Here is a 57,671-nt window from a genome sequence, read left to right on the forward strand (position 1 = left end):
CCAATACACTTGGCGCATGAAGTGAAACCGGTCAGCAATAATTAATGGATTACCCAATGCCTTACGTACAGCTTGCTTGAAAGACTTTGACAAATCCATCACCACAATCTCCGTCTTACTGGTATCACAGGACTGTAAATAGGACTGTATTGTGTCTACTTTTCTATCGGATAACACATCCACAATTTCTTTATTCTCTACATCTGCGATGACGGTTTGAAACTTTTCCCCACCTGCATCACCCTTGAATTCGTCAATAGATATAGCTCGCGGAAGAACTTTTGTAGTTTCGATTTTATGTCGATTAAATAAGCGCAATAATCGATTTGTCGTCATCCCTGTTAACTGAGCTGCAGTAGTAAAAGAACCAACAGCCGTATAAGTTAACGCAGTCGTCTGCACCACATTTGTACACCGCTGATAGCGATCCACCATCTGTAGTTTTTCGTAAAAGGTATGGTTACAATTCACACAGAGGTATCGTCTTTTGCATAAGGAAATTTTCAAGGATCTATTAGACATAATTGATCCCTGGATTTTCTGGTTGCGATAACCATGAACACGTTTCGTTTTCGTACTACAAAACGGACACTTCTGTTTTTTGACTTTTGTCCGCAATTCCACCAACAAATAGTCGGATTGATCACTGAAATCCCATACATCAACATGCTTGTCTTTAATCCCTAACATTTCTATGATAAAATGATTTTGCACTCTTTCCCTCTCCTTTTTCCTTTTGTCTCAACAACTTTAGGTTAACAAAAGAGAGGGGAATGAGTGTATTTTTTTGTTTTTCTTTTGTCCCTTGATAGGACTGAGGACACCACCACATTCAGTATAGAGCCTTATTATTTTTTTCTGCTAACCTATATCATTAAGAAAAGCGTTAAGGGAACTGTTGTTGTTTCTGTACATTGTCTATTTCTAGCAAGTTTTATAATTTCCAGACAAGAACAAAAAAACAGATGAAATCATATAGATTCCATCTGCTTTTTACCTATTACTATTATCTTCTACGGTTTCTGTTACGAAGAAAAGTAGGTATGTCCAAAGTCTCTTCCTCTTGCTTTACCTTCTGTTGTGTAGGAGCAGCTTCACGCGTGCCTTCTTCGCGGCGTTTTTCGCCTGTTTGTTGCTTCGGTGTTGCAACAGGACGTTGTTTTGGTTGTGCTGCTGTGGCTTGTGTTTCATCAAAGCCAGTTGCAATTACTGTTACTACAATTTCATCTTTTAGATCCTCATTTATAACCGAACCAAAGATTACATTCACTTCTTGATCTGCAGCAGAAGTTACAATGTCAGCAGCTTCCTGAACTTCATAAAGGCTTAAGTTTGCACCACCAGTTATATTCATTAATACACCATGCGCTCCATCGATAGAGGTTTCCAATAAAGGTGAAGAAATAGCTTTTTTAGCAGCTTCTGTAGCTCTACTTTCACCAGTAGCAATACCTATACCCATTAATGCTGAACCTTTATCTGACATTATTGTCTTAACATCAGCAAAGTCAACATTAATTAGCCCTGGAACAGCAATTAAATCGGAAATACCTTGAACACCTTGTCGAAGTACATTATCTGCCTCACGGAATGCCTCAAGCATTGGCGTATTTTTATCAACAATTTCTAAAAGACGGTCGTTAGGAATAACGATTAAAGTATCTACACTACTTTTTAAACCATCGATACCACTTACAGCTTGAGTTGAACGTTTACGTCCTTCAAATGTAAATGGTCTTGTTACTACACCTACAGTTAAAGCACCAATCTCTTTAGCAACTTGTGCTATAACCGGAGCTGCACCAGTACCTGTTCCTCCACCCATACCGGCTGTAACAAATACCATATCTGCACCTTTTAACACTTCTTCCAACTGCTCTTTACTTTCTTCAGCAGCTTTGCGACCAACTTCAGGATTAGCACCTGCTCCTAAACCTCGTGTAAGTTTTGTGCCGATTTGCATTTTCACTTCAGCTTTTGAAAGGTTTAGTGCTTGTGCATCTGTATTTACAGCTATAAATTCGACACCCTGAACACCGTGCTCAATCATTCGGTTTACTGCGTTACTTCCACCACCACCAACACCGATTACTTTTATCGTTGCTAGCTGATCCATATTCGTATCAAACTCTAACATTGTATAGTTCCTCCTAATTCGCAAGTTTACAAGATTCATTGAAGTTATGTTTTTATCTGTTAGAGGTTGTCCAAAATTTACTAAGTACCTAAATTATAAGTTAACTTATATTTGCTTGTACACCATTGTAAGTTTTGAACACACACATCTTAGGAATGCTTTAATCAAAGAAATACTTGAATAAATTAGCGATTCCTGATTCCTTTTTCTTACCTGGTGTCACTTGCTTTTGTTTTGTTGTTCGTTTTTGTTTTGTTGGTTTCAGTACCTCATGTTCTGCTACAGTAACTGCTTCTAACATTTCTTTTCCTTGAATTTTAGCATTGCGATAAGCGAATTTCAGAATGCCTACACCTGAGGTGAATTGAGGCTCTCTTACACCTATGTAATCTGGTATAGCAATTCGGACATTCGTCTGGAATAAGTCCTGTGCAAGATCTAGTGCTCCAGGTAAACTCATACATCCACCTGTTAATACATAACCTCCAGCAAGTTCACTGTACCCCATTTTGTTTATTTCTCTTTCTGCATAGGCATAAATTTCCTCTAACCTAGCTTCAATCATATCAGAAATTTGTAATTGATTAAATGTTTGCCTTTTGTTACTTCCAATAATAGAAGCTTCGAAAGTTTCTTCTTCTCTTGCTTCTTCATAAAAAGCATGTCCATGATTCACCTTTAATCCTTCAGCGTCTTCAGAAGACGTCCGCAAACCAATAGATAAATCCTTCGTGATGTTATCGCCACCCAGGGGAATAATACTAGTTGAAATTAAGTGGTCATTCTCAAAAATAGAAATGGTTGTGCTTCCACCACCAACGTCAATCAACGCCACACCTAAATTCTTTTCATCTTTTGATAGTGCTATAGAACCTGAGGCCAAAGGCTGCAGACAAATATCTAACACTTCTAAATTTGCTCTTTCCACACACTTTAAAATGTTATGTAGCATTGTTCTTGAACTGGTAATAATGGTACCTTCCATCTCTAACCGAACACCTATCATGCCACGAGGATCATTAATCTCATCTAACCCATCAACAATAAATTGTTTTGGTATTACATCGATAATTTCTCGCTCAGGTGGGATGGAGACTACCTGTGCAGCATCAATTACTCTTTTAATGTCATCATTCCCAATTTCTCTATTCTCGCTTGATACAGCTACCACCCCATGACAAGGTTGTAATTGTACGTGATTACCATTAATCCCAACTATCACTCTATCAATTTGCATGTTAACCATTCTTTCTGCTTGCTCAACAGCAGTTTTAATAGATTGAACAGTTTCATCTATATCGACGATGGCACCTTTTTTCATTCCATTTGACTTAGCAGTGCCAACTCCTATAATATTCAAGGAATCGTTGAGAACTTCTCCAATAATCACTTTAATTTTTGATGTACCTATATCCAGGCTGACTAATATTTCATTGTTGTTCAAAGAGGCACCTCCTAATTTAAGGCATCTGAATAGTTCAAATATTATCGGATAATTGAAGGAATTACAATCAATTTAAAATAATATTTATCAATTTGTATAAATTACCAAAAATCTTCAGCCTATTTTTATTTTTTTATAAGTTTATGAATAACTAAATAACAATATTCTACACAAAACGACGAATTTCCTCTTATTTTCTTGATTTTTTTTCATTTTTCTTTTGATTAAATTTTTCTATTAATATTCTTCTAATAATTGCTATATTTTGAAATAATCTTACACCAAATGCAAAGACGGCCGCAAGGTATAAGTCTATCCCAAGTTGCACCCCTAGAAAAGCTAAAAGGGCAGCCAGGCTAATATTAAAGAAAAATCCAGTTATAAAGACTTTATCATCGAATTTACCATCTAAATGCGCTCTGATTCCACCGAATAATGTATCAAATGCAGCTAGTACAGCTATAGACAGATAATTGGAATATTGATCTGGAATTGTAATATTGGTTAGTAAGCCTAGTGTTAAACCAACTACCAAAAATAACGCTGGTAGCCACATTATTCTTCACCCGTTTCTTGTGATTCGTTTACTTCAAGGTTATCTAGATTAATATTCCCCTCATATTTTGGTAATAAAAGTTCATCACTTACCTCTGCGGTTAAATCCAGATTTTCAATTGCAAAATAGTCTCTTGATTGACTCACTTCTATGTGATCTAATAATCTTTCAGGGTTAGCTGCTAGTACTTTTATTTGCAATGGCAGACTAGGTAGCGCACGATTATTTACATACGTTTTTCCATTCACATAACGAATTGGTGTTATGTTAATCACACGTTCATTCTCAATCGCAATTTCTGTTGCTCCATAATTATTTAGTTCGTTAATTAATCGGTTCAATAACTCTGGAGAAATTTCAGGATATTCCTGTTCAGTGTCCATCTCTACATATATCGGATTAATATGAATTAAAATACCTTTTCCAGAAATATCTGTTAACCCTGCTTTTTGCTCTAATTCTTCAATCGAATCCACTAATGTATCAATTTGTTCTTGTTCTGACATTGCTTCATATTGATCCTTAATACTTTCCATTTCTGCAATTTGTTGATAAAGTTGTTGTTGCTTCTTTTGCTCTACTTGTAATTGTGATCTTATTTCCCAAAGGTCTCTTGTATCTCGTTCCGTTGGTTCTTGTGTCGATTGAAATTGTATGGCAATCATTAAACCTGTAAATGCACATACCAAGGATATAATAATTTTATTTCTAAGTTGCAATGGTATCACCTTTCCTAACTAATCCTTGCTTCCATCTCAATCGAATCTTTTTTCTCAACTTCAACCTCAATATTATCATTGACTAATGTGTCTATCACACCGTTGGTTAAATTCAAACTAACATCTAGTACATTCTTTTCACCAATAGCAGCAATAATAAATGGTGCTGGGTGCTGAATACCATCAACAGAAATGACCGGTCCAATACAAGTAACAAAACTATCCTTATAAATTCTTTGTCCATTAATAGAAATAGCCTTTGCTCCTGCACTATACAATTCATTGATAATTAACTGAACATGACGGTCATGAACAATATATTGATTTGCATTCTCTTCACTTGGGATGTATTCTGTATCTCTTAACTCTACCTGTAAGCCTTCCCCTTTAATTGGTAGTTCACCCGTAAGCATTTGGAGTTGCTGCTTTCTCTCAACATACTCACCTAACGTTACTTCTTGTTTACCAAGTTCTTCTTCTAACCTCTGTATATCCTGCCTATTTCCGTTTAATTCTTCGCGTAGTTCATGGTTTTTCCCTTCTAAATTTATTAGCTGTTGTCGATAATAGTAATCTTTCTCCCATTCCTGATCAGATAATTGAATTACTTGAGAATCGCTTTTTGTATGTTGATAGCTAAATGAGAGAAGAAATCCAAACACGAGCAAAACTAGGGAAAATATAACGTGTCTACCTTTCACCTTCATTTTGGCTCTCCTTTTCTATTTCTGTATTGATATCGTCACTATAAGGATTAAATACAGCTCCACCAACCCCAATATTAATAATTCCTTTACTTCCTTCTTCTAACTGAGAAGTGATAGATGGATATACCTTCATAGACTTAGAAAAATTACGGATAGAAGCTTCAACTTCAAAACCATCATTCATGAAAACTAACACTTTATAAGGATTACCTTCCGTCGGTTGCCAAGTAATCTCTGAGATCAAATCAACAATCGTATCTGGTAGTGCTAGTAGTTCTTTGGCTAATTCATTTAAATAGATTGGCTTAGTGAAATTTGTTAAAAAAGGTGCATCACCCGACATTGTTTCTAAAGGATGAGAATCTAGTTTATCACCATTTTCTAGCAAAGGAAAATAGATACCATCCTGCTTAATATATCCAACCCTTTCTAGTTCTTGTACACCTATATTAACCGTTGTTGGAAACGATCTGGAAACATCCGCACTTTTTATTTCCGGATGTTGAGATATATTAGATTGTATACTTTCTTTGTCTATACTCCAGAAGTTATCATCATTTGTTATTTCACTTAACTTTCTAATCTCTTCTTTAGATATGTAACTATTACCAACAACATTAATATGGTGTACATTGCTAAGGGAAGATTGCAAATAAACGACAATTGAAATTAACACAAAAAAAAGGGTTAAATAAAATACCAAACGCCGATTTGCTTTCTTTTTCCGAGCCTGCTTTAATTTAGGAATTCTATCCTCTATAGAAACAACTTTTTTCTTACTCATCTCCTAATTCTTCCCTTTTATAATATAGTATATATGCTACTCTACCTTTAAAACAACGACATATTTTGATTATATTAATAGATTCAAAATAAAAATAAGGAAACGGCACCTAATATGCCGTTTGAATTTTCATATATTAAAATTATATCATATTTCAGCAACTTACGTGCCTGATTTCTCCATTACTATAGGCCGAATTTTTCAACAAAAAAATAAGCAATTCTATTCATTTTATTTCAAATGGATAGAATTGCCATAACTGTCTATGGATAATAGGTCTTTAAAAATTCGTCATACGTAACCAGGTATTTATAATTTTGCATATCTACTGATATTTAATAATATCCCAATCGAACATAATGTTAACGTTAGCGATGACCCACCGTAACTCAGAAAAGGCAGTGTAATTCCTGTTACAGGTATTAAGCCAATTACTACACTTATATTTATCATTACTTGTAAGGATAGCATACTTACAATTCCAAGTCCCAATAAGCTACCAAACGTATCTGGTGCTGCTAGAGATACACGTATTCCCCGCCACATTAATAGCAAAAATAATAACAATACAAACGTACCACCGATAAATCCAAGCTCTTCAGCTAAAATTGCAAAAATGAAATCGTTATGTGGTTCTGGTAAGTAAAAGAATTTTTGTAATGACTGACCTAGTCCCATTCCCATTAAACCACCTGGTCCAATTGCATAGAGAGACTGGATAATTTGAAACCCATTCCCCAAAGGATCTTCCCAAGGATTTAAAAAGGCTGTAATACGATTAATTCGATAAGGCGCAGAGATTATTAAGCCAAGAAAACCAACTACACCTATTATTCCTAACCAAATAAAGTGTGAAATTTTAGCCCCTGCAACAAAGATCATAATAAGACACGTTAAAACGAGTACAACCCCTGTTCCTAAATCAGGTTGAAGCATGATTAATCCAAAAGCGACGAATACTAAAAGCAATGAAGGCATGAAACCTTTTTTTAAAGAAGTGATATACTTCTGATTTGCAGCTAGATATGTAGATAAAAAGATAATTAATCCTAGCTTCATAAATTCAGCAGGTTGGATACTAAAGGCTCCTACACCTATCCAGCTTCTCGCTCCACCTCGTACCAGACCTACACCAGGTATCAGTACTGCAATTAGTAAAACGAAACAAATAAACAAAATTGGTTTGGAATATGTGCGCCAAGTTAAATATGGAATATTCATTATAAAAATCATCGCGATAATTCCTATCACTGCAAATAACAATTGTCTCTTAGCAAAGTAAAAGGAATCATTAAACTTGTAGTCTGCCCATATCGCAGACGCACTATAAACCATGACAACACCAACTATAAGTAGTGCAAAAATGGTTAAAGTCAAAATTAAATCCGGTCCATTTTTCAATTTCCGATTGGATCTAAACAAAAAAACACCCCATTTCCCGAAGGTGGGGCTTAAGGAAAAACTCGACAACCACTTGTATAGCAAGCAATTGTCCAGAAGGTTTCCCATACTATATGATATAACAAACCAGTTATTTATTGGTTGTATATTAGATAGTATAAGTAAAACAAGCCCCTACTTTAATGTATGCACAGCATTGATAAACATGTCCCCTCTTTCTTCAAATGTGCGATATTGATCCCAACTTGCACAAGCAGGAGATAAGAGAATAACATCATTCTTGTTTGATAACTGGTATGCTTTTTGTGCGGCATGTTTTACATTATCGACTAATTCAACCTTTTCTATTCCTGATTTATAAGCAATATCTCGTAATTTCAATGCTGTTTCACCAAAGACTACCATTGCTTTAACATTTTTTAAATAAGGTAATAATTCATCAAAGTCATTTCCTCTATCCAATCCACCTGCTAAAAGGATCGTTGATTGATCAAAAGATTTTAGCGCCTTTGATGTTGCTAATATGTTCGTTGCTTTTGAATCGTTGTAAAAGAGTCTACCATTTATATTCTCAACAAACTGGAGCCGGTGTTTAACGCCAGTAAATGTTGTTAATACTTGGGAAATCCCTTTTTTGGTTGCCCCTTTTAATAGAGCAGCACTGATTGCAGCCATAACATTCTCGATATTATGTTTTCCAACAAGTGCAATTTCATTTAGAGCGATAATTTTTTCATTTTTGAAATAAACGAATTCCTGATCGCACCACGCACCAGCTTCTTGTTTCAACTCCGTGCTAAATGGAACTTTAGTAGCTCTTGCAAATTGAATCATTTCAACTACCTTTGGATCATCCGCATTATAAATTAAATACTCACTCTCTGTTTGATTCATAAAAATGTTAGCTTTTGCATTCTTGTAATTTTCAAACGTTTCATGATAGTCAAGATGAGCCTCAAACAAGTTTAGTATTACAGATACTTTCGGTTTAAACTTTTGAACACCTAACAATTGGAATGATGAAAGCTCAATTACCATTGTTTCTTCTTTTTGAAGAGATTCAGCCACCTCAGTTGCGACCTCACCTATATTGCCAGCAATCTTTACTTGTTGGTCACTATGCTTTAACATCTCAAAGATTAATGTAGTGGTCGTTGTCTTCCCATTGGATCCAGTTATTCCTATTAAAGAACTAGATACGAGTTGACCAGCAAGTTCTACTTCTGTAATTATTGGAATCCCGCGTTTTTGCGCTTCTTGGACAACAATATTATAGTAGGGAATTCCAGGATTTTTCACTAATATATCAATTCCATCTAAAACGGTTAATGGATGTTCACCTACGATTACTTCAATATCTTTTGTTTGCAAGTCTTTAACAATAGAATCTTCGCTCGTTGCTTTTAGGTCATTAACACGTACTCGTTTTCCACTACGCACTAATAGCTTTGCCGCGGCTGTTCCACTTTTAGCTAAGCCTAGCACTAACACATGTTGATAAGGAAAATTAGTTAACTGATTCAAAATATCCACACCTCAATATAAATACCTAATGCAGCAAAAATAAGTCCTACTATCCAGAACGTGCTAACTACGCGCCATTCTGACCATCCCATTAGTTCATAATGATGGTGTAAGGGACTCATTTTAAATACACGTTTACCGGTAGTTTTAAAGGAAATAACTTGTATAATAACAGATAACGTTTCAAGAACAAAGACCCCGCCAATAATAACTAATAGCACTTCTAATTTTGTTAATATTGCAACAGCAGCGATGGCGCCACCTAATGCTAGTGAACCGGTATCACCCATAAACACTTTTGCTGGATGTGCATTAAATACAAGGAAGCCTAACAATGCTCCTACAACTGCAAGCGAGAAAATAGTAATTTCATATTGAGGAATACCATACCAAGCTAGAATTCCGAAAGCACCGAATGCAATGGCGGCAGTTCCAGCTAATAAACCATCAAGTCCATCTGTTAGATTAACAGCATTTGAAGCCCCTACTAGCATCACAATGATTAATAATGCGTATCCCCATCCTAAATCCCATTGAAAACTTGTCCCTGGTATTTTAATATAGGTTGGAAAATCATTTTGACGTAATATGATATAAAAAATGACTGAAATAACTATTTGCCCTAACATTTTTTGTTTCGATGTTAATCCAAGATTCCTTTTTAATGCAACTTTTATAAAATCATCAAGAAAACCTAATGTTCCATATCCTAGTAAAACCAGTAATAACAAAATCATTTCGAAACTGATTGTTCCTTGATTGAATTTGTTTGTCATAATCAGAGAAGTAATCGTCACACTTAATAAAATCATAACTCCTCCCATTGTCGGAGTACCCATTTTTTTCATGTGTGATTTTGGACCTTCTTCTCTTATGCTCTGTCCAAACTTCAGCCTTCTTAAAAACGGTATAAAAATAGGTGATATAAGGACGGTAATTAAAAATGCTATTGCCATGGTAATTATTAATACATATTCATTCATTATTGTTTCCTCCTTTGCTACGATAAACCGTCCATTCGGTCTTTTTATTAAACCAATTGTTCTAGTAAAGCTTCAAATTTCATACCTCTTGAGGCCTTAAAAAGAATGATTGTTTCTTCATTTAAATAAGACTGTAAATTACGAATAATATCTTCTTTAGTATGATAATGTTGTACACGTACAGAGGGATTTAATCGTGCTACTTCAGAAGAAATTTCTTCTGAATCTTCCCCAAACGTAAGCACATGACTGATTTCATCAGTGATAACTTGTGCAACATTACGATGTAATCGCTTCGAATGCTCTCCCATTTCAAACATGTCACCGAGTACGAGTACTTTTCTATTATAAGCACTCATTTGTTTTACTATTTCAATGGAAGCCTTCATGGAAGTAGGCGATGCATTATAAGCATCATTGATGATTGTAACATCATTTTTCCCTTTTAAGATTTCAAAGCGCATCCCTGTTAACTCAATATTCAGTAATGATTTATTTATTTTTTCTTGTGGAAGATCCAGTTGTTTAGCAATTTCTATCGCAAAAGAAGCGTTTTTCACATTGTGTTTCCCTAACATATTTAAGCGAAAGTCACTGTCATTTAGCTGAAAAGTAGTATAACTCGCAGTCATATTATATTCACGAATAACTCGAGAATTATCATTTAAAAATCCAATCGTTATAACGTTATTTTTTTTATGGAAACTATCTAGTAGTGGTTCGTCTCCATCGATAAACAATAGTCCATCATTCGATAATCCGGCCACTATTTCGGCTTTTGCTATGGCAATCCCTGCCCTAGAACCTAAAAATTCAATATGTGATTCACCAATATTTGTGATTACCGCAAAGTCAGGCTTTGCTATTTTAGAAAGTAACTCAATTTCTCCAAAATGACTCATACCCATTTCCAATACAAGTACTTCCGTATCTATGGGCATAGAAAGAATTGTTAACGGTAGTCCAATATGATTATTAAAATTACCTTTTGTCCTATGTGTCCTATAAGTTGACTGTAAGACAGAACCAATTAAGTCTTTTGTTGTAGTTTTACCATTGGATCCGGTAACTCCAATTACAATCGGGTCAATTTTATTTCGATATTCATGTGCCAACTGCTGCAGGGCTTGTAACGTGTCTTCCACAAAAAAAACCGGAAAATCAGTAGGCAAAAAACTAGGTAATTTTTTGTCTTTGTTCCATAGTGTTGCAACTATACCATTATTAAAGGCGTCCTTAATAAATTCATGTCCATCAAAAGATTCTCCTTTTATTGGAATGAATAACGATTTATTCGAAGACTTCCTACTATCAGTGGTTACTTCTTTAATTGGAATCCCGTCGGCTACTACCCCTTTTGTCTCAGGAAATAGCTGGGCTAAAAAACTTGTAGTAAATAACATATTTATTCTCCTCATAGCCCTCTTTTTATTAATATGATTACTCATTAAACCAGTAAAGCGAATAATCAACTTAGATTATATTGGGTAATTGCTTCAACAGCTTCCTGCCTATCATCGAACTTGCCTATTTCTGTACCAATAATTTGGTATGTTTCATGTCCTTTACCGGCTATTAAAACAATATCATTATCTTTAGCTAACTTTATACTATAAGTAATGGCATCCTTCCTATTCAAAATAACTTGATAATTATTCTGACTTATACCGTTAGTCATATCATCAATAATTTTTTCAGGATCTTCTGACCTAGGATTATCTGATGTAAAGATAGCAACATCAGCCAATTTTACCGCAATATTAGCCATAAGTGGACGCTTCGATTTATCTCTATCTCCCCCACAACCCACAACGGCATATACCTTACCTTTAGCAAACGATTGAATTGTAGTTAGTACATTCTCCAGGGAATCAGGGGTATGTGCATAATCTACAATCACACCATAAGACTGCCCCGCCATAACTGGTTCAAATCGTCCATTGACTCCATTTGTTTCTTCTAAAGCCTCTTTAATTGTAGTAAGTGATACGCCAGCACATATAGCTGTTGTAGCGGCAGCTAGCATATTATAGATACTGAATTTGCCCATTAATTTACTCTTAATTAATATGTCACCTTTGTGGGTATGCATACAAAACTGAGAACCATTAGCATCAAGTACGATATTAGAAGCAGTTACATCAGCTTCTGTCTCTATGCCGTACGTTACAATCGGTTGTGCAGTACTTCTACAAAAGAATTTGCTATTTTGGTCATCGTTATTGATTACAGCATACTTTGGTTTTGTGGCGTTATATACATTTCCTAGTTGTGAGAAAAGTAAGCTTTTCGCATGTATATAGTCTTCCATATTTGAATGATAATCTAAGTGATCTTGACTAAGATTTGTAAACACAGCAATATCAAAATCACAACCATGTACTCTTCCAATATCTAAGGCATGGGAAGACACTTCCATCATTACCGTATCTACTTTTTCTTGTACCATCAAATCAAAATTTCTCTGTAAAAATAATGACTCGGGAGTTGTATTCTTGACATCATACTTTTTATCTCCAATTTTCATTTGAATGGTACCAATCAATCCCGTTTTTATATCATGTTTTTTAAAAATATCTTCTAACAAGTAAGTAACGGAGGTTTTACCATTTGTTCCTGTAACTCCTATAAGGTTTAACTTTTTTGTAGGATAGTTATAAAAATGATTGGCAATGAGTGCTAATGCTCTAGTAGAATCATTGACAATGATAACAGGAACAGAAACGTTGACGTTTTTTTCAGCAATAATTGCCACTGCACCTTTGGCTACAGCCTGTTTTGCATATGCATGACCATCGACTGTAAAACCATTTAAACAGATAAACAAATTGCCTTCTTGTACTTCTCTTGAATCCATTGTTATACCGGTTACTTCAATATTCTCAATTGCTATAGTTGCTTTATACAAATGTAAAATCTCAGTGATTTCACTAAGTTTCATTACTACACATCCTTACGTCAATTCATGTTCATCGATCTATAAATAAAAATTTCCTATCATCTCTTTAGCAGATAAAATGCACAGGACGGGCATTACTTTTTAAAAATGCCACTTAACACGCATCATCTATTATAACAGAACTTATTTTTATCGGCACCGGATTTTAGTTTTCATCTTCATTTTTTTCAGCAAAATATATTCTAATTTGCTCTCCCTGTTCTACCTTCACGCCAGCTTTGGGTTCCTGATCAATAATATAATCGCCTTCACCACTTGCCTCAATTGATAAATTGACTAAATATTGCTGTATGTCTGACCGAGTTAGCCCAATTAAATCTGGAACTTCAACACGAGGTTGATCGGGCCAGTTATACTCCTTTTCTAGACCATCATCACTAAGCTCCACACCAAGCGCTCTTAAGCTATCACCAATTATATTACCAACAATTGGAGCAGCAACTACTCCCCCAAATTGAACCGTATCTTTGGGATTATCTATTGCCAAATAGACTACAACTTCAGGATCATTTGCAGGCGCGAAACCTATAAAGGACACAATGTGGTTGTTACTCATATATTTACCATCATCGCCAACTTTTTGTGCTGTACCTGTTTTGCCGCCAATACGGTACCCATCCACATATGCACTTCTACCAGTACCTTTTGCAACTACACTTTCCAGGGCTTCTCTAATTTCTGCTGAGGTTTCTTGAGAAATGACCGTATCTTTTAGTGTTGGATCTGTTTGTTCTATAACTTCCCCAGTTACAGGATCAACCCAAGAGTCTGCTATATAGGGCTCATATAAGTACCCACCATTAACTGCTGCTGACACCGCCATTACTTGTTGGATAGGCGTTACAGAAACCCCTTGTCCGAAAGCAGTCGTCGCCAACTCAACAGGTCCAATTTGTTCAGGTTTAAATAAGATTCCATTCTCTTCTCCCTGTAAATCTATTCCTGTTTTCTCACCAAAGCCAAACTTATTAATATAAGAAAATAATTTTTCTTTACCTAACTTCTGTCCCAACGTTACAAATCCCGGATTACAAGAGTTTTGAACGACTTCTAAAAATGTTTGATGACCATGACCGCCACTTTTCCAGCAATGTAATGTAGAACCATCTACCTTTATTGCACCATCATCAGTAAATTCGTCCTCATATAAATCAACTACTTCTTCTTCTAATGCAGCTGCCAACGTTATAATTTTGAAAGTGGAACCTGGTTCAAACGTACTCCAAATCGGTAAATTCCGATTATAAATATCTGCATCAACACTTTGATATTCCTCTGGATCAAAATTAGGCCTTGAGGACATAGCTAAAACGCCACCAGTATCAGGATCAACTGCAATAGCTAACGCTCCATCCGGATTATATTTTGATACAGCTAGATCCAATTCACGTTCTATGATTGTTTGCACTCTCGAGTCAATTGTGAGTTGTAAGTTATTACCATCTTCTGGGGCATCATAAACATCCGCCATATCAGGCATCCGTTGACCTTTCGCATCTGAGAAAAAAGATAAACTTCCGGCTTCACCTCTTAGCTTTTCGTCGTAATATAGTTCTAGACCCGTTAATCCCTGATTGTCTATTCCGCTAAAACCAAGCACATGTGACAAATACTCTCCATTTGGATAGTGACGTTTAGAATCTTCAGCGATATAGACACCATTCATACTTAATGTTTGGATTAAGTCCGCTTTTTCCTCGGATATTTTTCTACCCTCTGGGTGAAGTCGAACAATACTAGCGTTTTTGGTTATTTCTTTATATGCATCTTTTACAGGCATATCTAATATTTTCGCTAAACTCTCAGCAACCTTTTGCGGTTCCTTTATTTGTCTAGGTACTATCATAACCGTTGGCGCAGATACATTTTCAGCTAGTACCTCACCGTTCTTGTCCAAAATTTTCCCTCGCTCAGGTTCAAAGGTAATATCTCGACTCCACGATGCTTTTGCACGTTCCATCAACACATCGCCTATTACAAATTGCACATAACCTAAACGCACAGTAATAATTGCAAAAATAAAAATTGCAAAAATAAAAACAGTGACTAATCGCCTTCTCATTGTTACATTGGATACACGTTTCATAGGACATCTCCTCACTTACAGGTATGCTTGTATCCAATATATGTATGAAAGAAAACGAATAGAACACTGCAAATCTTTTAACTATTCACTCACTGATTGTTCTTGAGTTGACTCACTAGTCTCATCGTCTTGTTTAGGTGCTGAAAACTCAACCTTAACGGATTGTTCTTGACCAATTTCTTCTCCAACTGAGACACTCTGGTTTACAGCATAACCACTTCCAACTACTTCAACTTCCAGAGACAATAAGTCACTTAACCTAAGTACATCTCTTAGAGACCAACCACTAATATCAGGCATCGTAATAGAAGAATCCGTCAATAGTAATATTCGTTCATTCGATAAGACTTCATCACCTTCACTCACACTTGAATTAGTAACTGTTTTCCCCTTACCAATAATGGTTACCTTAGAACCTAAGCTTTCAAGATCCTGTTTTACCGTATCAACGGATTGACCAACAATTTCAGGGATAGAAATTGTTTCAATCTTTTCTTGTTGTTCCTCTTTATCTGGTTCAATATTTAAATAATGCAAACCATTCTCCATTACATTTTTAAATATAAATGAAACTGGCGCCGACCCCGATTCATAGTTTTCTAAATCGAGATTTGGTTGTTTAACAGACACATAGATTATTAATTCCGGATCATCTTTTGGAGCCATACCTAAGAAGGAAAAAATATAGTTCTCCTCTCCCGTTAAATAACCACCACTTTCTGGATCCGGTATTTGAGCTGTACCCGTTTTACCAGCAACAGAATAATCATTTAAATTATAAACATTATGACCTGTGCCTTCTTCTGAGGAAATTACTGTTTCTAATGTATCTAGTACTTGCTTTGACGTTTCAGCAGAAATCGGGTTACCGACCACTTCTGTTTTATGCTCTTCTAGGATATCTCCGGTTTCTGAATCAATCACTTTTGAAACAACATACGGTTTTACCATATTTCCATTATTAGCCACAGCAGATGCTGCTTTAACGAGCTGCATTGGTGTAGTAGTAGTACCTTGTCCATAGGATGCAGTGAGTTTTTCGATTGGCCAATTATATAAGATTTTTCCTGCTTGTTCACTAGGTAAATCTATTTCTGTTTTTTGATCAAAATCAAACGCATTTAAATATTCAAGGAAAGTGTCAGTTCCCATCTTCTCCCAGACTAACTTAGAAGCACCGACATTAGAAGAACGTTGAATCCCTTCTTCATAAGATATGTTCCCCCATGTTTTTTTCCAGTCCTTAATAGGCCTAGTGATTTCATCTATTTTATAAGTACCGGACTTAAACTGTTCATTCGGGTTATAGACTCCTTCTTCAATGGCAGCTGCAAGTGTAAAAATTTTCATCGTAGATCCAGGTTCAAAAGGAGTTGAGATTACATCGTTGTACCAATTCTCCACTTTACCAATATCGTTAGGATTATAGCTTGGACGATTACTCATCGCTAGCACTTCACCGGTTTTCGGGTCCATTACAACTGCAGTTATTCTCTCTGGATCATATTGCTCTACTACTTGGTTCATCGAATCTTCTAGTAGTGTTTGAATTTTTTGATCAATAGTTAAATAGATATCTTTTCCATTTTCGGCCTGTTGAACAATTTCATCAGAGTCTAATAGCTTAACATTAAATTTGTCACGCTTATATGAAATAGATCCATTTGTTCCAACTAACTTTTCGTCAAATTGCTGTTCTATCCCAGTTTTACCTTCTACAATGGTTTCTATTATTTCTCCATCATCATTGGTAATATCTTTATTTTGAGCAAAGCCAATAATATGAGATGCAAATACACCATTAGGATAGAATCTTATTGACTCTTTTACAAAGTTAATCCCCGGTAATTTTAAAGCTTCTATTTCTTCTTTTTGTTCTTGACTAAGCTCTTTTCCCTTAGATCCAAATTCTACTTGAAATCTATCATTTTCAATTCCATTCTCTATCGTTGATTGAAGTTCATTTCCATCCATATCTAGAAGTGGAGCCAATTTTTCAGCTGTATTTTGCGGATTATCTACATGCTTCGGGTTATCTGGGTCAGTAGAGAAGGAATCATCTACAATTGCATACACACGATAAACAGAGCGGTCTTGAGCCAACGGCATTTTATTGCGGTCATAAATGGTACCCCGCTCTGCTTTTATTTCATGCGTATTTGTTCGTCTACTGTCTGCCCACTCTTGTAAAGAAACACCTGCTACTTCTCCCGTTCCTTGTATGTATAGAAAGCGACCAGATACAGTTAAAAACATTACCACAAAAAGAAGCATAATCACGGCTGACATAACATGTGTAGTTTTGTTTTTTTTCATCTCGTATCCCCGCTTTCACTTAATTAGAAAATGAGCTTGCTTGTTTAACTTGCGTATTTTGAACATTTAACCCATTTTCTTTTGCTATCCTTAAAATCCGATCAGGATTACTGTATTCTTTAACTTTGTATTGTAGATTATCGTTAATTGATTGTTGCTGTTGAACTTCATTTTCTAATTGTTGCACTTCTCTATTTAAGCTATCCGTTGTGGAACTAAAAGAAACTGTGAACAACAAAGTAGTTATGGTTACTAAACTAAAAAGCGTATAAATGAATTTTTCACCAGGTGTAATCCATCGCTTACTAACCTTTATTTTAACTTGTGGTTTACTTTCCGTCTGTCTATTAGGAGTAATCTCCTCTTCCCACGATTGTTGCCAGCTTCTTGCTTCACTTGAATTCATGATTTATTCCACCCTTCTTGATATGAAAATTCCCCATCCCAAGGTTTTATTTTTTCTACGATTCGTAATTTTGCAGATCGAGATCTGCGATTCACTTCTAGTTCTTCTTCATTTGGTAAAATCGGTTTTCTGTTAACCACTTTAAATGGTGGTTTACTTTGTTCAGGAATAATCGGTATGTTTTTAGGCAACGGTGGAATCGTGCTCCACTTTTTAAATGCTTGCTTACATAACCTATCTTCTAACGAGTGAAACGTAATAATTGATATACGACCACCAATATCAACAACTTCTGCAGCTTGATGTAATACATCAAAAAAAGCATTTAACTCATCATTTACTGCGATTCGAATTGCCTGAAAAACACGTTTTCCAGGGTGACCACCTTTTCTACGAGCTGGGGCTGGAATAGCTTCTTTTATAATATCTACAAGTTCAAAGGTTGTACGTATTTCTTTTTCAGCTCTAGTTTGTTCGATTTTTCGTGCTATTTGTTTTGAGAATTTTTCTTCACCGTATTTGAAGAAAATACCAACTAACTTTTCGTAAGGCCAACGGTTAACCACATCGAATGCTGTTACTTCTTGAGTTTGATCCATTCGCATATCTAAAGGAGCGTCGTTTTGATAACTAAACCCTCGTTCTGCTTGATCCAATTGTGGTGAAGAAACCCCCAAATCAAATAAAATACCATTAATCTTATCAATATTATTCTCGTTTAACTTTTCTTTTAAGAGACGAAAGTTTGCATGAATATATATGATACGATCACTATATTCACGAAGTCTTTCTTGTGCAGATTTAATTGCATTCATGTCCTGATCAAAAGCAACGAGTAATCCATGTTCACTTAATTGTTTTACAATCATTTCTGAATGCCCCCCACCTCCGAGGGTACAATCAATATATGTACCGTTTGGGTCTATATTTAATCCATCAACCGCTTCTTGCTTTAACACACTAAAATGTTCAAACATATCATCATCACCTACTCTTGCTATTTAGTCATTGTTGCATGTCTTTATATGTAGTTTAAATATCAAAACCGAGCATGTTTTCAGCGATTTCAGCAAAAGATTCTTCAGACTCTTCAAAGTAAGTTTCCCATTCACTATTTGCCCAGAATTCAATTCGGTTAGAAACACCAATAACCACGCATTCTTTTTCTAAGACAGCATATTTACGAAGTGGGGCTGGAATATTTATTCTACCCTGTTTGTCCACTTCACATTCTACTGCTCCAGAAAAGAAGAAACGCGTAAATGCTCTTGCATCTTTTTTTGTAAGTGGTAGCTTTTTTAATTTTTCCTCAAGAAGGCGCCATTCATTCATGGGATACGCAAACAAACATTGATCTAAACCTCTAGTGAGGACAAACATGTCGCCAAGGCCCTCACGAAACTTAGCAGGGACAATAATACGTCCTTTTGTATCAATATTGTGTTGGAATTCACCCATAAACATATAGTCCGCCCCCACTTTCTTTTTTCATCTTACCACAATCCCCCACCTTTCACCACTCATTTTTGATTATTTTAAGTAAAGGTCGTTACTTCTTACTTTAAAGCTTCTTTTCATCTAAAAAATTAAAATTCCACACAAAAAAACGCCCTGCTGAATTGCTTCAGACAGAGCGTTTTAGTCTAGCATTAACCGTAATCTACTAAAAAAGTGGTGAAAGGTGGAGGAATAATTAAAAAGGATTACAAATAAATAATATAATGGTCACTTTTATATTGGTACTCTTGATTCACCAAGTCACCAATTAAATCTAGTCCATAATTATTAATAAATGGAATGATATTCCAACACCTTTCCTGTAATCCACCCTCTGGTTGTAAGTTTATTTGGATTGTATTAAAATCCTGTAACACTTTATGATTTTTATCCTTTAAGGATTTGACTACTGATTCTTGCAAGAATTCAACATGTTCTTGTATGTAGAAAAGATTTTTTTCAGCCAAACCATTTAAATCTGGACTTATTGATCCTGCTAAATCTCTTAAAGGCTTATGAGCAAGCTTTATCGCAGTTTGGACTTGTTCTGTTAACTCATCAATAGCTGGATATGTTTGCTTCAGTAACCAATTCCCTTTCTCTAGATTAACTCCACTATTTACCGCTTTTGTGGCGTTTAATGATAGAAGCCTTAATTTCTTTTCAACCTTGCGATCAACTAATGTAAAAGACAACCTGGGCAGTACAGGAGGCATTTTAATTTGCATCGCATGAAAGACGGGTTTTAATAATGACCAATACCCTACCTCACCATGTCCACCCAAGAAAGCTAAGCTAGGAAACAACAACTCTTGCATAGCGGGGCGTGTAACCACATTGTTACTTAGTAATTCAGGTGAACTTTCTGCTATCTGTAACAGTTCCTCTGTACTAAAACTACATTGGTTTTGTTTACCTATCCACTGACCATCCTCTGTTCTAACTAGCAATACACGTTCACCATTCATATGATAAAATAGATGAGCATCATTTTCATCGACATCTACAGATATAGAATATCCATCTTGTCTTAGTTCCTGTAAAACTCTATGTACTCCTTCACTTATTTCTAGCTGTTTTTTAATTAAACTGCAAAAAAACTCACTTTCTGCTTTTCTAACCAAGGAATTATCAGAATCAATTAAAACGATACCCTCGTCTTTGAAAAGTTTTAGTACAATCCTCGCAAAAAAATCAACATAACTATCAGCTCGATCTAATTCTTCTTCCACCAATTTGTAGATTGAATTCGTGTATTCTGTTTCATTCAATCCTCTAAAAACTGAATGCAACCATTCTGAAGTAATTTCCTTATCTAACTTGACGGATGATACCGGCTTTTTTTCATTGATACGATGGTTGATTTTAACTTTTTCCATATTCTGTCCATTTTGCATCATAATGTGATTTATTTCAGCAAAATCATGGTCTTCACCAGCAATCCAGAATACTGGTATAACAGGTATATTTAATTGTTTCTCTTTCTCTTTTGCAAAGTGAATAATAGAGATAATCTTATGAATTGTATATAAGGGGCCAGTTAATAAACCAGCTTGTTGACCACCAATTACAACGACACTTTTTTCATCTTTTAAACGTTCTATATTATGTAGTGTTGTTTCTTTGGCACCCCAGCCTTCATTTAAAACTTTTAATAAAGAAGCTAATTCATCTCGTTCAAATGACCTCTCAGATAAATCAACAACCCGTTGACGATAAGAATCAGAGTCATATGGTAGATAATCAAATTTATTCATGATATTTTCACTAGCTGCATTATAATCTTTCATTAATTTACTTTTATTATGTAATGTGATTGGGTCGATCCACATGGATTACCTTCTCCTTTTATCTAGGCACTATTTATTCCACATTAGCAGAATACTACTCTGGATGCTTAAAGTTGTCATGTTGACATGCACACACTTTCAGGCACTCGGAATATTCGCGTAGCCTCGTTTAATTTAGGTACTAGTCATATTTTACATAATTGTCAGATTAATTTCACATATTATGTTTATATACATCTTACTATTATTGCTAGTCTTCTTTATAAATAAGACAAATAAATTAGAAGAATAAGGCGTTTCAATAAAATAGTTACTTTTTTCTATGTTTCATTTGAAAAATCTAGTATAAATTTAATCCTTTGTTAGTGCAACAACAGTTTCATACACAAAGTTTAAATAAGGTAGATCAACACTAGCATGATTTATCAAATAACCCACTATACCTTCAATTTCTGTTATTCTTCCGTTTTGGATATCTATTTTCATCGATGAATCATTGTCTTTTGTTTTTTTAATAACTGCAAATACATTATCCCATTCTTTGACTGGATTTAATCCCAAAACACCTGATGCTTCATCACATATTTTTTTGGCTATTCGTTTAAAATTTGGATTGGATAACAGTTGACCATTTTTCACTTGAAGTATCCCTGTTAACGGATTAACCACTGCATTAATTATTAGTTTTTTTGCTAGAATCGGATGCCATTCTTTTTCAAACACAACAGGAAAGTTCTTACCATTTAACGTAGAGCATAATGCTTCAACGTTATCGTTGTACCCTTTTAACATTGCAAGATTCACTTTCCCCTTGCCTGTATGAAGGACAGTATAATTGTTTTTTCTAATTGCACCATGTTCACAAGTACCAACAATTATGTCTTGTTCTAATTTACATGCAGCAATCATATCAAGATGGCCCATACCATTCTGTAAAAATACAATAGGTGATCGAATTTTTTTTATTAATGGTAATAACTCGTTTAAATGATATTGTTTTACACATACGAAAAATATGTCCGATTTCTCCCACTCACCTATTAATAAGGACTTCACTGGAGCAGAAAAATTTTCGCCTTGCAAAATCACTCCATGTTTATGGATTTCTTGTTTTTGTAATTTGCGCCTAACATAAATAGTAGTATCATGGCCAAGCAATGATACATGCGCACCAACTAACATTCCAATTGCTCCCCCACCTATGACACCTATTTTCATTTGTACCACCTCAACTTGACTTGAACACACTATTAATACAAATAATAAAACACGAGTAAAATTACTGTTTCAACTATACAAATAGCAATCACATTTTAACTGACCTGACTTTTATAGAGTAGAACTAAATCCCTTAAAAATCAATAAAGTTAACTCACAAAAATCATGTGATAAAGTTTACTTCCTATCTACTACCATTATTCTCCTTCAAGACATCGGACTAATATTATTAATATCCAGGAATCATTTTTACACAATCACATTAGAAATATTAAAGATTGTCTGCATACTCATATAAAATCTTTAAAAGCTAAAAAACAACCCTTGCCGACTCTACAACGCAGTCATCAAGGGTTATCTTGCTCTTATCATATTATTCCATTAATGTTTTATTCTTATCATCGTTTTCCATCAAACGCCACAATTGCCCCATCTCTCGCCATGCATCCTCGTATCGCTTAATTTGATTCTTTAACTCACTAATTTCTTCTTTTAACATGAGTAATTGTTCATTATCAGAATTATCCTTTTGCTCACTTGCGTAAGTAACTTTCATTTGTTCTAATAAAGAAATTGCAGCGTCAAGCGCTCCCTCTTCATGTTTATCATCTATTGCAAGGAATTGATTTAATGATGAATCCACTTGTTGTTTTTTATCTTTCTTAGCCATGTTAATGGCCTTTTGGTACTGCTTTCGAATGGAAGCATTCCACCTAAATCCGCAAGCCGCAGGTGTTCTCGATAATCGTTTTCCAACCTCTCGAAATGCTTCTAGTTGAGTTTTTCCTTCTCGAATATATCGTAATACTGTTTCAGCAAGCAAGACGTCTTCATCTTGCCCCCATGCATCTTGTCTCGTATTATTCATTACACCCCTCCTCTATAAATCGTTTGCTATCAATGTATGCAAACGATAGGAGTGATAGAATAAATCTTTTCTATATTTTCAAATATTTTTCCTTATTAGCATGACTATTACCCATCAGTAATAGCTCGAATCAAATAGAATGGAACTAACTTCTATTAACAATGTCCCCACAGCATTGATAGGATATAGATTACTCTTAATCACCCTAGGGTAATTAAGTACATCTATCCGGGGCTGGTTACCACAAAGATGTACGTCTCAAGACCTCAGGTGGGGGAGGAACTGGAGCTGAACGTAGCACAAGATAATATTCACTTACCCAAAGGATAACAAATATATAATTTCCTAGAATATCAAAAAGGTGACTGAGTAAACAGTCACCTTTTTGATATTCGTATATGTCATTGAGTCTGTCTAATAATTAGAATGATACATTGTAATTATCAACAGGTCTATTTAGACTTATTGTTCAACCACTTGTTTACCATCGTATTGTCCACAAGATTTGCAAACATGGTGTGGCTTTGTATATTCACCACAATTTGAACATTCAATCATACCTGGCACGTGTAACTTTTTATGCGTACGACGTTGGTTTTTTACTTTTTTAGAAGTTTTTCTTTTTGGTACTGCCATGTCTTACACCTCCTTCACACATGAACCGAAAATCTTTCCTTATCCTAATCCTGCAGATCAGTTCGACATTGCCAAAATCCATCTATAAAATAACTTTTATAGTTTTGCACTAAGTAATCTCAGGATGCAAAGTAATAATAATGGGTTATATAATTTACACCCAGTAGGACGTGGCATTCTCAGTCGAATATCTTTAAAAATAAGGTAACCGTGCAGTGTCTTCTACCACTTAACGTTAACGATTTTCTTCTTCATCGTTATCTTCTAATAATGATTGCAATTTTTGTAGGCGTGGGTCAATTTTGTTATCTGTATTATTACCTGAAGTTAATTCCCAGCCTTCTCCCTCTGTTAATGCATTTTCTTGAACTTCCTTATCCTCAGAAAACACTCTAAAAGGCACTTCCAATAAAACATTTTCCTTTATATAAGGAGTTAAGTCAAGCATTTCTCCATCTACAGGATGAATTTCTGATTCATCTTCTTCCGTGTAGTGGGAAGATGTAGAGAAAATTTCCATTGCATCAACATGAAAAGAGTAATTCACATCTACAAGTGTTCTTGCGCAAGGCAAGATCATTGTACCTTCTATAGAGAAATTAAATGTGATTTGATTACCTTGCATTGTTGCAGAGCCTTTCACTAAAACGGGGTCAATTTTTCTAATGTCATTATTCATATCTACTAATTCAGAAACGTCAACATAATCTTCAAAATCTAATGGTTCTGAACCAGCGATTATTAATTTTTGTACAGAAAATTTCATTTTTACCACCTCAAGGCACAAAGGTTATTTTAAAAGGAATTTAACTATTTGTCAATATTTTTTCTTTACAGACAGATATTTATCCATATAAAATAAATTTTATTTTATTCAATATGAATCTTAGCCTAACATATATAGCTAACTCAATCAATAATACTTGCATAAGATAGACCACTCTTGTTTTTTAGAAAAATTCGGTAATTACATACTTACTACTACATCCAATAACTATTGAAGTCATAGTATATATGCTTAATTAATGAAGATAACTGTGTTAAACTAACAAAAATACTAATAAGGGGTTGTTAACCATGAAAGCCTGTGGATTAATCGTTGAATATAACCCATATCATAATGGACATCAATATCATTTAGAACAATCCAAACAAATTACCGCAGCAGATTGCACGATTGCTGTCATGAGTGGCAACTTCCTACAACGGGGTGAACCTGCTATCATTGACAAATTTAGCAGAGCTAAGATTGCTATTGAGCAAGGAGTCGATCTTGTTGTAGAATTGCCTTTTGTTTACGCTGTTCAAAATAGTGATTTATTTTCACGTGGAGCTGTACTGACACTAGGTGCACTGAATGCTTCAACACTTTGTTTTGGTAGCGAACATGGTGAAATTCATACGTTTATAGAAGCTTTCGACCTTTACCAAAATAATCAGGAAGAGTATACTCGTGTGTTAAAAGACAACCTGTCTACCGGGCTTTCTTTTCCCGAAGCCAGTAAATATGCTTATGCTTCAATTGGATTAACGACAGGAAACGTAGATTTATCTCAACCAAATAATATACTTGGATTTAGTTATGTTAAGAGCATTTTTAGCACCAATCAATCCATTAAACCAATAACAATTAAAAGGCATAAAAATAGTTTCCATCAACAGGACATTACACATCCTATTGCGAGTGCAACAAGTATTCGTAAAGAGTTGTTAGCTTCTGATCAAATAAGTAAGTTAGCTGAATCCACATTGCCTGAAACAACAAAAAAAGAATTAACAAATTATTATAAACATACTGGTATCTGGCATCATTGGGAGCAATATTTTTCTATATTACAATATCGGGTACTGACAATGACCGATAAAGAACTAGGAAACATTCACGGAGTCGAAGAAGGGCTAGAAAATCGTTTAAAACGTACCGCTTCAAAAGTAACTAGTTTCGTATCATGGATGGAACAATTAAAAACAAAACGATACACATGGACAAGATTACAACGTGTATTTGTTCATATCTTAACCAACACTACTAAAGAAACTATTAAACATCTTTCCCAAAACACCCACCTCCCATATATTAGGTTGCTAGGAATGTCAGAACAAGGTCAAGCATACTTAAAAGAAATTAAAAGTAAAAGAGAAACCCCTATTATTACAGGATTCAAGAAAAACTTTCACCCCATGTTAGATGCCGATGAACGGGCTACAGATGCTTTCTATAGTGTACTCGAACCGGGACAAAGAATACGTTTAAGAAAACAAGAATTTGAACCACCAATCATCCATTTTTAACTAAGCATGGACATTTCCCGAAGCAAAGACTAATGACCTTTTCTAGTTTTCATCTACATCAATAGTATTTTAACCAAACAACTAAAAAGAGAACTCACCTGGACTCATGAGTTCTCTTTTTCTTTATCTTTGTTCTAAATTTTGTAGATAAGTTAATGCATCTTTAAATGTATTTACAGGTACTATTTTCATATCTGTACCGATTTCTTCTGCTGTATCTTTAGCTACTTGATAATTCGAGTTTTCTGCGCCATTTTCATTTGGGGCAAAGAAAATATCACAGCCCTCACTATCAGCAGCGATAACTTTTTTATCTATTCCTCCTATCCTACCAACTTGACCTTGATAGTTCAATTCACCAGTACCAGCTATTTGATAACCTCTTGTAATATCTTCTTCCGTTAATTGATCATATATCTCTAAGGAAAACATTAACCCAGCACTAGGCCCTCCGATATTCCCACTCGCAAATTCAACTTCTGGATCAACAGTTACATTACGATTTGTAACTATTTGAATTCCTACACCTACTTTTTCATCTCCAGGAAATGCTTCTAAAGCAATTTCTTCTGTTAACTCTTCTTCTTCTCTCTCAACTGTAACAGATATGGTTGTCCCTGGTTGTTTGGAAGAGACATAGTTGATAAGTTCGTCTGTTTGAATGATAGGCAAATCATCTATGGATAGAATCTTGTCTCCTGTTTCAAGGATGCCATATGCAGGCATGTTTTCTATTACAGAAACTACATATACTCCTTCATACTCTATATCTATATCTTTGTTAGCATTCTCATATGCTACTACTGTAGAAGCCTCTTGTGAGCTTTCCATCATTTGTAACTGTGCTTGGAAATATTCGTCCTGGCTAATACCCTCTGGAAAAACTTCATCCAATGGGAGAATTTCCTGATGTGGCATAATCGACGCTAAGACATATTGAAATGGAGTTGCCTGGCCACCCCTAACAGTCACTAGATGCATATCCCCTTCACTTTCAAACCCTCCGTTTACTTGTACAACGGGGTTAAGTGCATCTGCCCCTCCCGGTTTATATATATAATAAGGAAGCCGGTAACCTACAAAAAATGTAGTTAATACAATAATAATTAAAGTAATAATAAAGCCGCGACGATTAAACCTCATTTACTTTCTCCTTTCATTCTTGGTGCTATAAATTCTTTTGTAGTTACATCAATTTACCACACAACTACATTTATTTACACTTGAAAATCAACTTAAAACAGAATCAATGCTACTTCTGTTTCATCATACTCTGATTGCCTTTTTTATATAAGCAACCTATTTTTATCATATTATGGCATAAACAAACCATCTATAAGCGTATATTGATATAGGATCGCTTGTACAAAACGCAACTATCCACATTCTACTATTATCAAAATAATAAGTACAGAATTTAACAGTTATCACGGTGTAACCATCCATCCGTATTTATTTACGATATATCATACCGATTACACCAACGAAACATCAGTACGAGCAAATTGCTCTCTGATTTATGTTTTATTCTATGTTCTAGGGAGGCTCGCAAAATTGAAAGCAAAGTTTAAATCACTCAGTTTAGCAGGCATTGCGATTTTCATTGCTGTTGCACTTATAAATTTTCCAGGGGAAGTGCTTAAAGCTAGTGAACGGGGATTAGATATGTGGTGGGGAACGGTTTTTCCTTCATTACTCCCATTCTTTATAACTGCTGAATTGCTTATAGGTTTTGGAGTCGTTCGATTCATTGGTGTTCTTTTTGAACCGATCATGAAACCGCTTTTCAATGTACCAGGAGTTGGTGGATTTGTTTGGGCGATGGGAATGGCTAGTGGTTATCCATCAGGAGCAAAATTAACTACTCGATTAAGACAAGAAAAACAACTTACAAAAATAGAGGCTGAGAGGCTTGTTTCCTTTACCAATGCTTCAAACCCTCTATTTATCATAGGGGCTATTTCAGTGGGGTTTTTTCACGATGAAAGGTTAGGTATTCTACTTGCTGTATGTCACTATCTTGGGAATGCTTTAGTTGGAATCTGTATGAGGTTTTACGGAATGAATGTACGTGAAGTGCCGGAACGAAAAAGTAGCAGAATGTCTTTTTACAAAGCATTACAGGAACTTCATAGAACTCGACTAAAAGACAAACGTCCATTTGGAAAGATATTAGGGGATGCGGTTATAAACTCTGTTCAAACTTTACTTATGATTGGCGGATTCATCATTATGTTCTCCGTGTTCACCAAACTAATATACTTAATTGGTATTGCAAGTATTTTTGCAAGTGTGTTAGGAATAGGACTCCAATTCCTAGGTATTCCTACTGAGCTAGCTCTTCCAATGTTTTCTGGGTTATTTGAAATAACTCTAGGATCAAGCCTGATATCACAAGCGGGGATTACAAGCATGTTACCGCAAGCAGTTGTGATTAGTTTTATCCTTGCTTTTAATGGTTTTTCCGTACAAGCACAAGTTGCTAGTATCATTGCAGAAACAGATATTAGATTTGCTCCCTACTTCTTCGCAAGAATATTACATGGAATATTTGCAAGTATATTGACAATCATTTTCTTCAAGCCTTTATATCTCGATCACCAAGTAATTAATTTAAACTATGCACCTGTTTTCTCACGAGGGGAAAGCGGATTTTGGACCAATATTAGTCAAGGATTACATCTAGTTGGTCCAGTCATTACGTTATTCACATTAGCATTAGCTGCATTCATTTTAACGATTAGAATCACAAATAAAAAAAACTACTTATGAACATGATGTAACAAACACGATTCATGATTCATCAGTTTGCTTAAGGTAAAGTAAGACTTGCATAAATCAAAAAGTACAATGAACAGCTGAATATAATATTATTCAGCTGTTTTATTACTGAACTTTTTATTTAGTGCCTGCTCCACGACAGATGGAACTAGATCAGATACATTTGCTTGATACTTTGCAACTTCTTTTACCATACTAGAGCTTAAAAATGAATATTGATTATTTGTCATCATAAAAAATGTCTCTACCTCTTCATTTAATTTTCGATTCATGGAGGTGATTTGCATTTCATATTCAAAATCACTTACTGCTCGTAGCCCTCTTAATATAGTTTGGGCATTTCTTTGCTTTGCATAATCTACTAACAAACCACTACAAGCGTCGACAGTTACGTTGCCTAAATGTTTAGTAACCGCTTCCAGCATGGACACTCTTTCCTCCACGGAAAAAAGCGGAGATTTCGATTGATTATTAAAAACAGCAACAATAACTTCATCAAACACCTTAGCTCCTCGTTGGATTATATCCAAATGACCAAATGTTACTGGATCAAAACTACCTGGACAAATTGCAAGCCTTGTCATATTAGTCTTCCTCCATTTCATATAGCGTTATTGCTGTTGTACTGCCATAAATTTCTGAGCGAACTTTTTTTAGTTTGTTGAAAGAAGGAGGTAATACTTTCTTTGCATCATGTTCACAAACAATAACACCATCTTTATGTAATAAATTATTTGCAATAATCGCCTCTATTAAATCTTCATACGACACTTTTAAATAAGGGGGATCCAGGAAAATGATTGTAAACGTCAATTCTCTTTTGGCAGCCGCCTTTATCGAACGAAAAGCATCTGTTCGAAAAACTTCAGTCTGTTCTTCTAACTTCAATATCTTAAGATTAGTATGAATTGTTTGGATTGCCTTAGGCTGTATATCTACAAATATAGCCCTATCCATACCTCTACTTAGTGCTTCAATGCCTAGACCTCCACTGCCTGCAAATAAATCAAAGCAGTTCCCTCCCTCAAAAAATGGGCCTATCATCTGAAATAATGCTTCTTTTACTTTATCAGTAGTTGGCCTTGTTAATCGATTGGGTACAGGTTTAAGCGGATGGCCTTTAAATTTACCTGAAATCACTCTCATAAAACTACACCTCTTATCATTTGTTCGACATTAATCCTACCATAAATTTTCTGAATCTGGAAATTGAAACAAAAAAATAATCTATGTATATAATTAATCCCATTCGTCCATAATAGTTTATGAAGTAGCTAACAATCCTATTAGTTACTTCACGAACACGGAGAAGGCTTACGTTTCCCCATAAGTTCTTCCTCCGGTTTCTCCTCTCCCTTTGCCTTTTTGTTTTCTAATAGAAGACAAAAAGGGCCTGCAGATTATATAATCTGCAGGCTTTTTTTATCATTTTAAAAAAGATAACAATTTTAAATTAATCATTTTGCAAAAAAATTTGATTCAAGTATCTATTTGTAAGCTATAGTTACAAAATCCCCTGAAATTAATAAATCATTTGTCTTCTGTACTTTTTTTCAATCACTAAATCTCGGATTTCTATTTCTTTTTCTAAGATCTTTATAAAGGATTGGTCCAATTGTAAATCAATCGCCTTTTTATAAGATTCTATTAGCAAGTCGTTTGATAGGTCAGAAAACCTCATGTGCTCACCCCTAATATTAATTAGAATTGCATTAACTCGTAGATTCATTAACAACTTGGGTCATTAGAACTAAAATTAACACCCTAAAGTTGTTGATAATATAAAATTCGACAAATAAAACAATATTCCTTCTACTAATTTTTTAAAAAATAGATCTTTTGAATTAACTAAAATTAAGGACATTTGAACTCATTATTATAGTATTGCTAGTTATTTATATTAAATTTTAGTACATTGGATAGGAGAGAGGTGTAATTTATTATGGTTCAACGGTTTATTGAATTGGGTGAAGGATATTCTGATTTATATGAATTAATAGAATTGGCAAAGTCTATGCCGGAAAGAGTGGAGAATTTTATAATAATAAAGACGGCTAAAAGAGATGAAACACTTGCATCATTAGCTCTTGTTATGAAACCAACAGAAGAAGGTAACTTCCAGCAAATCTATATATGTCTTGAAGGCATTCCATTGGAAGATAGTAAACAAAGCAAAAGGTATCAATTGTTCGAACAACTTGCATTAAGCTTTAACAAAGAAGTAAAGTCTATTACGGTAAAACCATCAAGCTTTTTTCATGAAAAAACTTTATACTACCAGTATTTACTAGGTATCTTTCAAATGAACCGCTTGATAAGATCTAATTTTTAGAACCTAAGCTTGTGAGAAATAAATGCACAAAAAATCCTCTATCCATATGGAAATCGATAGAGGATTTTTCTATATACCCATTTTATAATCATACTCTTTTGCTTTATCCACCTTAGAATTTTCATAATCTGTTCTTATAAATGGTTTGTAGGATAAGTCTACTTTAGACACATAAGGCAGTTTGTTTAATTTATTTTGTTTATCCTCTATCTCATCTTGATGTACATAAAGCACAGCATACCGCAATTCTTTAGAAACATAAATTAAATGCCCGTATCTTTTAATTTGCTTTATATTTTTCATGTGTTGAAACCAGACAATTATTCCTTGACGTTTAGTTAGCATAATAAGTTCCTCACTAATTCGTTACTTTTCATCATTTTATCAGAATATTTTAACTGTATCAATCAAATTTCAATAAATAACTTTACTAAGGCCACAAAATAACATAAATACCAATTTTTTCTTTTAAAACAAATGCTTTATGTTACCTTGAACCTGGATCAGTTTTCGTCTTAAGACCTCAAATAAGTTGAAGCTAGATTTACTAATCTGTGTTAGCCACATCTAGAACTTTTTTCAAGCAATAAAAAAAAGGAGCTACAAGTTTGCATGCAGCTCCTTAGTATAATTCTATGATGCTTGACAACCGCAGCCTCCACTTCCAGAACCACAGCCACAACCGCCTTCTTTAAGTAGAGCTCCATCTCTTGGAACTTTAACCTGATGACTTACACTATGAGCGAATAACTCAGTAACATCATCAAGCAAATCCTGAAGATTTCTTTCTGCAATTTTGAAAGAAGCTACTTTCTCATTCATATCCATTTCCCTTTTTGTAGAACGAATATCCTTCATGATTTTATTATAATCAGGATGGTATCTACCAAAACGTTGGACCTCATCATATTGGTCTTTTATGTTTCGGAAATCAGATATGAGTTGTTGTGCCTCCTGGTCATCAGCTAACGTTTTCTTTGCTATATGATATTCAAACATAACGTCAGATTCAAGAATCATCTGACCTATCTGTTCAGATTTATCTAATAGATCAACAATTTCAATAGTAGCTAACAAATTGCTCACCTCCGTTTGTCTATCATACCAATAAATCAATACAAATAAAAGAGGGCAGCTTAATCTTTCATTGCACCTGCCATTTGCATTAGCATCGATACCATTTGTATGTGACTAGAAACCTTTTCAATCCGTTGTGGCATCGTTTTTCCATAAAAAACTTTTGCTTCCCTTTCTAAATCAGCAAGACTTTGAGGATCTCTTGTTAACTTTCGATACCAATGCGGATTCAACCGAATAAAATGAAGTAAACCAGATCGATGTTTTATACTATGATAAACATCTGGCTGCATAAGATTCCCTCCTAATCTCTATTTATATTAAATGGCGGTTTACCACCCTTCTTAGTAGTTGACGGAAATTGTTTTTTTACATCTTGGAATTGTCCGATGAGAGTCTGGATATTTGTGATAGCCCCATTTAATTGATTCATGTGACCATCCACTTTATTTAGGTCTACATTTTCAACCATTTTCATTAACTGGCTCATTATTTCTTGTTTATCCTTTTTAGTTTTTTTATTCTTTTTATCTTTTTTTTCATCATTTTCTTCCGATTTTTCACTCGCAGAAGTACTTACACTTTGGTATTTCTCCCAAGAAGAATCATCCTCACCAAGTAATATCCACTTTTCATAGTGAGTTTGCCAGTCACTATTACCACTTCTTACATCTTTAATAAGCCCAGGATGGTTTTTCACAAACTGCTTAAAATCTTTTATCGTAGGATGCAAATCTTTATTAGCCATACATTATTCACCTCAGTTCACTAAATTCTCTCTTGTATAATTTATGATTTATATATGGGCTTTGTGACTTGGCTAATAATATGAAAGGCTGTATTAGGAAAATTAATTTTCCTAATACAGCCTGAATTGACTTATATCCAATAAAATATATACCTTACTGCTCACTTAATATTCGAAGAAAGTTTTGCGTATAATAATATTGATAAACACCTACTCCTAAATGAGTATATTCATCTTTTAACATTGCATCTCTATGTTCTTCACTGTTCAACCAACCTTCAACAGCTGCTGGTCCATCTGTATATTGAGCTGCAATATTTTCACCGGCAGAATGATAAAAAATTTCACTATCATTTAATCTTTCTTTTAAGCCCTTGCCGTCTAATGAATAATGGGAAAAGTAATTATTTATAGCCATATCCTTACTATGTCCAAATGCAACTTGTGAAACTGGATCATCCCATGCTAACGAATCTTTTTCAAATCTTGAGCGAATAACATTTGTAATATCAAAGATTTGTTGTTCCATACCTTTCTCAATTTCTTTCCAGTCATCCTCTGATAAAATAGGTGTCTCGGGTAGCTTACCACGATAAAATATTTCGTAAGGCTTTTGAGCTAATAAAACGTCACCCGATAAAACGCGAATCGAAGACAATTTGTCTGTAAATGAATCAAAATAAAACTGAATAAATGTATTATCGTCTATTTGAGATAAAGGCCTTAACTTCACATCATCTTCAGTTAATTCAAATCGATAAGTAGAAAAAGATATTTCATTATTAAATTTAAAATGTCTATCTACTTCTTCATATGTTTGTCCAATGAGAACAGGTTCTGTTGACAGATTATTACCTGTAGCGAACACTGTTGAAATTAGATTATCATTACTTATTCCAAATTGAATATACTCATCTTCCATATTCGTATAGACCCACCATGTATACCCGTACGAACTCATATCTTTTCTAACAGGTTCCCCTAAAATCTCTATTAGTTTATTAGAATTTTTTCCAATCCAATTATAGATTTCACCTTCAATAATAGAATCGAATTGTTTTGGTGAAATTTTTGTTTCTATACTTACTTCTTTTGTTTTTAGTAATTTCTCAATATTAGATATTGCTTGTTCTGAACCAGTTTCCCCTGCAACTGCATAGAAGATTCCTGCTATTAACAATAGTAGTACAAAAACCCCTTGAATTCCCTTCATAACTATTTAGCTCCTTTGCTTTCTTCTATATTAATTATAGTAATAAAACAAAGGGATTATGATAATTTGTTAATGATTGTTTTACTACTTGTATATGTTCAAAGTCAAATCTATTTCATTATATTTTATCTTAGTAAATTAGAAAAGAGTAAATTTCCCATTAATTACTGGAAGGCGAAATTATGTTATGCTAATTCACCTAAGAAAAACTCAGAGCGCCTTCGAGATAAGTAAAAACCTCGTTCTGCGATGTCTTTCTATGTATCATTCCTCTCTATCCTTAGCCTAGGGAAATCATGACGAAAGTTTATGTTGGGCTCTTTTTCCACAAAGATGTTTGACAAAAGGCCTAAGACGGGGTAGGCGTTAGTCTTACCTTTTTAAAAAAAGTGTCCCTTGTACATCAAGGAACACTTTTAACAATTGTACTAATGAACTTCTGGTCTTTCAGAAATCTCTTCCAATGCATGACCTGCCGCTTCATTTGACTTTTCATCTAGTGCTAAATCACCTAGTGCAACAATTCCTACTAACTCTCCATTATCAACAATTGGTAGTCTGCGGATTTGATGTTCTGCCATAAGTTCACTAGCTTCTTGAACAGTTGCATCAGGTGAAACCGAGATTAGTTTATCACTCATTACCTCTTGAATTTTACTAGATCCTTCTTTTTGATTTGCATAACCTCTTATGACTAAATCGCGATCGGTGACCATTCCTAATAGTTCTCGATTCGAACCACATACTGGAATAGTTCCGACATTTTTGTCCTTCATCTTATTCGCAGCTTCATTGATTGTATCATCTGCGGTACAAAAAGTAAGATTTGTAGACATAATATCTTTTATACGTTTCATTTAATGCTACCTCCCTTAATGTAATATAAATAATGGAACTATCCATTCATTTTTTATTGTTACCTATAAATAAAATAACTTGCATGTTTTATGTAATTAACAAAAAAACCATTGTTTTTCAAAAGTGAGTAAGGTTTCCTTTTTATATTAATTGCAACTTGTTATAATAAATACTATGATAAGTTTAGTTAGAAACATTTTTGTGAGGTGGAAGTAATGAAAATAGAAAACACTGGTATTGAAGGTAAAATTGTCGATTTAAAACCATTAGATCATCTAATGGATAAGGTTCACTTTGTCCGAGCGGGTCAATGGGATTATGAAAGAGTAACATATGACTACAAAATTGGCTCTGCTGAAGAAAACATTACATATTATGTAAGAGTTCAAGGTTATGCTTTAGAAGGCGACGTCGATCGTGGTGATGCGGTTATTAAATTATTAACGCCTCTCATTGGGAAACATTATTACCCACATGGAGTGGAGTACGGGGAAAAAGAGGAGTTTCCAGATTCAATCATCGACAGGGCAACAACACTCTTAACAAATGCAAAAAATGAGATAGATAAATACAAAAAGTAATTTTATTAAAAAGGACTGTAGTATGAACAGTCCTTTTTATTTAGCAGTTTGTAAACTACTCCTAAAGGAGAAAGATATTTCCTCTTTCATTTATGTTACTTAATAACATGATGGTATTTAATTATTAATAAATATTTATGTTAAATTATAAATGTTTTGCTATTCAAAAATAAAACTTCATGCTATATTTTGATTATAGTTTTTCCTTAGAAGGGAGTTACATAACTAAATTGTTTCGTTATATTTCTAAAAAACAATGGATATTAATTTTTCTAACATTATTTTTGATTATCGCAGGTTATTTTATACTTCCTGTATCTGTTCCATTAATCTTAGCATTTTTTACAGCTTTATTTCTAAACCCTGCAATTCATTGGCTACAGTTTCGGTTTAAACTGAATAGAAAAATTTCAGTAACGATTATTTTTCTGTTTTTTTTAATCCTCATCGGTATTCTTGGGACATATTTTGTTACAAGTGCAGTAACTCACATTGTTAATTTTGCTGAAAAAGCTCCATCTTATGTTAATCAAATTAATGAGAAGCTACTAGAATGGGAATCTGATATAGACCATTTCACTCAAGATCTTCCAGAAGAATTTGTTAACCAAGTAACAGATGGTATTCAAGATAATTTACAGGGTTTAAGTGATACATTAAAAAACACTTTCAAATTGGAAAATATAGCAAGTGTAGTTAGCCTTGTTCCACAATATATTGTTAGTTTACTCGTTTATTTAATCGCTCTATTTTTGTTTATGCTTGAATTACCAAGATTAAAAACAAAATCATATAACTATCTTACAAATGAAACTGCTGAAAAAGTACGTTTCATGAATGCTCGTTTAGCATATGTTGTTTTAGGATTTTTAAAAGCACAATTTTTAGTAAGTATTGTTATCTTCATCGTTAGTCTATTGGGTCTACTATATATTGCACCCGAATATGCAATAATCATGGCTGTTATCATTTGGTTAATTGACTTTATTCCGATTATAGGGTCAATTGTAATTCTTGGCCCATGGTCGTTGTATATGTATATAACTGGGGATGCTGTTATGGGGTCAGAATTAGCTGTATTAGCTATTTTACTTTTAGCAATAAGAAGAATTGTCGAGCCGAAAGTAATGGGTAGACATATTGGTCTATCACCATTAGCAACATTAATTGCCATGTATATAGGACTACAGTTAATTGGTATTTTCGGGTTTATTCTTGGTCCACTGCTTGTTATAGCCTTTAATTCAGCTAAAGAAGCTGGTATCATTAAATGGAACTTTAAGATTTAATCTTGTAAAAGGAAGGGATGAAGTTCATCCCTTCCTTTATTCTTATAATTAGAACCATTCCATTTAAAAAAAATCTAACAGAGCAGGCTGTAACGGTTGTAAAAGTCTTTTAAATCCTTCTACATCCCCCTCTATCTTTATACGATTAAATGTAATCAATTGTTGTATATCTTCACTATTAAACAATAAAGCAGCTAACGATTGTATATCTAAACTTATCTTAGCATCGCTTTTTTTGTTAGAATTAAATAGTACTTGTTTAACACGATTGTCCTCAATTTCAACCATCCATTCACCGTTATTCCACTCTGCTATTTCATCATGAAGCTGTATAGTAATATTCATTTTTTCTGTACTAAAAAAAGGATATTTCCATATAAACGATTCAAAATCAACAATCCTAGTCATGAAGTAAGCCGATTTATTTAATTTTACTTTAGGATTGTTAAAATAAAATGCAATTTCATCTTTTGGTTGCACAATCATCTCTACTTGATTAGTCATGGAATCATGGTTGCCTACCCACCCTAATAAGCCCAAACAGGCATCACCATCACGATAAACAATTTCATCAACCTTTAATACTTGTTGATCCATCTTAGCAATTAAATAGCCTGTTGGTACTTTATTCTGATTAATATATAGAATAACCCGATGGTCAGTGGATATTACCCGATTGTTCCACCACCAATCCTCTCTCTTCATCATTAAACTGTAGCGAGTTGCCATTTCCTCGTATAAAGACCTTATTAAATTCCTACTGTCTTGGAAACTTACATCGACACAACAACCTTGTGTATTTTGCTTAGGTAAGTCACTCGGGCTAAAAGAATAAGTATATTTATATTGAGTTAACTCCCATCCATATTTCCTATAAAATCCGATAGAGAATGGATGAAGCATAGATAACGATAACGATTTTTGTTTCATTTCTGTCAGACTATGGCGAAGCAGTTTATCTACATGACCCTGTCTTCTGTACTCAGGCCATGTCGCAACACCTGCAATACCACCAAATTCAATTTTATCATTACCTAAGTATAATTCCATTGGTAATAAGTGAAGTTTAGCAGCTAGGTGCTTTTCTTTAAATGATCCATAAACTTGCTGTTGTTTCATGACCTTTTTTCGCTCTTCTCGGTCTTGCTCTGTTAACTTATAATTAAATGCATATTCTCCCAAGTCCATCACAGATTCATAGTATTTATCCGTTAGTTGTATAATTGAATTATTCATTATTATTTCCCTCTCTTTTCTTAAGGCTGTTTTTTTAAAATTTAGTTGCTTCGCGATCCCACGGGAAGTGGTGGGTGAATCACTAATACGAACTATACAGGAAATCAACATAGCTGTTAGTGCAGGCTTTATAGAAAGTTCGACGGCTGTAAAACAATAGTGTTTAGAAAGCTAGCCATTTTAAACATCAACGAAACTTCAAACAACTTAAAAATAAATCATGGATTAAGGTTACTACAGGTTTTCTTAAAAAATATTAAATCTGTTTTAACTGAAACAATCACAAAGTTATTTTTGATTAATACTTTTTGAGATGCTTTATTTTCCAAATCACAATATGCATTAAGCTCACGAACACCCTTTGTAAAAGCCCAATCACAAATAACAGAAACAGCTTCTGTCGCAAAACCTTGATTTCTAAATTCACTAATAATTTGATAACCTATATCCAATACAATCGTATCTTGACTCTCCATTCTTAACCCTATTTCTCCAATAATCATTCGATTTGTTTTATTTCTTAATATCCATGGGCCATATCCTAACATGGTCATATCATTTTCTAATAGTTCGATGTAAATCGGAAGAAATGCTCTTAAAGCATTTGACGGAAATTCGTTTTCATTATGTATGTATAGAGGGTTAGAATATTTCCCTGTTTCATTTAGAAGATTACTCGCCGTTGTAAGATCTATTGGCTCAAGTATTAACCGTAAGCTTTTTAGCGCATCCACTTCGTACCTCCTATTTATAAAATGATAATACGTGAGATATATTACAAGTATAGTAATTATATTGTTTCAAAAACATAACATAAAGGGACTTTCTCTACTACTGAGAAAGTCCCTTATGTCTAAAATCCTAAAATTGCCTTAATCATACTTGTTGTTTCTCCACCTTCATAGAAGACGTAAAGAAGCAAATAAACCGCCGTTCCTGTTATCGCAGTGAAAAACCAAATAACACTCGTAGTCGGCCCTAGTTTTCTATGTTTAGAAATATTACGCTTAAACGCAAGAGTCAATGTAACAATACCAAAAACTGCACCTGTTGTAGCAAGGATTATATGGAAAATTAAAAAAGACGTATAATAAATTTTCAAATCTTCTGGACCACCGAAACTAGTGTTTCCTACAAAAATAGTACGTGAAACGTAAATGATAAAGAATAATAGCGCACTAATAGCACCACTAATCATCGCTTTTTTATGAGCTGCATACTTCTTCTTAACAACGAAGAACCAACCTACAGCAACTAGTATGGCACTTAACAAAATAAAAAAGGTACTAATTGTTGGTAATAACGGTAAAGACATGATGGGGACGTATCCTTTCTAAACTAAAATAATTGCCTTTTAAGATTCTGTAGGCATCGGATCAACTTTATGGCTTTCTTTCCCAAACCAACCATAAAATACACGTGCTAAAACTATACCATAAACGACTTCTTGAGTGATTTTCATTAGTATTCCTCCCAATTGTTGATCTTCTACAATTGGTATTGGTGAAAACATTTCTGGACCACTTAATGATAAACCACTTAAAACATTACTTGGAACACATAACGCCAAAGCTTGCATCCAACCACCTGTATCACTATAGGTTGTATATAGAGAGTGTGTAGAGAAAATAATTAACCCACAAGCAGGTGTAATTAATACCCCATTAGCAAAAATATACCCTATTTTCAATAATGGTGACATCTTGTCCATCTCTTTTAAAGGTGTAAAAACCGGCCACCACATTAAAAATGCTGTAATTAAAATACCTGTAGTAATTACTGTATGTGCTAATTCATTTGCTTTAGCAAAATCAAAAATACTCGGAATATGGTATATAGAAAATAAACCATTAAATAACAATAAAGCAATTAAGGGTTTCGTAAGAACGTACAACATGTTTCTTAAAACTGGTAGAGAGAATACCTTTCTCCATATCCATGCAGGTATACCTTTTATCATCAAAATAGGAAAAACCAAATAGTATAAAGCCATTTGAACCATATGAGATGTAAACATGATGTGAGATACTAAATCAACCGGTGATCCTTTTACAATATAAAGCAATAGTAGCCCCACATAAAAATATACGTATTGAGCATTACTCGGAGGAGTATCTTCGTTAGTAAACTTATCCCGAAAAGTAACCGTTATTAAATAATAAGCAATACCTAATCCAACAATAAATATCATATAATAAGGACTCCACAATCCTCTAAATCCAAAAATTTGCAAATCAAGCCACATATTTATTCACTCCATCAACTTTCTTTCAACCTATATTATAACGTATTTTTATCAAAAAGGCGTATTTTGTTGAAAAATTATTTTGTTTTTTTGAAGAAGATAGAAACTACAAATCATAATAGTTCATAGTCGCATTAAAGAAAAGAGGCCGGGGAACATCCCTGACCTCTCTAAATATTACCACCAAACAAGTACTAACAGCGTTAATACAGTTAAAAATGCAACTGCAAAACCACCATACATCATAACTGCAGGTAATTCATGTCCTTTGTGACTCATATGCATAAAATAATAAAGTTGAAAAATCACTTGAACAATTGCCAATACGAGTAGTATTGGGATAATAAATAGTTTATCCAATCCAGATACAACCATGGTAAAAGCAATAATTGTGAAAGCAATCATTAAAGCAAAAGTAATTACCTGCTGCTTCATTTCTTCTTTTTTCTTCTTTTTATGATAATCCAACTCTGTATTTATTGAATTGGTGTTTTCAGCCATTGCTTAAATCACCCCCATTAGATATACAACTGTAAAGATGAATACCCAAACAACATCTATAAAGTGCCAATATAGACTTGCTATATAGAACTTCGGTGCATTATATAGGTTTAAGCCGCGTTTTGCATTTCTAGCCATCAAAGTAATAATCCATAGTAGACCAAATAGAACGTGACCACCATGAAATCCAACTAATGTGTAGAATGCAGATCCAAAAGCAGATGAACGGAATGTGAAACCGTCATGAACAATATATTCATAAAACTCATAAATCTCTAAACCTAAAAAGGTTAAACCTAATAAAACAGTAATTCCTAACCAAATTTGCATCTTTTTGAACTCATTATTTTTCATATGGTACATCGCATATACACTTGTTAAGGAACTCGTCAATAATAACATGGTCATAATGAAAACCAGTTCAAGTCCGAATAGCTCTTCTGACGTAGGTCCTCCATTATTCGAGTTTTTTAAAGCGAGATACGTACCAAATAAACTTGCAAATAGAACGGTTTCTCCTCCTAGAAAGAACCAGAAACCAAGAAATTTGTTTTTACCTTCAAGGGTTGCTTTTTCGGGCTCCTCTGGCATAACCTTCGGATTTAATATATCTTCGTGACTCATTATAACCCATCCCCCTTATCTAAATCTTCTTTGTGGATATGATGACCATGATCATCCTTCACAGAACGTACAAACATCGCACCTAAACAGATGCCCATTCCAATAAATACTGCACTTAACCAGCTTGCATCATCGACTTGGTAAATAAAACCGAAACCTGCTATAAACAGTCCAAATGACATGACAAACGGTAAAATGGTAGGGTTCGGCATATGAATGTCACCTACTGGTTCTGCCGGTGTCATTCCTTTTCTACCTTCCGTTTTTTCAATCCATAATGGATCAAGACCGCGTACAAGTGGTAACTGCTTAAAATTATAGTGCGGAGGTGGTGAAGGTATAGACCATTCTAACGTACGGCCATCCCAAGGGTCTCCCCCAACCTTTTCACCTTTAATGGACGTGATAATAACATTGTATAGAAATACAATGGCACCAATTGCCATAAAAAACGCACCTATGGTACTGATTAAGTTTCCAGTATTTAAACCTTGATCAGTCAAGTACACCCAGTATCTACGAGGCATCCCCATTAAACCAAGAAAATGTTGAATAAAGAATGTTAAATGGAAACCAATAAAGAATGTCCAGAATGTAATCTTCCCTAAAGTTTCATCTAATATTTTTCCAAACATTTTGGGCCACCAATAATGTAAACCCGCAAAGATACCAAATACAACTCCACCAACAATTACATAATGAAAGTGTGCTACAACGAAATAGGTATCATGAAACTGATAGTCAGCTGCAGCGGCAGCTAGCATTACACCAGTCATACCACCAATTGTAAATGATGGAATAAACGCTAATGACCATAGCATAGCAGAATTAATCTTAATATTACCGCCCCACAGGGTGAATAACCAGTTAAATATCTTTATCCCAGTAGGTACAGCGATGGCCATGGTTGCAACAGCAAAAATTGAATTGGCTGCAGGACCTAAACCAACAGTAAACATGTGGTGAGCCCAAACCATAAATCCTAGAAAACCAATTAATACCGTTGCAAATACCATTGCTGTATATCCAAATAAACGCTTTTTGGAGAAAGTCGAAAATACATCACTGAAAACACCGAATGCTGGTAGAATTAGTATGTAAACCTCTGGATGTCCAAAAATCCAAAATAGATGTTCCCAAATCACAGAGTTACCACCCATGTTTGCATCAAAAAACCCTGAACCAAAAAGTCTGTCAAACATCATTAGGAACAAACCTACTGTTAATGCAGGAAATGCAAATAAAATAAGTGCACTCGTAACAAATGCTGTCCATGTAAATAGAGGCATACGCATATAAGTCATACCAGGTGCTCTCATATTAACAATTGTAACTAGAAAGTTAATACCACCCATCAAGGTACCTGCCCCAGAAATCTGTAAACCGAGCACATAAAAATCAACACCATGCCCTGGTTGTGTAGTAGATAATGGTGCATAAGCTGTCCAACCAGCATCTGGCGCACCACCTAAAAACCAACTACAATTCAATAAGATTCCTCCGAATAAAAATAACCAAAATCCTAAAGAATTCAAAAATGGAAATGCCACATCTCGTGCCCCAATTTGCAATGGAACTACAGCATTTAATAGTGCAAATATAAGTGGCATTGCTGCTAAGAAAATCATGGTTGTACCATGCATCGTTAATAGTTCATTATAAAAACCAGCACTTACAAAATCATTTTCTGGCTTAATTAATTGTATACGAATAGCCATTGCTTCAAGGCCACCAAGTAGAAAGAAAAAACCACCGCCAATTAAGTATAAAATCGCAATTTTTTTATGGTCGACAGTCGTTAAATAATCCCACAACGTAGCGCCAAAGCCTTTGTTTTGCGCAATTGTAGTACTCACGCTTATAAACCTCCCTTAACCTCTTCCATCCCGTTTAATTAGTTGTTACTGCTAGCAGTTTCTGGCGTAACATCTGATGGTTTTAATTGTAATAAGTAATCCGCAATTTTTTCTGCTTCTTCCTCTGAAGGAACAGTGTAGTTACCAGTCATTTTATTACCTGGCTTCATTTTTTCAGGATTTAGAATCCAATTGACAACATTCTCATGTGTTAAATCTTCTACCCCTGCAAGTTTAGTTCGATCACCAAAATTTGTTAAGTTAGGACCTACAGCAGTTGGTGATGACCCAATCGCATGACAGCCTAAGCAACTATTTTCAAAAATTGCTTGACCTTCTTGTGCACTTGCTGTTTCAGGTGTAGCTTCTAAATCAACGTTCTGCATATCCTCTACCCATTGTTGGTACTCTTCAGGACTAACCGCAACAATCTTAAAATCCATCAAAGAGTGTGAAGGACCACATAATTCAGCACATTTACCCCAGTAAACCCCTTCTTCTAGAGCTTCAATGTACATGGTGTTTTCATTTTCAGGATTTGTATCCATCTTACCAGAAATAGAAGGAACCCAAAATGAATGAAGTACATCACTCGACATCATATTCAAGTAAACTTTTTCACCAACAGGGATGTACATATCTTGACTCGTTTGAATCTCTTCTTCACCATAATTAAAATGCCACCAATATTGATTACCTGTCACACTAATATTTAATGAGTCAGCCTTATCAGACTCATCCGCTAAGTCATATGTTGCTGCAATTGTAGGCACAGCAATAATAATTAGCAGTAAAATCGGTATAACAGTCCAAACAACCTCTAGTGCTTTATTACCCTCTGTTTGTTTTGGTACAAAATCTTCTTGCCCCTTTTTCTGACGGAATTTGACTAGTACGAACGTATAGATAATCATTACGACTATAAATACAAAAACCATAACAGCCAATGAAATAAAGATAATGTCTAATGATACCTGTGCTCCATAGCCTTTAGGTAAAAATGCGGACAAATTTTCTTTACCACAACCTGAAAGAACTATAGAAAGTATGCTTAACCAAAACAAAGCACGGACTTTTCCCATCCAACCTTTCATGAAAATACCTCTCTTTCTAAAGTGAATCTTTAATTATATTAACAATTAGAATACATTTATATTCTAATTTTAATTAAACAATAGACGGAATCGTAACGATAATCATCGCTAAGAAAAACAATGTTAAATAAAATAACGAATAAATAAACATAGCATTTGCCCATTTAATATCTTCTTTCACAAAAAAACCTCTGACACCAAGTAAAAGCCAACCTACATTTAGGACAGTTGCTATAACCATAAAAATTGTGCCTAGTGAGTATAGATAAAATGGTAATGGTAACAAACAAGTAATGTAAATAACCATTTGTCTTTTAGTAATCGCAAATCCATGTACTACTGGAAGCATCGGAATTCCAGCTGCTTTATACTCTTCACACTTTTTCATAGCCAAAGCTAGAAAATGCGGTGTCTGCCAAATAAATATAGTTAAGAACATTATAAATGCAACCATGTGAAGGTTAGGATCAACTGCTGCCCAACCAATTAGAGGTGGAACTGCTCCTGATAAACTGCCAATCGCTGTGTTTATCGTGTACCTTCTTTTTGACCATACTGTATATAATACAAAATATGAAAACCATCCTAAAGCTCCAAAAAAAGCAGCTTGTATTGTTGTTAACATTAATAGGATAACCCCAAGTACAGATAATGTTACACCTAGTAAAAAAATATAAAATAGTGGAATAGTTCCAGTGACAGTTGCACGTGATTTTGTTCTATTCATCAAAGGGTCAATATCCCGATCGTAGTAGTTATTAAGTACACAAGCACCTGCAATTACTAGTGCTGTACCTATCATTGTTATAAAAAAAGTATGCCAATGATCAGTAAATGAAGCACCGGTAAAATAAAGAGCTAACCAAAAGCCAGCAAATGCGGTCATAACGTTAGAATTTATAATTCCTACTTTCATTAGCGCTTTGAGGTCAGACCATAAGGTAGCACGATCTTTACTATCAGTATTGTTGATAATCTTAGTTGGAGTAGCTTCCACCTTATTCATCTCATTTTCCCCCCTTTCAAAGTCAGCCAGACAATCTTTCATTTCTAATAATGGTTTCCATTTAATGCTTTAACTAACCAATATAATTAAAATCTATCAACTTATCAGCAATATTGTATCATGGATTACAAATTCAATCTATTTAACAACTCCAAGTATAATAAATGTGACAATTTTGTGAAATCGGTTCCTAAAGTAAAATAAAAGGCCAGTTAGCCTTTATCATAGGTATACATATTCACATTATATACTGTTAAACACTGTACTAATAGCATATTTAAAGCCAAAGAGAAATTCCCCTTATTTATTTCTAGCAAACAAAGGTATACATTGCAAGCCTTTTTATACTTTTTAGTGAAAATAGTTAACAAACGTGGTAGTATAATTTTTGGTGTATATTTATTTTTAATCGACTTGCCGTTAGTAAATATAGTTTACGCTGTATATTTTTGCTATGCCGCCGACCATTTCATCCATGCACATGCACATAATTACTGTAGTAAACACAATTAATTAATAAAAATTACTCCAAGCAGCATGAATATTTGTATGATTCTCTTTTCTTACATTTTGGTTTTGATTGACTTGGATTTTGGGGTGACAATTTTGATTACTTTTCTAAAACGACTGTCTATTATCGCAACTATTTCCATGGTTTTAGTACTAATAGGTGGTGCTTTAGTTACTAAAACCGACTCTGGTATGGGCTGTGGCGCCAACTGGCCTATCTGTGAGGGTGAAATATCAGCACAACTTATTATTGAATTAAGCCACCGACTTGTATCTGGAATTGCTGGTATTGTAGTGTTATTACTTTCTGTATTCGCTTGGAAAAATATTGGCCATATTCGAGAAGCAAAGTTGCTGTCATTTATTTCAATATTTTTCTTAGTTTTACAAGCATTAATTGGAGCTGCTGCTGTTTTATGGTCCCAATCTGATTTTGTATTAGCACTACACTTCGGAATATCTCTCATTTCTTTTGCTGCAGTGTTTTTATTAACCCTACTTATATTTGAGGTTGATCAAAAGTTTGATGCTACATCATTAATTATAAATAAAAAGTTTCGGTATCATTTTTATTTCTTAACCATCTATATTTTAATTGTTGTTTACACTGGGGCACTAGTAAGACATATTGATTCAAGTCTAGCCTGTGGCAGTTGGCCATTTTGTGATAATACACAACCATTGTCCCTCACCTATCACTTCGGACAATGGGCTCAGATGGGACATAGGCTTCTGGCAGGAATTGCATTGTTATGGACAATATTTTTGTTTTTTAAAATTAAAAAGCACTATCGCCATAGCAGGGTAATGTTTTGGGGATGGGCAGTAGCAACAGCGCTAATTATATTACAAGTAATTTTAGGTGCCTTAATTATCATTACAGTCGGAAACCTTGTTGTCGCATTGTTACACGCACTCATTATTACAATTTATTTTGGTATCCTTTGTTACTTTTTACTACTTTCTAATAGAAGTGTTCACTATCAAAAACGTTAAAAGCAACTATCCCCCAATTTCAATATCGAAAATGGGGGATAGTTTTATTCAAAATCTATTAATAGGTGACCGACTGAAATTGGTTCACAATCATTTATATAGATTCCATTAATAATTCCTACATATATGGTTTGACGGTCATTTTCTTTATGTCCAGTCTTCACTTAATCTCCAAACTTATTACCCCACAAAGGTAATTTCCACTTGCTCACACCCACGAGCTAATTGAAACTTTGAGCAGACAAAAAGCTTTAACCATGACGTATTCCATGTACCCACTCGTTTAGCTAGTTCAATTATTACTTCAATATAGACTTCGATTGGTTGTTTACCTTCACCAATAAATACAGTATAGATACAGCTCGAATAGGCGCAGAACACCGAAAATTATAAAGTCACCGCGGGTCGCTAGTAGAAGATGTAATGGTTTTAATTAGACCATGATTTCCCTCTTTTAACATCCAGTTGACTTTTATATAAAGGTGAGTATTCCTTATCGTCAGATAGGTCTTTTGTTACTGTTTGATTTTGTTCTCTCACTTTTACTTTATATGCAATATTATTTAATATCCCTACAGAAATCATCAATACCAGTAAGGACGAACCACCATAACTAACAAAAGGTAACGGTACCCCTGTAATCGGAAGTAATCCACTTATAGCTCCCAAATTGATAAAGGTTTGTATGCCAATCATAGAAGATATTCCTAGTGCAAGTAATGAACCAAAGCTATCCTGACATTTTCTCGATATGTAGATTCCTCTTAAAACAATAGTTGCAAGCATACCAATCACGATTGTTACTCCAATAAACCCCAATTCCTCAGCTATAACAGCCATAATGAAATCATTATAAGCTTCCGTAAGATACCCTAGCTTCTGTACCCCCTGCCCTAGTCCCTGGCCAGTAAATCCACCTGTTCCAATAGCTAGATAAGACTGGATTAATTGATACCCTTCTTCTTCTGGTTGGCTAAAAGGTTGATATGCCCCAGTAAATCGAGAAAGTCTTTCATCAGTTATCATATTCGAAGCAGCTAGTGCAACTAAACCTATACCAGTTAAAATTAATAAAAATAGGTGCCGGAATCTAATGCCAGAACTAAAAATTACTGAGCAAGCTATTAAAAAGATAATTGCAGCAGTACCTATATCAGGTTGCATTACAATTAATCCTAACAATATACCCGTCATGATTAACGGCGGTAAAACGGCCTTATTAAAATCTTCAATATAATCCTGTTTTTTTGAATAAATAGAAGCAAGATACATGATCAAACCTAATTTAACAAACTCTGCAGGTTGCATGGTAAAACCACCGACATATAACCATGATCTAGCTCCCTTGACCGGTTCCCCAAATAGAACTGCTATTAAGAGTCCAATCAATAAAAATATAATCAATTTCATAAATTTTTGATAATGCCTGTAATTAAAGAAACAACAAAATACGAAGAAGAATGAACCAATCACAAACCATTGGAGTTGCTTAAACATAAAATGTGTAGGTTCTAATTCATTAACAACTGCAATAACCATACTTGCACTATAAATCATTACAATACCAAAACAGGCAAGGAGTAGTGGAGTGAATAACAGTGTAAAGTCATAGGATTTCCATTTCGATTTCATAAGATTACTCCTTACTATTATATTTTCTAATTAGGAGATTCATAGATTAATACATCGCTATCAATCAAAACATGAACTATATCCTGCATGATTACTATTTATGAAACAGCCTGTCCTGTTAAAAATGCTTAAGTAAACTTTTACGAGTAAGCAACCCGAACATAAATTCTGATAGTATAAAAAAACCTTGCCATTTTGGCAAAGGCTTTGGTCATTTGCAGATTAACCACAAAAATTATTATGAATTCTGAGCAGCTTCATGTAATACATTTAATTGTCTCTCAAGATTCTCAAGAAGCTTTTTCCCATCTTCTTCACTAACAAGATTTAATCGCACTGCAAAATCGATTTCTCTTGACAAACCAAACATTTGTGTATCTAAAACTTCTTCGTATAATGGACATTGAGGCATAGTTAGATTATCCATTTGAACTTTAATGAGTTTTAAAATTTTATTTGCATCAGCCTGTAGAAGGGCATAGGCTTTTTCGGGATTACTTACAGCCACTTCAGGTATCACTAAAAATCCCCTCCGTTAAAAACTAACTTCTTCTATTTATATTAGCGTTTATAGGCTAAAAAAGCAACAATTGAAAAGAATAAAATTGTAAATCAGCTAAAAAATTTAAGAAAATCTTTATAAGGGTACCTTTTCATTACAGTTATATATTTATAGGGCTATTTTATTTGGTAGAATTTTCTAAACTATATTCTTCTTACTTTGACCTAATTACTAAGAATTCTCAGGTCTCCACTAATGAAAAATATGAGTATGTCTGCTATTCTTAAAGAAGTAAAAATTCTAACATGGAGAGTGAAGAAATCGTGATTATTCAGTTAATGGGAAATGTTACATATCCAATCACTTTAGATCCTACAGTCTGGATCTTTGATGATAGAAAAATTACCTTTGACCAAGCATTTCAACCATATACACAACAAAAAGAACCAGAAAGCGATGAGTTGAAAAAGGCTTCGGAACGGTTTAATAAAGAAATTTACCAACATAAAATTAAACCTCCGGTCAACAAAAGTATAGCACGCTTTGAACGTGAGAAGATTTTAGTTAGTACATACGTTATGCCGATTATAGACTTTCTTCAAACTGCTGAAATAAAAAACAATGCGCAACAAGCTAGATTAGTTACACAAAATGGTGAAGAAATAATTACTTTAACTGAACTACGTAATTGTCTTCTGTTATTTGCCGAAGATGGAAAACCATTATCAGATTTTGGTCCTGTCCATTTATATTTTGGAGATGGATCTAATAAAGAAAAACCAATTAAAGGAATTAACAAAATAGTTATTGAATAAAATTCGTCTATTATTTGTAGAGGGCCCACTTATTTTTTTAGTGAGCCTTTTTTTTTATTGCATGTAACTTTAACAACGATATCACCAATCTTTATGTATAAACTTTTATAAACAACAAAAGATATTGCCATAACATAATTTTAATCCATGCACAGTTTTGGGCAATCTCCCTATCAAAATCATAAGGGTATTAGCTCGTTATTGCAGGATAAAAAGGAGGAGTCATATGATTAGGCAATATTTTTATTTATTTTTGGTTTTGCCAATCTTCCTATTTGGATGTGGCCAACAAGAGGAAAATAACATAGCTGAACAAGGTGAACAGAATCAAACATTGCAAGTGAAAAATTCTGATCCAATAGAGCGTGAAGATTTTTCTAATCAGCAAATTGCTCAACATCTAGCCAACCTAGCTAATGATGTACCTAGTGTAAATAATGCAACAGCTGTTGTCGCTGGTCCCTATGCAGCTGTTGGGATTGATGTAGATAAAGATTTAGACCGGTCTAGAGTAGGAACAATCAAATATGCAGTGACAGAAGCATTACAACACGATCCTTATGGAAAAACAGCTATAGTTGTCGCAGACGCTGATGGGGCTGAAAGAATAAGAGATATGGCAAACAAGGTTGAACAAGGCCATCCTGTTCAAGGTATAGTTGATGAATTAGCAGCCATAGTTGGACGCTATATGCCAGAATTCCCGATTAGTGACAATCAACCAGAAGAACAAGATGAAAATAAAAACGTAATTCCAAAAGAGGAAGAACAAGAATTAGAAAATGTTGAAGAAGAACAATCAAATCATCATAAAGATAATTAAACCTTATCTAAAAAACATCGGGATAACGCATTATTAGGCGCGCTTCCCGATGTTTTTACATTAATGTTTAACTTTATTATAAAAATCTACACCAAACTGTGAACCTTCATCAACCATTTTAGCATTTTCTTGATTATCTGCTTCTGGAATTCCAGCTTCCTTTATTGGTAAACTCTCGGATTTTGATTGCGTTTTATTAACAACCTCTTTATATTTCTGTTTTAAAGAATGTCTTTTATCTTTATCAGATAATATATAACCCATTGTACCCGCACCTACTGCACTTAATGTACTTATAATAATTTTTCTTTTCATCAAATCATCCTCCCACTATTGCTCTTATTTTTAGTTTACCCCTGCAATGAATGCTTAAACTATATATTTAATTAACTATGCTTATGAAATTATTAACTAGATATGATAAGATGAACGTGATAGCTTTTATAGAGAGGTGAAATAATGCGAGTCAAATGTGTACTTTGTGATTCAGTAGATAATATAAATAGTAACTCTCCGCAGGCTAAACGATTACGAAATAGAAGAATTCACATTTACATGTGTCCTACCTGTGATGAGCGTATTGGAGAAAAAACAAAACAACGTCATGCAACCGGTAAGTTCAGATTGCATAAAGAGAAGAAACAAGAAAATCATTTAATATAGCATTATTGATGAGAAAATAAAAACTACCCTATAAAAAGGGTAGTTTTTGACTATATAGTATTAGAATTTTTCAAATTCTGTTTCTATTAAATATTGGTTTTTTATTTAACATAATCAAATTCAGGATGAAATCATGAAGAAATATTACGCTTTTTTCTTTCTTGATGCAATCTAAGCCTATATATACCTAAAATAAGTGCAATCACGAACAAACTTTCTGCAACTGGTAAGTTTAACCCAAATATAAGTGTAATAAAAAAAGTACCTATTATTAAAACAACATAGACAACTGCAGATTTTAGAGGTGGAAGTTTTTTTGCAAACCCAAACTTATAGGCTAAAATTGTTAGAGCAACAATAGTTAGATATAAGAAGAAAAAACCTCTAATTAACATTGCCACATCATCTTCGTTATTAAAATTAACTTCATTTCCTAAACCTTTCATAAAGTAATTTGCTACTGGCCAAAGGTCATCTGGAACATTCATATTGTCTTGATTCCCCATTAGTCTCCCCCTTTTATCATAACAGAACAATCCTATACTATCATACTAAAACAAGACCTTTGTTGCTAGTTTAATCTCAGGTTTCATAGGTTAGGTCAATTTAGATAGCTATAATCATTTATATTTGAGAAAAAATTATACCCTACACACTTTACATTTTCGACTGAATCATAAATACTAGAATATGAGGTGAAACAATGAAATCTTCCATACAATACTCAAAACTATTATTAGCAACTCTAGTAATTGCATGTTTTGCATTCGTTGGCATTGCCATTGCTTATCGAAACTTTTGGTTAGCTTTTACCGCCCTATTTATAGGTTTCTTAGTTATGGGATATGGTTTGTCCTTAAAAAGAAAAAAACAGCACAAGCAAGAAACATTAAATTAAAGACATAACTAAAAATCATACAGGCAATATTCAAAAAACAGCATTCATGAATCTTTATCTATGAATGCTGTTTTTTGGTATTTAGTCCAAACTTGAATTGTAGATAATATAATTTTTCTAACAAAACTGGATCTTACTACTATTACTAAAGTTTCGGTCTAAAGATATCTTACATTAATTCAATAAAATCTTTTTTAATTCTCTCATTAATAACTGCATTGGAAGAAAAAACGGTAGTATTAGTTAATAAATTTATCGATTCACCATTCGCTTGAGTTGTCACGCCTCCAACTTCGTTTACTAATATAACTCCTGCAGCCAAATCCCAAGGTGATAACTGCATAGTAAGGTAGCCGTCAACAATTCCTTCTGCGATAAATGCGAATTCTAATGCTGCAGAACCATATGACCTAGTCCCTCGAACACTTTGAATTAACGCTTGTATTTTTTTATTATTAATTTTTCTATTTTCACAAGCCCAGATACTGTTTACAACAATAATCGATTCATCTAACGTTAATTTTTCATTTAATTGAGGAAGTTTCTTATCATTTTTGTAAGCCCCCTCCCCTTTCATTGCAGTGTATAATACATCTTCCATTACATTATAAATCAAGCCAATCTCACCAAGGCCTTCATGATAAATACCTATAGAAATAGCAAAATTTCTTTTTTGGTGGACAAAATTCATCGTTCCATCAATTGGATCAACAATCCAAATCGTGCCATCCAATGATTGAACATCATCACCAAATCCTTCTTCGCTAAGTAAACGATGATCAGGATATGTATGTTTAATTTTTTCAAGGAAATATTTCTCTGTGTTTCGGTCCATTTGTGTCACTAAATCATTTGGATTTGATTTTGTATCTATGTATAATGGTTCATCAATAACATCTCTTATGTGTTGACCCGCTTCATAAATCCATTCTTTTGCATGATTAAAGATTGACCGTCTCTTTTTTTCATCCATATGATAACCTCCATTTAATTCGTGAACTTTCATACATATTACCAAACTTTTTTATCAGATGCACACGGACTAACTTCTATAATATTATAAATATAGCCAAGTCCTTTATTACTTGTCTCAAAAACAAAATCATAGGTTACAGTTAATCTCCTAGTTTCTCCATAATGTCTATATCTATTAGATTTCCACACCATCATATCAATAACAAAATACTCGACTCGATACTATTACTTATAAGTAACGCCACGCTCCAAATCATTTGTTTTCGCTATTTACTATGATAAAATATGTTCATAGTTCAGGAAAGGGCTATTATTACTATCAATTCAAAAAGGATTATAACGGGTAGTATAATAAATCATTGTTTTATATATAGAAGGGTAGGAAACATAATGGAATTTAATGGATTTAGTGAAAAAGACTTTAAAACATTTGACATCGAAGGTCTTGATGAAAGAATGAAGGCCATACAAGAAAGAATTCAACCGAAATTCAAACTAATTGGTGAAGAATTAGTTGATTACCTTTCTGCATCTCTCGGAAACGAAATGTTTTTACATATCGCTAAGCATGCAAGAAGATCAGTTAATCCACCAAAAGATACATGGTTAGCTGTAGCAAATAATAAACGTGGATATAAAAAGCACCCACATTTTCAAGTTGGTTTATTTGATGATCACGTTTTTATCTGGCTCGCTTTAATTTATGAGTTACCAAATAAAGAAAAAATTGCTGAACACTTTTTAGAAAACTACAGACAACTCTCTCAATTGCCATCTGATTATGTAGTATCTTTAGATCACACAAAAAAAGAGTCCTTTCCTATATCTGAATTGTCTGAAGAAAACCTCGAGCGTTTTCGTGATGTAAAAAAAGCCGAATTCCTTATCGGTCGCCATGTTAAATCTTCAAGCAATTTATTAAATGATGGAGAAAAGTTTATAGCTTATACGAAACAAACAATCGATATGTTAATACCATTTTATAAAAAGGCATTATCGGTAAATTAATGGATTTTAGTTAAACCGAACAAATTCAAATAAATTTGTTCGGTTTTTTATAATTTCGAATTATTCACATCGTCACTTTTTTACCGTGATTTAGTTCCTTTGCTTTTTTAATGGTTTTATAACAAGAATATCCTGACTCTTTTTCAAACTGATTACACAGTTTTTTCTCTTCACTCTTCCCAGGCACGATTTGTTTGAATCTAGTATATGCAATTAATATGTCCTCTTGCTTTACACCCATTTCATAAGCATTTTCAATAATTGAAAAAAAATTCACAACATCGATTACCTCTTCTTTAGACCATGTTTCATCAATAGGATAACTATAACTCAATTTTCACGACTCCTTTCTAACATTTTTTAAAGGAAACATAAAACCAAACTACTTTAATTTTTTTCAACAAGTAGTAAACAATATACGTTAACTACCAAATATAATTACATTATCTTTAAATAGCTTATCATGAATGGTACAATTTTGGCTAAAGCTAGCCATATGTAAAATGTTTTGCTATAATTCTTATGTTTTCTAAATTTTCAGTAAGAGGTGCACCTATTTTATGTCTTCTCAAAACGAAACACCATTATTTACAGGTCTACTTAATCATGTACGCAAAAATCCAACTCAATTTCATATACCTGGTCATAAAAAAGGTGTAGGAATCGATCCAGATTTCAGGGAATTTATTGGAGATAACGCTCTCTCGATTGATTTAATTAATATCCAACCATTAGATGACCTTCATCACCCACAAGGGATGATTAAAGAAGCACAGGATTTAGCAGCTAAAGCCTTTGGAGCTGATTTTACTTTCTTTTCTGTACAAGGTACTAGCGGAGCTATTATGACAATGGTACTGAGTGTTTGTGGTCCTGGTGACAAGATTATCGTACCAAGAAATGTTCATAAATCGGTTACAACAGCCATCATTTTTTCCGGTGCAACTCCAATATTTATCCAACCGGAGTTAGATGAAAACTTGGGAATCTCTCATGGTATAACTCCTGGCGTTGTCGAAAAAGCTTTACAAGCTCACCCAGATGCAAAAGGAGTATTAGTTATTAACCCAACCTATTTCGGGATTGCTGCTGACTTAAAGAAAATAGTTGAAATCTCTCATGCTCACCATGTACCTGTTTTGGTAGATGAAGCTCATGGAGTACATATTCATTTTCATGATGAATTGCCGATTTCAGCTATGGAAGCTGGAGCAGATTTAGCAGCAACAAGCGTACATAAACTAGGGGGGTCTATGACACAAAGTTCAGTTCTAAATTTAAAAGAAGGTTTAGTATCTCATGAACGTGTTCAAAGTGTTTTATCCATGTTAACAACAACATCTACCTCTTATATTCTTTTAGCTTCACTTGATGTTGCAAGAAAACAATTGGCAATTAGAGGAAAAGAATTAATTAACAAAACGATTGAACTTGCACAACGGACACGACTAGAAATAAATGATATTCCGTATCTTTACTGTGTTGGACAAGAAATATTAGGAAGTGATGCTACATTTAATTTTGATCCTACTAAATTAATTATTTCAGTCAAAAAACTTGGTATGACAGGCTATGATGTTGAAGTGTGGCTGCGTAAAAACTATAACATTGAAGTTGAATTATCAGATATGTACAACATTCTATGCATAATTACACCCGGTGATACTGAAAAAGAAACTTCACTTTTGGTAAATGCTCTAGGAAAGCTAGCCAAAGATTCAGAAGTAACCGCTATTGAAAAGATTGTTAAGGTTACTATTCCAGATATTCCGTTGTTAGCCATAACACCTAGAGATGCCTTTTATGCCGAAATAGAGGTAATAAATTTAAATGATGCTGCAGGGAGAATTAGCGCGGAATCAATCATGATTTACCCTCCTGGGATCCCAATATTTATCCCTGGAGAAATTATAACTGAGGAAAATCTAAGTTACATTAACGAAAACATGGAAGCAGGCTTACCAGTACAAGGGTTAGAAGATGAAACATTACGAACAATCCATGTAATAAAAGAACATAAACCATTTCAATAAGACATACACAAGTATATATAAATAAAAGAGGCTTGTATCCAAGAATTATAGCTTTCGATACAAGCCTTATTAGGTTATTAAGGCGTCTTTATTAAATTAGGATCTAACATCTCATACCCTTTTTTTCTTAGCCCCTTAACAATATCCTCAAGTGCAGCCGCTGTCCACTCCCTATCATGCATCAATAGATTTGCTCCTGGTTTAAGTAAAGAATATGGGACATCAACTTCTGGTCCTTCTCCTGTAACCATGGCTGTTGTCAGTTTTTCGGCATCCATATAAGGTTTAAAGTAATCATAACCATATGTCCAATTCATTAACAACATACCTTCTTCTTTTACAAAGTTTGTCACAAAATCTGTGTTCACTCCATGTGGAGCTCTGAAAAACTTAGGCCTTTCCCCTATGATTTCTTCTATTCGATTACTTAAAGACAATATTTCTTCTTTTTGCTTATCTTCAGATACGTCATCAAGTTTTTGGTGTGTGTATGTATGATTCCCTATCGAAAAACCCATTTCATGGATTTGTTTAAGTATTTCTTTTTCCTCATCTGTTTCTAAGAAATGACCATTAACAAAAAATATTGCAGGTGCACCCAGTGATTTTAATGTTTTAGCCATTTCCAAAGTATATTGATCTGGTGCATCATCAATTGTAAGCAAAACAACCTGTTCATTCGCATCCGAAATTGGAGTTAGATTCCAATTTTCTGGTATTAATTCATACTGGGGCTCTTTCTGTTTTTCTACTTCAGTTACATCAGCTTCATCAACATTTTCTTCTTCAGTTTCTTCTACTGCAATATCAGCTTCTTGCTGACTATCAGTAGAGGGTTCTTCACTTTCATCCTCACTAGGCGTTTCTTTTTGTTCTGCAATCTTCTCACCTGTTTCCTCTGTACCCTCTTGTCCAGATTCATCATTGTTACAACCTGTAAGAACAAAAATAAATAATGTTACAAAAATAACTATTACCCGATTTTTCAACGAAAACCCTCCTGATGTTTAATATTTAATTTCTATTATAATGGATAAGTTAGACTAAATGCT

General features: G+C 34.1%; 59 protein-coding genes and 1 pseudogene. 12 read left to right on the forward strand and 48 right to left on the reverse strand.

Translation table 11 applies throughout. From position 1 onward, the window contains the following. From QQS35_RS12470 to QQS35_RS12575, 22 genes are all read right to left on the reverse strand, one after another. The coding region (locus tag QQS35_RS12470) for a transposase (RefSeq protein ID WP_285930212.1) at positions 1-714 on the reverse strand (714 nt) is incomplete at its 3' end. A gap of 292 nt (positions 715-1,006) precedes the next feature. After that, on the reverse strand, positions 1,007-2,137 hold the full coding sequence (ftsZ, locus tag QQS35_RS12475; protein WP_285932482.1) for a cell division protein FtsZ: 1,131 nt from the start codon (positions 2,135-2,137) through the stop codon (positions 1,007-1,009). A gap of 160 nt (positions 2,138-2,297) precedes the next feature. After that, the gene (ftsA, locus tag QQS35_RS12480) at positions 2,298-3,581 is read right to left on the reverse strand and encodes a cell division protein FtsA (protein ID WP_285932483.1); all 1,284 of its coding nucleotides are present in this window, start codon (positions 3,579-3,581) and stop codon (positions 2,298-2,300) included. A 190-nt stretch (positions 3,582-3,771) separates the two neighbouring features. After that, complete coding sequence (locus QQS35_RS12485) at positions 3,772-4,137, reverse strand: small basic family protein (RefSeq protein ID WP_285932484.1); 366 nt, start codon at positions 4,135-4,137, stop codon at positions 3,772-3,774. Further along, the gene (locus QQS35_RS12490; protein WP_285932485.1) at positions 4,137-4,856 is read right to left on the reverse strand and encodes a DUF881 domain-containing protein; all 720 of its coding nucleotides are present in this window, start codon (positions 4,854-4,856) and stop codon (positions 4,137-4,139) included. Before QQS35_RS12490 ends, QQS35_RS12485 begins: the two co-directional genes overlap by 1 nt. Before the next feature lie 14 nt (positions 4,857-4,870). Continuing rightward, entirely contained in the window at positions 4,871-5,563 is a 693-nt protein-coding gene (locus QQS35_RS12495) for a DUF881 domain-containing protein (protein ID WP_285932486.1), read from the reverse strand. Beyond that, a complete protein-coding gene (locus tag QQS35_RS12500) occupies positions 5,547-6,347 on the reverse strand; it encodes a cell division protein FtsQ/DivIB (protein WP_285932487.1) in 801 nt (266 codons plus the stop codon). The genes QQS35_RS12495 and QQS35_RS12500 overlap by 17 nt, the downstream gene beginning before the upstream one ends. A gap of 309 nt (positions 6,348-6,656) precedes the next feature. Beyond that, positions 6,657-7,769, reverse strand: coding sequence for a stage V sporulation protein E (gene spoVE / locus QQS35_RS12505; RefSeq protein WP_285932488.1), 1,113 nt, complete (start codon positions 7,767-7,769; stop codon positions 6,657-6,659). Positions 7,770-7,922: 153 nt separating this feature from the next. Next, positions 7,923-9,272, reverse strand: a complete 1,350-nt coding sequence (gene murD / locus QQS35_RS12510) for a UDP-N-acetylmuramoyl-L-alanine--D-glutamate ligase (protein ID WP_285932489.1) — start codon at positions 9,270-9,272, stop codon at positions 7,923-7,925. Continuing rightward, entirely contained in the window at positions 9,269-10,255 is a 987-nt protein-coding gene (gene mraY / locus QQS35_RS12515) for a phospho-N-acetylmuramoyl-pentapeptide-transferase (protein WP_285932490.1), read from the reverse strand. Before mraY ends, murD begins: the two co-directional genes overlap by 4 nt. A gap of 47 nt (positions 10,256-10,302) precedes the next feature. Then, positions 10,303-11,658 carry a UDP-N-acetylmuramoyl-tripeptide--D-alanyl-D-alanine ligase gene (locus QQS35_RS12520; RefSeq protein WP_285932491.1) on the reverse strand — a complete coding sequence of 452 codons (1,356 nt, stop codon included), beginning with the start codon at positions 11,656-11,658 and terminating at the stop codon, positions 10,303-10,305. 65 nt (positions 11,659-11,723) lie between these two features. Beyond that, positions 11,724-13,196 carry a UDP-N-acetylmuramoyl-L-alanyl-D-glutamate--2,6-diaminopimelate ligase gene (locus QQS35_RS12525; RefSeq protein WP_285932492.1) on the reverse strand — a complete coding sequence of 491 codons (1,473 nt, stop codon included), beginning with the start codon at positions 13,194-13,196 and terminating at the stop codon, positions 11,724-11,726. Positions 13,197-13,359: 163 nt separating this feature from the next. Next, a complete protein-coding gene (locus QQS35_RS12530) occupies positions 13,360-15,300 on the reverse strand; it encodes a stage V sporulation protein D (protein WP_285932494.1) in 1,941 nt (646 codons plus the stop codon). Between the two features lie 81 nt (positions 15,301-15,381). Then, a complete protein-coding gene (locus QQS35_RS12535) occupies positions 15,382-17,616 on the reverse strand; it encodes a penicillin-binding protein (RefSeq protein WP_285932495.1) in 2,235 nt (744 codons plus the stop codon). A gap of 19 nt (positions 17,617-17,635) precedes the next feature. Beyond that, the gene (gene ftsL, locus QQS35_RS12540) at positions 17,636-18,022 is read right to left on the reverse strand and encodes a cell division protein FtsL (RefSeq protein ID WP_285932496.1); all 387 of its coding nucleotides are present in this window, start codon (positions 18,020-18,022) and stop codon (positions 17,636-17,638) included. Continuing rightward, complete coding sequence (gene rsmH / locus QQS35_RS12545) at positions 18,019-18,999, reverse strand: 16S rRNA (cytosine(1402)-N(4))-methyltransferase RsmH (RefSeq protein WP_285932497.1); 981 nt, start codon at positions 18,997-18,999, stop codon at positions 18,019-18,021. Before rsmH ends, ftsL begins: the two co-directional genes overlap by 4 nt. Before the next feature lie 55 nt (positions 19,000-19,054). Then, the gene (mraZ, locus tag QQS35_RS12550) at positions 19,055-19,486 is read right to left on the reverse strand and encodes a division/cell wall cluster transcriptional repressor MraZ (protein WP_285932498.1); all 432 of its coding nucleotides are present in this window, start codon (positions 19,484-19,486) and stop codon (positions 19,055-19,057) included. 239 nt (positions 19,487-19,725) lie between these two features. Then, a complete protein-coding gene (gene bshC / locus QQS35_RS12555) occupies positions 19,726-21,351 on the reverse strand; it encodes a bacillithiol biosynthesis cysteine-adding enzyme BshC (RefSeq protein ID WP_285932499.1) in 1,626 nt (541 codons plus the stop codon). A gap of 309 nt (positions 21,352-21,660) precedes the next feature. Continuing rightward, complete coding sequence (locus QQS35_RS12560) at positions 21,661-22,527, reverse strand: ketopantoate reductase family protein (protein ID WP_285932500.1); 867 nt, start codon at positions 22,525-22,527, stop codon at positions 21,661-21,663. A 373-nt stretch (positions 22,528-22,900) separates the two neighbouring features. Further along, on the reverse strand, positions 22,901-23,395 hold the full coding sequence (locus tag QQS35_RS12565; protein WP_285932501.1) for an RsfA family transcriptional regulator: 495 nt from the start codon (positions 23,393-23,395) through the stop codon (positions 22,901-22,903). A gap of 462 nt (positions 23,396-23,857) precedes the next feature. Then, on the reverse strand, positions 23,858-24,031 hold the full coding sequence (gene rpmF, locus QQS35_RS12570) for a 50S ribosomal protein L32 (RefSeq protein WP_285932502.1): 174 nt from the start codon (positions 24,029-24,031) through the stop codon (positions 23,858-23,860). 235 nt (positions 24,032-24,266) lie between these two features. Continuing rightward, positions 24,267-24,797, reverse strand: a complete 531-nt coding sequence (locus QQS35_RS12575; protein ID WP_285932503.1) for a YceD family protein — start codon at positions 24,795-24,797, stop codon at positions 24,267-24,269. A gap of 311 nt (positions 24,798-25,108) precedes the next feature. Here QQS35_RS12575 and QQS35_RS12580 point away from each other — a divergent pair, with 311 nt between their 5' ends. Next, positions 25,109-26,323: a nucleotidyltransferase gene (locus QQS35_RS12580; protein WP_285932504.1), complete on the forward strand. Its 1,215-nt coding sequence runs from the start codon at positions 25,109-25,111 to the stop codon at positions 26,321-26,323. A 123-nt stretch (positions 26,324-26,446) separates the two neighbouring features. Here QQS35_RS12580 and QQS35_RS12585 read toward each other — a convergent pair whose 3' ends face one another. Continuing rightward, positions 26,447-27,466 carry a SepM family pheromone-processing serine protease gene (locus QQS35_RS12585; protein WP_285932505.1) on the reverse strand — a complete coding sequence of 340 codons (1,020 nt, stop codon included), beginning with the start codon at positions 27,464-27,466 and terminating at the stop codon, positions 26,447-26,449. A 411-nt stretch (positions 27,467-27,877) separates the two neighbouring features. Here QQS35_RS12585 and ylbJ point away from each other — a divergent pair, with 411 nt between their 5' ends. After that, positions 27,878-29,095 carry a sporulation integral membrane protein YlbJ gene (gene ylbJ, locus QQS35_RS12590; protein WP_285932506.1) on the forward strand — a complete coding sequence of 406 codons (1,218 nt, stop codon included), beginning with the start codon at positions 27,878-27,880 and terminating at the stop codon, positions 29,093-29,095. 98 nt (positions 29,096-29,193) lie between these two features. Here ylbJ and coaD read toward each other — a convergent pair whose 3' ends face one another. The 3 genes and pseudogenes from coaD to sda all read right to left on the reverse strand — a co-directional run bounded on the left by coaD (position 29,194) and on the right by sda (position 30,785). Next, positions 29,194-29,688, reverse strand: a complete 495-nt coding sequence (gene coaD, locus QQS35_RS12595; protein ID WP_285932507.1) for a pantetheine-phosphate adenylyltransferase — start codon at positions 29,686-29,688, stop codon at positions 29,194-29,196. 1 nt (position 29,689) lies between these two features. Then, positions 29,690-30,259 (reverse strand): annotated as a pseudogene (gene rsmD / locus QQS35_RS12600) (16S rRNA (guanine(966)-N(2))-methyltransferase RsmD); the annotation flags it as partial. 367 nt (positions 30,260-30,626) lie between these two features. Then, the gene (sda, locus tag QQS35_RS12605; RefSeq protein ID WP_285932508.1) at positions 30,627-30,785 is read right to left on the reverse strand and encodes a sporulation histidine kinase inhibitor Sda; all 159 of its coding nucleotides are present in this window, start codon (positions 30,783-30,785) and stop codon (positions 30,627-30,629) included. 261 nt (positions 30,786-31,046) lie between these two features. On the opposite strand from sda, the gene QQS35_RS12610 reads away from it, so the two are divergent. Continuing rightward, on the forward strand, positions 31,047-31,436 hold the full coding sequence (locus tag QQS35_RS12610) for a DUF7147 family protein (RefSeq protein WP_285932509.1): 390 nt from the start codon (positions 31,047-31,049) through the stop codon (positions 31,434-31,436). Between the two features lie 69 nt (positions 31,437-31,505). On the opposite strand, the gene QQS35_RS12615 is transcribed toward QQS35_RS12610, so the two are convergent. From QQS35_RS12615 to QQS35_RS12640, 6 genes are all read right to left on the reverse strand, one after another. Next, positions 31,506-31,781 carry a YlbG family protein gene (locus QQS35_RS12615; protein WP_285932510.1) on the reverse strand — a complete coding sequence of 92 codons (276 nt, stop codon included), beginning with the start codon at positions 31,779-31,781 and terminating at the stop codon, positions 31,506-31,508. Between the two features lie 288 nt (positions 31,782-32,069). Then, on the reverse strand, positions 32,070-32,513 hold the full coding sequence (locus QQS35_RS12620; RefSeq protein WP_285932511.1) for a YlbF family regulator: 444 nt from the start codon (positions 32,511-32,513) through the stop codon (positions 32,070-32,072). Between the two features lie 59 nt (positions 32,514-32,572). Continuing rightward, positions 32,573-32,806, reverse strand: coding sequence for a YlbE-like family protein (locus QQS35_RS12625; protein ID WP_285932512.1), 234 nt, complete (start codon positions 32,804-32,806; stop codon positions 32,573-32,575). 11 nt (positions 32,807-32,817) lie between these two features. Next, positions 32,818-33,261, reverse strand: a complete 444-nt coding sequence (gene ylbD, locus QQS35_RS12630) for a YlbD family protein (protein ID WP_285932513.1) — start codon at positions 33,259-33,261, stop codon at positions 32,818-32,820. A gap of 154 nt (positions 33,262-33,415) precedes the next feature. Then, a complete protein-coding gene (locus tag QQS35_RS12635; protein ID WP_285932514.1) occupies positions 33,416-34,474 on the reverse strand; it encodes a CAP domain-containing protein in 1,059 nt (352 codons plus the stop codon). 428 nt (positions 34,475-34,902) lie between these two features. Then, positions 34,903-35,331: a CBS domain-containing protein gene (locus QQS35_RS12640; protein ID WP_285932515.1), complete on the reverse strand. Its 429-nt coding sequence runs from the start codon at positions 35,329-35,331 to the stop codon at positions 34,903-34,905. 216 nt (positions 35,332-35,547) lie between these two features. Here QQS35_RS12640 and QQS35_RS12645 point away from each other — a divergent pair, with 216 nt between their 5' ends. Both QQS35_RS12645 and ytvI read left to right on the forward strand, forming a co-directional pair. Beyond that, complete coding sequence (locus QQS35_RS12645; protein WP_285932516.1) at positions 35,548-35,913, forward strand: YugN family protein; 366 nt, start codon at positions 35,548-35,550, stop codon at positions 35,911-35,913. 230 nt (positions 35,914-36,143) lie between these two features. Then, positions 36,144-37,202, forward strand: coding sequence for a sporulation integral membrane protein YtvI (ytvI, locus tag QQS35_RS12650; protein WP_285932517.1), 1,059 nt, complete (start codon positions 36,144-36,146; stop codon positions 37,200-37,202). 63 nt (positions 37,203-37,265) lie between these two features. Here ytvI and QQS35_RS12655 read toward each other — a convergent pair whose 3' ends face one another. The 9 genes from QQS35_RS12655 to cyoE all read right to left on the reverse strand — a co-directional run bounded on the left by QQS35_RS12655 (position 37,266) and on the right by cyoE (position 45,764). Then, positions 37,266-38,438 (reverse strand): GNAT family N-acetyltransferase, encoded by a 1,173-nt coding sequence (locus QQS35_RS12655; RefSeq protein ID WP_285932518.1) that lies wholly within the window; start codon positions 38,436-38,438, stop codon positions 37,266-37,268. Between the two features lie 218 nt (positions 38,439-38,656). After that, positions 38,657-39,172, reverse strand: coding sequence for a GNAT family N-acetyltransferase (locus QQS35_RS12660; RefSeq protein WP_285932519.1), 516 nt, complete (start codon positions 39,170-39,172; stop codon positions 38,657-38,659). 119 nt (positions 39,173-39,291) lie between these two features. After that, positions 39,292-39,753 carry a DUF420 domain-containing protein gene (locus QQS35_RS12665; protein ID WP_285932520.1) on the reverse strand — a complete coding sequence of 154 codons (462 nt, stop codon included), beginning with the start codon at positions 39,751-39,753 and terminating at the stop codon, positions 39,292-39,294. 39 nt (positions 39,754-39,792) lie between these two features. Continuing rightward, complete coding sequence (gene ctaG / locus QQS35_RS12670; RefSeq protein ID WP_285932521.1) at positions 39,793-40,683, reverse strand: cytochrome c oxidase assembly factor CtaG; 891 nt, start codon at positions 40,681-40,683, stop codon at positions 39,793-39,795. Between the two features lie 177 nt (positions 40,684-40,860). Beyond that, positions 40,861-41,184, reverse strand: a complete 324-nt coding sequence (ctaF, locus tag QQS35_RS12675; RefSeq protein ID WP_285932522.1) for a cytochrome c oxidase subunit IVB — start codon at positions 41,182-41,184, stop codon at positions 40,861-40,863. A 3-nt stretch (positions 41,185-41,187) separates the two neighbouring features. After that, positions 41,188-41,808, reverse strand: coding sequence for a cytochrome (ubi)quinol oxidase subunit III (locus tag QQS35_RS12680; protein ID WP_285932523.1), 621 nt, complete (start codon positions 41,806-41,808; stop codon positions 41,188-41,190). Continuing rightward, a complete protein-coding gene (ctaD, locus tag QQS35_RS12685; protein WP_285932524.1) occupies positions 41,808-43,664 on the reverse strand; it encodes a cytochrome c oxidase subunit I in 1,857 nt (618 codons plus the stop codon). The genes QQS35_RS12680 and ctaD overlap by 1 nt, the downstream gene beginning before the upstream one ends. Positions 43,665-43,702: 38 nt before the next feature. Then, on the reverse strand, positions 43,703-44,758 hold the full coding sequence (gene coxB, locus QQS35_RS12690) for a cytochrome c oxidase subunit II (protein ID WP_285932525.1): 1,056 nt from the start codon (positions 44,756-44,758) through the stop codon (positions 43,703-43,705). 73 nt (positions 44,759-44,831) lie between these two features. Next, positions 44,832-45,764, reverse strand: coding sequence for a heme o synthase (gene cyoE, locus QQS35_RS12695; protein ID WP_285932526.1), 933 nt, complete (start codon positions 45,762-45,764; stop codon positions 44,832-44,834). Positions 45,765-46,370: 606 nt separating this feature from the next. Between cyoE and QQS35_RS12700 the strand changes: the two genes are divergently transcribed. Continuing rightward, positions 46,371-47,270: a COX15/CtaA family protein gene (locus QQS35_RS12700; protein ID WP_285932527.1), complete on the forward strand. Its 900-nt coding sequence runs from the start codon at positions 46,371-46,373 to the stop codon at positions 47,268-47,270. A gap of 429 nt (positions 47,271-47,699) precedes the next feature. On the opposite strand, the gene ftsW is transcribed toward QQS35_RS12700, so the two are convergent. Both ftsW and QQS35_RS12710 read right to left on the reverse strand, forming a co-directional pair. Further along, positions 47,700-48,902, reverse strand: a complete 1,203-nt coding sequence (gene ftsW, locus QQS35_RS12705; protein WP_285932528.1) for a putative lipid II flippase FtsW — start codon at positions 48,900-48,902, stop codon at positions 47,700-47,702. A gap of 238 nt (positions 48,903-49,140) precedes the next feature. After that, positions 49,141-49,422 (reverse strand): YlaN family protein, encoded by a 282-nt coding sequence (locus tag QQS35_RS12710; RefSeq protein WP_285932529.1) that lies wholly within the window; start codon positions 49,420-49,422, stop codon positions 49,141-49,143. Between the two features lie 287 nt (positions 49,423-49,709). Between QQS35_RS12710 and QQS35_RS12715 the strand changes: the two genes are divergently transcribed. Beyond that, positions 49,710-50,219: a hypothetical protein gene (locus QQS35_RS12715; RefSeq protein ID WP_285932530.1), complete on the forward strand. Its 510-nt coding sequence runs from the start codon at positions 49,710-49,712 to the stop codon at positions 50,217-50,219. Positions 50,220-50,445: 226 nt separating this feature from the next. Further along, the gene (locus QQS35_RS12720) at positions 50,446-51,042 is read left to right on the forward strand and encodes a YhcN/YlaJ family sporulation lipoprotein (RefSeq protein ID WP_285932531.1); all 597 of its coding nucleotides are present in this window, start codon (positions 50,446-50,448) and stop codon (positions 51,040-51,042) included. 60 nt (positions 51,043-51,102) lie between these two features. Here the strand turns inward: QQS35_RS12720 and QQS35_RS12725 are convergent, their stop codons facing one another. After that, positions 51,103-51,357 (reverse strand): hypothetical protein, encoded by a 255-nt coding sequence (locus QQS35_RS12725; protein WP_285932532.1) that lies wholly within the window; start codon positions 51,355-51,357, stop codon positions 51,103-51,105. Between the two features lie 144 nt (positions 51,358-51,501). Between QQS35_RS12725 and QQS35_RS12730 the strand changes: the two genes are divergently transcribed. Beyond that, entirely contained in the window at positions 51,502-51,705 is a 204-nt protein-coding gene (locus QQS35_RS12730; RefSeq protein WP_285932533.1) for a YlaI family protein, read from the forward strand. 131 nt (positions 51,706-51,836) lie between these two features. On the opposite strand, the gene QQS35_RS12735 is transcribed toward QQS35_RS12730, so the two are convergent. Beyond that, a complete protein-coding gene (locus tag QQS35_RS12735) occupies positions 51,837-52,211 on the reverse strand; it encodes a YlaH-like family protein (protein ID WP_285932535.1) in 375 nt (124 codons plus the stop codon). Between the two features lie 197 nt (positions 52,212-52,408). On the opposite strand from QQS35_RS12735, the gene QQS35_RS12740 reads away from it, so the two are divergent. Beyond that, a complete protein-coding gene (locus tag QQS35_RS12740; RefSeq protein WP_285932536.1) occupies positions 52,409-52,603 on the forward strand; it encodes a DUF5325 family protein in 195 nt (64 codons plus the stop codon). Between the two features lie 169 nt (positions 52,604-52,772). Here QQS35_RS12740 and QQS35_RS12745 read toward each other — a convergent pair whose 3' ends face one another. After that, a complete protein-coding gene (locus QQS35_RS12745) occupies positions 52,773-53,576 on the reverse strand; it encodes an inositol monophosphatase family protein (RefSeq protein ID WP_285932537.1) in 804 nt (267 codons plus the stop codon). A 392-nt stretch (positions 53,577-53,968) separates the two neighbouring features. On the opposite strand from QQS35_RS12745, the gene QQS35_RS12750 reads away from it, so the two are divergent. Continuing rightward, positions 53,969-54,586 (forward strand): YktB family protein, encoded by a 618-nt coding sequence (locus QQS35_RS12750; protein ID WP_285932538.1) that lies wholly within the window; start codon positions 53,969-53,971, stop codon positions 54,584-54,586. 64 nt (positions 54,587-54,650) lie between these two features. Here QQS35_RS12750 and QQS35_RS12755 read toward each other — a convergent pair whose 3' ends face one another. Next, entirely contained in the window at positions 54,651-54,920 is a 270-nt protein-coding gene (locus QQS35_RS12755; RefSeq protein WP_285932539.1) for a UPF0223 family protein, read from the reverse strand. 226 nt (positions 54,921-55,146) lie between these two features. Between QQS35_RS12755 and QQS35_RS12760 the strand changes: the two genes are divergently transcribed. Then, positions 55,147-56,619 (forward strand): aminotransferase class I/II-fold pyridoxal phosphate-dependent enzyme, encoded by a 1,473-nt coding sequence (locus tag QQS35_RS12760; protein WP_285932540.1) that lies wholly within the window; start codon positions 55,147-55,149, stop codon positions 56,617-56,619. A gap of 77 nt (positions 56,620-56,696) precedes the next feature. On the opposite strand, the gene QQS35_RS12765 is transcribed toward QQS35_RS12760, so the two are convergent. Further along, positions 56,697-57,608 (reverse strand): polysaccharide deacetylase family protein, encoded by a 912-nt coding sequence (locus QQS35_RS12765; RefSeq protein ID WP_285932541.1) that lies wholly within the window; start codon positions 57,606-57,608, stop codon positions 56,697-56,699. Positions 57,609-57,671: the final 63 nt, after the last annotated feature.

Origin of the sequence: Aquibacillus rhizosphaerae (assembly GCF_030282825.1) — a bacterium.
Taxonomy (GTDB): Bacteria; Bacillota; Bacilli; order Bacillales; family Amphibacillaceae; genus Aquibacillus_C; species Aquibacillus_C rhizosphaerae.

Coding starts and splice junctions, on each gene's coding strand:
- bshC (WP_285932499.1), bottom strand. CDS start 21,351: ATGTGGATCGACCCAATCACATTACATAATAAAAGTAAATTAATGAAA.
- QQS35_RS12615 (WP_285932510.1), bottom strand. CDS start 31,781: ATGCTAACTAAACGTCAAGGAATAATTGTCTGGTTTCAACACATGAAA.
- QQS35_RS12725 (WP_285932532.1), bottom strand. CDS start 51,357: ATGAAAAGAAAAATTATTATAAGTACATTAAGTGCAGTAGGTGCGGGT.
- QQS35_RS12645 (WP_285932516.1), top strand. CDS start 35,548: ATGAAAATAGAAAACACTGGTATTGAAGGTAAAATTGTCGATTTAAAA.
- ftsL (WP_285932496.1), bottom strand. CDS start 18,022: ATGAATTCAAGTGAAGCAAGAAGCTGGCAACAATCGTGGGAAGAGGAG.
- QQS35_RS12665 (WP_285932520.1), bottom strand. CDS start 39,753: ATGTCTTTACCGTTATTACCAACAATTAGTACCTTTTTTATTTTGTTA.
- sda (WP_285932508.1), bottom strand. CDS start 30,785: ATGAGGTTTTCTGACCTATCAAACGACTTGCTAATAGAATCTTATAAA.
- ctaF (WP_285932522.1), bottom strand. CDS start 41,184: ATGGCTGAAAACACCAATTCAATAAATACAGAGTTGGATTATCATAAA.
- QQS35_RS12495 (WP_285932486.1), bottom strand. CDS start 5,563: ATGAAGGTGAAAGGTAGACACGTTATATTTTCCCTAGTTTTGCTCGTG.
- QQS35_RS12750 (WP_285932538.1), top strand. CDS start 53,969: ATGGAATTTAATGGATTTAGTGAAAAAGACTTTAAAACATTTGACATC.
- QQS35_RS12535 (WP_285932495.1), bottom strand. CDS start 17,616: ATGAAAAAAAACAAAACTACACATGTTATGTCAGCCGTGATTATGCTT.
- QQS35_RS12580 (WP_285932504.1), top strand. CDS start 25,109: ATGAAAGCCTGTGGATTAATCGTTGAATATAACCCATATCATAATGGA.
- QQS35_RS12525 (WP_285932492.1), bottom strand. CDS start 13,196: ATGAAACTTAGTGAAATCACTGAGATTTTACATTTGTATAAAGCAACT.
- QQS35_RS12740 (WP_285932536.1), top strand. CDS start 52,409: ATGAAATCTTCCATACAATACTCAAAACTATTATTAGCAACTCTAGTA.
- QQS35_RS12745 (WP_285932537.1), bottom strand. CDS start 53,576: ATGGATGAAAAAAAGAGACGGTCAATCTTTAATCATGCAAAAGAATGG.
- rsmH (WP_285932497.1), bottom strand. CDS start 18,999: ATGTTTGAACATTTTAGTGTGTTAAAGCAAGAAGCGGTTGATGGATTA.
- QQS35_RS12730 (WP_285932533.1), top strand. CDS start 51,502: ATGCGAGTCAAATGTGTACTTTGTGATTCAGTAGATAATATAAATAGT.
- QQS35_RS12500 (WP_285932487.1), bottom strand. CDS start 6,347: ATGAGTAAGAAAAAAGTTGTTTCTATAGAGGATAGAATTCCTAAATTA.
- rpmF (WP_285932502.1), bottom strand. CDS start 24,031: ATGGCAGTACCAAAAAGAAAAACTTCTAAAAAAGTAAAAAACCAACGT.
- QQS35_RS12520 (WP_285932491.1), bottom strand. CDS start 11,658: ATGTTATTTACTACAAGTTTTTTAGCCCAGCTATTTCCTGAGACAAAA.
- QQS35_RS12530 (WP_285932494.1), bottom strand. CDS start 15,300: ATGAAACGTGTATCCAATGTAACAATGAGAAGGCGATTAGTCACTGTT.
- ftsZ (WP_285932482.1), bottom strand. CDS start 2,137: ATGTTAGAGTTTGATACGAATATGGATCAGCTAGCAACGATAAAAGTA.
- QQS35_RS12640 (WP_285932515.1), bottom strand. CDS start 35,331: ATGAAACGTATAAAAGATATTATGTCTACAAATCTTACTTTTTGTACC.
- QQS35_RS12560 (WP_285932500.1), bottom strand. CDS start 22,527: ATGAAAATAGGTGTCATAGGTGGGGGAGCAATTGGAATGTTAGTTGGT.
- coaD (WP_285932507.1), bottom strand. CDS start 29,688: ATGACAAGGCTTGCAATTTGTCCAGGTAGTTTTGATCCAGTAACATTT.
- QQS35_RS12565 (WP_285932501.1), bottom strand. CDS start 23,395: ATGAATAATACGAGACAAGATGCATGGGGGCAAGATGAAGACGTCTTG.
- ftsW (WP_285932528.1), bottom strand. CDS start 48,902: ATGAAATCGAAATGGAAATCCTATGACTTTACACTGTTATTCACTCCA.
- QQS35_RS12760 (WP_285932540.1), top strand. CDS start 55,147: ATGTCTTCTCAAAACGAAACACCATTATTTACAGGTCTACTTAATCAT.
- mraY (WP_285932490.1), bottom strand. CDS start 10,255: ATGAATGAATATGTATTAATAATTACCATGGCAATAGCATTTTTAATT.
- QQS35_RS12735 (WP_285932535.1), bottom strand. CDS start 52,211: ATGGGGAATCAAGACAATATGAATGTTCCAGATGACCTTTGGCCAGTA.
- QQS35_RS12680 (WP_285932523.1), bottom strand. CDS start 41,808: ATGAGTCACGAAGATATATTAAATCCGAAGGTTATGCCAGAGGAGCCC.
- mraZ (WP_285932498.1), bottom strand. CDS start 19,486: ATGTTTATGGGTGAATTCCAACACAATATTGATACAAAAGGACGTATT.
- QQS35_RS12625 (WP_285932512.1), bottom strand. CDS start 32,806: ATGCAGCCAGATGTTTATCATAGTATAAAACATCGATCTGGTTTACTT.
- QQS35_RS12720 (WP_285932531.1), top strand. CDS start 50,446: ATGATTAGGCAATATTTTTATTTATTTTTGGTTTTGCCAATCTTCCTA.
- QQS35_RS12485 (WP_285932484.1), bottom strand. CDS start 4,137: ATGTGGCTACCAGCGTTATTTTTGGTAGTTGGTTTAACACTAGGCTTA.
- QQS35_RS12585 (WP_285932505.1), bottom strand. CDS start 27,466: ATGAGGTTTAATCGTCGCGGCTTTATTATTACTTTAATTATTATTGTA.
- coxB (WP_285932525.1), bottom strand. CDS start 44,758: ATGAAAGGTTGGATGGGAAAAGTCCGTGCTTTGTTTTGGTTAAGCATA.
- ylbD (WP_285932513.1), bottom strand. CDS start 33,261: ATGGCTAATAAAGATTTGCATCCTACGATAAAAGATTTTAAGCAGTTT.
- ctaG (WP_285932521.1), bottom strand. CDS start 40,683: ATGTGGCTTGATTTGCAAATTTTTGGATTTAGAGGATTGTGGAGTCCT.
- QQS35_RS12635 (WP_285932514.1), bottom strand. CDS start 34,474: ATGAAGGGAATTCAAGGGGTTTTTGTACTACTATTGTTAATAGCAGGA.
- QQS35_RS12655 (WP_285932518.1), bottom strand. CDS start 38,438: ATGAATAATTCAATTATACAACTAACGGATAAATACTATGAATCTGTG.
- QQS35_RS12575 (WP_285932503.1), bottom strand. CDS start 24,797: ATGAAATTTTCTGTACAAAAATTAATAATCGCTGGTTCAGAACCATTA.
- QQS35_RS12610 (WP_285932509.1), top strand. CDS start 31,047: ATGGTTCAACGGTTTATTGAATTGGGTGAAGGATATTCTGATTTATAT.
- QQS35_RS12715 (WP_285932530.1), top strand. CDS start 49,710: ATGGAGAGTGAAGAAATCGTGATTATTCAGTTAATGGGAAATGTTACA.
- cyoE (WP_285932526.1), bottom strand. CDS start 45,764: ATGAATAAGGTGGAAGCTACTCCAACTAAGATTATCAACAATACTGAT.